42 protein-coding genes, 3 pseudogenes and 1 riboswitch are annotated in these 54713 nt (G+C 41.9%); of the genes and pseudogenes, 27 read left to right on the top strand and 18 right to left on the bottom strand.

Going from position 1 to position 54713, the window contains the following annotated elements:
* Positions 1 to 430: 430 nt before the first annotated feature.
* From ACFOU2_RS24230 to ACFOU2_RS24240, 3 genes are all read left to right on the top strand, one after another.
* A complete protein-coding gene (locus ACFOU2_RS24230; protein WP_377918898.1) occupies positions 431 to 619 on the top strand; it encodes a hypothetical protein in 189 nt (62 codons plus the stop codon).
* Between the two features lie 2 nt (positions 620 to 621).
* Complete coding sequence (gene bioA / locus ACFOU2_RS24235; protein ID WP_377918899.1) at positions 622 to 1983, top strand: adenosylmethionine--8-amino-7-oxononanoate transaminase; 1362 nt, start codon at positions 622 to 624, stop codon at positions 1981 to 1983.
* A gap of 249 nt (positions 1984 to 2232) precedes the next feature.
* Positions 2233 to 2454 carry a hypothetical protein gene (locus tag ACFOU2_RS24240; RefSeq protein ID WP_377918900.1) on the top strand — a complete coding sequence of 74 codons (222 nt, stop codon included), beginning with the start codon at positions 2233 to 2235 and terminating at the stop codon, positions 2452 to 2454.
* A 748-nt stretch (positions 2455 to 3202) separates the two neighbouring features.
* Here the strand turns inward: ACFOU2_RS24240 and ACFOU2_RS24245 are convergent.
* Together ACFOU2_RS24245 and cudC are read right to left on the bottom strand one after the other, a co-directional pair.
* Positions 3203 to 4828, bottom strand: coding sequence for a sodium:solute symporter family protein (locus tag ACFOU2_RS24245; RefSeq protein WP_377919172.1), 1626 nt, complete (start codon positions 4826 to 4828; stop codon positions 3203 to 3205).
* Between the two features lie 120 nt (positions 4829 to 4948).
* Positions 4949 to 5509 carry a choline uptake/conversion transcriptional regulator CudC gene (gene cudC / locus ACFOU2_RS24250; RefSeq protein WP_377918901.1) on the bottom strand — a complete coding sequence of 187 codons (561 nt, stop codon included), beginning with the start codon at positions 5507 to 5509 and terminating at the stop codon, positions 4949 to 4951.
* Between the two features lie 335 nt (positions 5510 to 5844).
* Here cudC and betB point away from each other — a divergent pair, with 335 nt between their 5' ends.
* Both betB and ACFOU2_RS24260 read left to right on the top strand, forming a co-directional pair.
* On the top strand, positions 5845 to 7302 hold the full coding sequence (gene betB / locus ACFOU2_RS24255) for a betaine-aldehyde dehydrogenase (RefSeq protein ID WP_377919173.1): 1458 nt from the start codon (positions 5845 to 5847) through the stop codon (positions 7300 to 7302).
* 40 nt (positions 7303 to 7342) lie between these two features.
* On the top strand, positions 7343 to 8551 hold the full coding sequence (locus ACFOU2_RS24260) for an iron-containing alcohol dehydrogenase (protein ID WP_377918902.1): 1209 nt from the start codon (positions 7343 to 7345) through the stop codon (positions 8549 to 8551).
* Positions 8552 to 9274: 723 nt separating this feature from the next.
* Here ACFOU2_RS24260 and ACFOU2_RS24265 read toward each other — a convergent pair.
* From ACFOU2_RS24265 to ACFOU2_RS24285, 5 genes are all read right to left on the bottom strand, one after another.
* A complete protein-coding gene (locus tag ACFOU2_RS24265) occupies positions 9275 to 10486 on the bottom strand; it encodes an ArnT family glycosyltransferase (protein WP_377918903.1) in 1212 nt (403 codons plus the stop codon).
* A gap of 57 nt (positions 10487 to 10543) precedes the next feature.
* Positions 10544 to 10885: an EamA family transporter gene (locus tag ACFOU2_RS24270; RefSeq protein WP_377918904.1), complete on the bottom strand. Its 342-nt coding sequence runs from the start codon at positions 10883 to 10885 to the stop codon at positions 10544 to 10546.
* Positions 10882 to 11232, bottom strand: a complete 351-nt coding sequence (locus tag ACFOU2_RS24275) for a DUF2304 domain-containing protein (protein ID WP_377918905.1) — start codon at positions 11230 to 11232, stop codon at positions 10882 to 10884. Before ACFOU2_RS24275 ends, ACFOU2_RS24270 begins: the two co-directional genes overlap by 4 nt.
* 4 nt (positions 11233 to 11236) lie before the next feature.
* Positions 11237 to 11944 (bottom strand): glycosyltransferase family 2 protein, encoded by a 708-nt coding sequence (locus ACFOU2_RS24280; protein WP_377918906.1) that lies wholly within the window; start codon positions 11942 to 11944, stop codon positions 11237 to 11239.
* Between the two features lie 292 nt (positions 11945 to 12236).
* Positions 12237 to 14516, bottom strand: a complete 2280-nt coding sequence (locus ACFOU2_RS24285; protein ID WP_377918907.1) for a S8 family peptidase — start codon at positions 14514 to 14516, stop codon at positions 12237 to 12239.
* Positions 14517 to 15077: 561 nt separating this feature from the next.
* Between ACFOU2_RS24285 and ACFOU2_RS24290 the strand changes: the two are divergent.
* The 3 genes and pseudogenes from ACFOU2_RS24290 to ACFOU2_RS24300 form a co-directional block, all read left to right on the top strand.
* Positions 15078 to 15848: pseudogene (locus ACFOU2_RS24290) on the top strand (MCP four helix bundle domain-containing protein); the annotation flags it as partial.
* Positions 15849 to 16148: 300 nt separating this feature from the next.
* A pseudogene (locus tag ACFOU2_RS24295) lies at positions 16149 to 16790 on the top strand (methyl-accepting chemotaxis protein); the annotation flags it as partial.
* 216 nt (positions 16791 to 17006) lie between these two features.
* Positions 17007 to 17234 (top strand): hypothetical protein, encoded by a 228-nt coding sequence (locus tag ACFOU2_RS24300; RefSeq protein ID WP_377918908.1) that lies wholly within the window; start codon positions 17007 to 17009, stop codon positions 17232 to 17234.
* Between the two features lie 94 nt (positions 17235 to 17328).
* Here the strand turns inward: ACFOU2_RS24300 and ACFOU2_RS24305 are convergent, their stop codons facing one another.
* Positions 17329 to 18717 carry a zinc ribbon domain-containing protein gene (locus ACFOU2_RS24305; protein WP_377918909.1) on the bottom strand — a complete coding sequence of 463 codons (1389 nt, stop codon included), beginning with the start codon at positions 18715 to 18717 and terminating at the stop codon, positions 17329 to 17331.
* 480 nt (positions 18718 to 19197) lie between these two features.
* Here ACFOU2_RS24305 and ACFOU2_RS24310 point away from each other — a divergent pair, with 480 nt between their 5' ends.
* From ACFOU2_RS24310 to ACFOU2_RS24325, 4 genes are all read left to right on the top strand, one after another.
* Positions 19198 to 21891 carry a M14 family metallopeptidase gene (locus tag ACFOU2_RS24310; RefSeq protein ID WP_377918910.1) on the top strand — a complete coding sequence of 898 codons (2694 nt, stop codon included), beginning with the start codon at positions 19198 to 19200 and terminating at the stop codon, positions 21889 to 21891.
* Positions 21892 to 22248: 357 nt separating this feature from the next.
* The gene (locus ACFOU2_RS24315; protein WP_377918911.1) at positions 22249 to 23721 is read left to right on the top strand and encodes a CAP domain-containing protein; all 1473 of its coding nucleotides are present in this window, start codon (positions 22249 to 22251) and stop codon (positions 23719 to 23721) included.
* Positions 23722 to 24037: 316 nt separating this feature from the next.
* Complete coding sequence (locus ACFOU2_RS24320) at positions 24038 to 26710, top strand: S-layer homology domain-containing protein (protein ID WP_377918912.1); 2673 nt, start codon at positions 24038 to 24040, stop codon at positions 26708 to 26710.
* A gap of 333 nt (positions 26711 to 27043) precedes the next feature.
* Complete coding sequence (locus ACFOU2_RS24325) at positions 27044 to 27283, top strand: hypothetical protein (protein ID WP_377918913.1); 240 nt, start codon at positions 27044 to 27046, stop codon at positions 27281 to 27283.
* A gap of 201 nt (positions 27284 to 27484) precedes the next feature.
* Here the strand turns inward: ACFOU2_RS24325 and ACFOU2_RS24330 are convergent, their stop codons facing one another.
* The 4 genes and pseudogenes from ACFOU2_RS24330 to ACFOU2_RS24345 all read right to left on the bottom strand — a co-directional run.
* Positions 27485 to 28252 carry a sulfite exporter TauE/SafE family protein gene (locus tag ACFOU2_RS24330; protein WP_377918914.1) on the bottom strand — a complete coding sequence of 256 codons (768 nt, stop codon included), beginning with the start codon at positions 28250 to 28252 and terminating at the stop codon, positions 27485 to 27487.
* Between the two features lie 284 nt (positions 28253 to 28536).
* The gene (locus ACFOU2_RS24335; RefSeq protein ID WP_377918915.1) at positions 28537 to 30363 is read right to left on the bottom strand and encodes an APC family permease; all 1827 of its coding nucleotides are present in this window, start codon (positions 30361 to 30363) and stop codon (positions 28537 to 28539) included.
* Positions 30364 to 30626: 263 nt separating this feature from the next.
* A riboswitch (cyclic di-AMP (ydaO/yuaA leader) is annotated at positions 30627 to 30767 on the bottom strand.
* A 238-nt stretch (positions 30768 to 31005) separates the two neighbouring features.
* On the bottom strand, positions 31006 to 31278 hold the full coding sequence (locus ACFOU2_RS24340) for an HU family DNA-binding protein (RefSeq protein ID WP_377918916.1): 273 nt from the start codon (positions 31276 to 31278) through the stop codon (positions 31006 to 31008).
* Positions 31279 to 31439: 161 nt separating this feature from the next.
* Positions 31440 to 31562: pseudogene (locus ACFOU2_RS24345) on the bottom strand (SDR family oxidoreductase); the annotation flags it as partial.
* Between the two features lie 102 nt (positions 31563 to 31664).
* Here ACFOU2_RS24345 and ACFOU2_RS24350 point away from each other — a divergent pair.
* The 4 genes from ACFOU2_RS24350 to ACFOU2_RS24365 all read left to right on the top strand — a co-directional run bounded on the left by ACFOU2_RS24350 (position 31665) and on the right by ACFOU2_RS24365 (position 33141).
* Positions 31665 to 32084, top strand: coding sequence for a hypothetical protein (locus tag ACFOU2_RS24350; RefSeq protein ID WP_377918917.1), 420 nt, complete (start codon positions 31665 to 31667; stop codon positions 32082 to 32084).
* Positions 32085 to 32259: 175 nt separating this feature from the next.
* Entirely contained in the window at positions 32260 to 32448 is a 189-nt protein-coding gene (locus ACFOU2_RS24355; RefSeq protein ID WP_377919174.1) for an SGNH/GDSL hydrolase family protein, read from the top strand.
* Positions 32449 to 32511: 63 nt separating this feature from the next.
* Positions 32512 to 32901: a hypothetical protein gene (locus ACFOU2_RS24360; RefSeq protein ID WP_377918918.1), complete on the top strand. Its 390-nt coding sequence runs from the start codon at positions 32512 to 32514 to the stop codon at positions 32899 to 32901.
* A gap of 105 nt (positions 32902 to 33006) precedes the next feature.
* Positions 33007 to 33141, top strand: a complete 135-nt coding sequence (locus ACFOU2_RS24365) for a hypothetical protein (RefSeq protein WP_377918919.1) — start codon at positions 33007 to 33009, stop codon at positions 33139 to 33141.
* A gap of 56 nt (positions 33142 to 33197) precedes the next feature.
* On the opposite strand, the gene ACFOU2_RS24370 is transcribed toward ACFOU2_RS24365, so the two are convergent.
* Positions 33198 to 34571 (bottom strand): S41 family peptidase, encoded by a 1374-nt coding sequence (locus ACFOU2_RS24370; protein ID WP_377918920.1) that lies wholly within the window; start codon positions 34569 to 34571, stop codon positions 33198 to 33200.
* 144 nt (positions 34572 to 34715) lie between these two features.
* On the opposite strand from ACFOU2_RS24370, the gene ACFOU2_RS24375 reads away from it, so the two are divergent.
* Positions 34716 to 37481 carry an S-layer homology domain-containing protein gene (locus tag ACFOU2_RS24375; protein WP_377918921.1) on the top strand — a complete coding sequence of 922 codons (2766 nt, stop codon included), beginning with the start codon at positions 34716 to 34718 and terminating at the stop codon, positions 37479 to 37481.
* 264 nt (positions 37482 to 37745) lie between these two features.
* On the opposite strand, the gene ACFOU2_RS24380 is transcribed toward ACFOU2_RS24375, so the two are convergent.
* A complete protein-coding gene (locus ACFOU2_RS24380) occupies positions 37746 to 38975 on the bottom strand; it encodes a polysaccharide deacetylase family protein (RefSeq protein WP_377918922.1) in 1230 nt (409 codons plus the stop codon).
* Positions 38976 to 39226: 251 nt separating this feature from the next.
* Here ACFOU2_RS24380 and ACFOU2_RS24385 point away from each other — a divergent pair, with 251 nt between their 5' ends.
* The 7 genes from ACFOU2_RS24385 to ACFOU2_RS24415 all read left to right on the top strand — a co-directional run bounded on the left by ACFOU2_RS24385 (position 39227) and on the right by ACFOU2_RS24415 (position 46695).
* Positions 39227 to 40693 carry an N-acetylmuramoyl-L-alanine amidase gene (locus ACFOU2_RS24385; RefSeq protein WP_377918923.1) on the top strand — a complete coding sequence of 489 codons (1467 nt, stop codon included), beginning with the start codon at positions 39227 to 39229 and terminating at the stop codon, positions 40691 to 40693.
* A gap of 438 nt (positions 40694 to 41131) precedes the next feature.
* Positions 41132 to 42271, top strand: coding sequence for a polysaccharide pyruvyl transferase family protein (locus tag ACFOU2_RS24390; RefSeq protein WP_377918924.1), 1140 nt, complete (start codon positions 41132 to 41134; stop codon positions 42269 to 42271).
* Between the two features lie 16 nt (positions 42272 to 42287).
* A complete protein-coding gene (locus ACFOU2_RS24395) occupies positions 42288 to 43388 on the top strand; it encodes a glycosyltransferase (RefSeq protein WP_377918925.1) in 1101 nt (366 codons plus the stop codon).
* A gap of 6 nt (positions 43389 to 43394) precedes the next feature.
* Positions 43395 to 43880: a PssD/Cps14F family polysaccharide biosynthesis glycosyltransferase gene (gene pssD, locus ACFOU2_RS24400; protein ID WP_377918926.1), complete on the top strand. Its 486-nt coding sequence runs from the start codon at positions 43395 to 43397 to the stop codon at positions 43878 to 43880.
* Positions 43877 to 44359, top strand: a complete 483-nt coding sequence (pssE, locus tag ACFOU2_RS24405) for a PssE/Cps14G family polysaccharide biosynthesis glycosyltransferase (protein WP_377918927.1) — start codon at positions 43877 to 43879, stop codon at positions 44357 to 44359. Before pssD ends, pssE begins: the two co-directional genes overlap by 4 nt.
* A gap of 29 nt (positions 44360 to 44388) precedes the next feature.
* Complete coding sequence (gene murJ, locus ACFOU2_RS24410; RefSeq protein WP_377918928.1) at positions 44389 to 45906, top strand: murein biosynthesis integral membrane protein MurJ; 1518 nt, start codon at positions 44389 to 44391, stop codon at positions 45904 to 45906.
* A gap of 21 nt (positions 45907 to 45927) precedes the next feature.
* Positions 45928 to 46695 (top strand): S-layer homology domain-containing protein, encoded by a 768-nt coding sequence (locus tag ACFOU2_RS24415; protein ID WP_377918929.1) that lies wholly within the window; start codon positions 45928 to 45930, stop codon positions 46693 to 46695.
* A 283-nt stretch (positions 46696 to 46978) separates the two neighbouring features.
* On the opposite strand, the gene ACFOU2_RS24420 is transcribed toward ACFOU2_RS24415, so the two are convergent.
* Both ACFOU2_RS24420 and ACFOU2_RS24425 read right to left on the bottom strand, forming a co-directional pair.
* Complete coding sequence (locus tag ACFOU2_RS24420; protein ID WP_377918930.1) at positions 46979 to 48352, bottom strand: SpoIID/LytB domain-containing protein; 1374 nt, start codon at positions 48350 to 48352, stop codon at positions 46979 to 46981.
* Between the two features lie 9 nt (positions 48353 to 48361).
* On the bottom strand, positions 48362 to 48592 hold the full coding sequence (locus ACFOU2_RS24425) for a hypothetical protein (RefSeq protein WP_377918931.1): 231 nt from the start codon (positions 48590 to 48592) through the stop codon (positions 48362 to 48364).
* A 458-nt stretch (positions 48593 to 49050) separates the two neighbouring features.
* Between ACFOU2_RS24425 and ACFOU2_RS24430 the strand changes: the two genes are divergently transcribed.
* Positions 49051 to 50112: a glycosyltransferase family 4 protein gene (locus ACFOU2_RS24430; protein WP_377918932.1), complete on the top strand. Its 1062-nt coding sequence runs from the start codon at positions 49051 to 49053 to the stop codon at positions 50110 to 50112.
* Positions 50113 to 50350: 238 nt separating this feature from the next.
* Here ACFOU2_RS24430 and ACFOU2_RS24435 read toward each other — a convergent pair whose 3' ends face one another.
* Both ACFOU2_RS24435 and ACFOU2_RS24440 read right to left on the bottom strand, forming a co-directional pair.
* Positions 50351 to 51433 (bottom strand): LCP family protein, encoded by a 1083-nt coding sequence (locus tag ACFOU2_RS24435; RefSeq protein WP_377918933.1) that lies wholly within the window; start codon positions 51431 to 51433, stop codon positions 50351 to 50353.
* A gap of 432 nt (positions 51434 to 51865) precedes the next feature.
* Positions 51866 to 52516, bottom strand: a complete 651-nt coding sequence (locus ACFOU2_RS24440; RefSeq protein ID WP_377918934.1) for a YigZ family protein — start codon at positions 52514 to 52516, stop codon at positions 51866 to 51868.
* A 280-nt stretch (positions 52517 to 52796) separates the two neighbouring features.
* On the opposite strand from ACFOU2_RS24440, the gene ACFOU2_RS24445 reads away from it, so the two are divergent.
* Both ACFOU2_RS24445 and ACFOU2_RS24450 read left to right on the top strand, forming a co-directional pair.
* Positions 52797 to 53942 carry a sensor histidine kinase gene (locus ACFOU2_RS24445; RefSeq protein ID WP_377918935.1) on the top strand — a complete coding sequence of 382 codons (1146 nt, stop codon included), beginning with the start codon at positions 52797 to 52799 and terminating at the stop codon, positions 53940 to 53942.
* 50 nt (positions 53943 to 53992) lie between these two features.
* Positions 53993 to 54676 carry a response regulator gene (locus ACFOU2_RS24450; protein ID WP_377918936.1) on the top strand — a complete coding sequence of 228 codons (684 nt, stop codon included), beginning with the start codon at positions 53993 to 53995 and terminating at the stop codon, positions 54674 to 54676.
* Positions 54677 to 54713: the final 37 nt, after the last annotated feature.

Below are 54713 nucleotides of genomic sequence, written 5' to 3' on the forward strand. Positions count from 1 at the left end.
CCTTGTAGAAATTATGTCTAATCCTTTACTTGTCCATGTTAACTTGATGGCCATGAAGTTTACCCTATTGGGACTTTTCCTTCTTAAGTTAACGGGGTAGCATAGTTAAAGAAGAAGAATTTCTGAAAAAATCGTGGATAAGAATTTATTTTTGCACCAGAACCGACCAGCATCTTCTTTTATCCGCATCATTCTACCGCCTGCTCTGTAGCACATTCCTGATTCATGGTTATGTTCTATTTCCCCGACTCACACACTTGGAATCAATTTTAATTCTTGAAATTACAAATTCGTTATAGAATATTGAAAACTTCGAATTGTATAATTCGTTATCTTTATGGTATCATTCTTTTAAATGTTAACTATAATTTTATTTAGGTTAACAAAAAAAGAAAGGAAAAGACCAGTAGTGAGAACGCGGGTGGCAGTAATGCTAAGCTACGATGAACTGGGCAAGAAAAATAAGCGATATCTATGGAACTCTTTTACACAGATGAAAGAATGTGATGATGAAAAAAGAGGGAGAACGTATTTTGCTCATCTAACTTCTAAGCAAGAGATTGAACAATACATATATTACCTAGAAAAAGTACCAACTATATTAAAAATGGAGGATTGATTATGAATTTAATCGAAAAAAGCAAGAAATACCTGTGGCTTCCCTTTACCCAAATGAAAGATTATGATGAAAATCCTTTAATCATTGAAAGTGGAGAAGGAATTAAAGTAAAAGATATTGATGGCAACGAGTATTATGATGGATTTTCTTCTGTCTGGTTGAATGTACATGGACACCGTAAAAAGGAATTAGATGATGCAATTCGTGCCCAACTAGATAAGATTGCACATTCAACACTTTTAGGTATGACAAATGTACCGGCAACAGAACTGGCAGAAAAACTTGTTAAAATCGCACCAAAACCATTATCACGAGTGTTTTATTCCGATAGTGGTGCGGAGGCTGTCGAAATTGCGATCAAAATGGCTTTTCAATACTGGAAGAATATCGGATTTCCCCAAAAGCAAAAGTTTATAACGTTAAAGAATGGCTATCATGGAGATACAATTGGGGCAGTTAGTGTAGGTGCTGTTGATATTTTCCATAAGGTGTATGGACCATTAATGTTTGAAAGTTATAAAGTACCTGTACCTTATGTTTATCGTCATCCTTCTGGTGATGCCGAGATATGTCGTGATGAAAGTTTAGAAATCCTTGAAAACCTTCTTAAGGAAAAGCATGAGGAAATTGCAGGTTTGACAGTTGAATCAATGGTTCAGGGAGCAGGCGGTATGATAGTCATGCCTAAAGGGTATTTATCACGGGTACGCGAGCTTTGCGACAAATATAATGTTCTCTTGATTATTGATGAGGTTGCAACTGGCTTTGGGAGAACTGGAAAAATGTTTGCTTGCGAGCATGAAAACGTCTTTCCTGACTTAATGACTGCAGGTAAGAAAATTACAGGAGGGTATCTACCAATCGCCGTTACGTTCACAACTGAAAAGATTTATAAGGCATTTTATGATGATTATACAAAATTGAAGACGTTCTTCCATGGTCACTCCTATACCGGAAATCAACTTGGCTGTGCAGTAGCTTTAGCAAATCTTAAATTATTTGAACAGAATCAAATCGTACAGCAAGTTTCAGAAAAAGCTAACTATATTAAGGAACTCTTTGAAAAGGAATTATCTGTTCTGCCTCATGTTGGTGATATCCGTCAGCTTGGTTTTATGAGTGGTATCGAGCTTGTCAGAGACAAAAAAACAAAAGAGCCGTTCCCTTTTGAGCAAAGAGTTGGTTACAAAACAACACTTAAGATGCGTGAATTAGGGATGTTAACAAGACCTACGGGTGACGTCATTGTTTTCATGCCTCCATTAGTTAGTTCAAGAGAAGATCTTAAGGAAATGATTCACATCATGAAACGCGCAATCGAAATTGTTACAACTGAGGAGGCAAATTTACTTGTTACAACTTAACCTTTCTTGACTGAAGGGAAGGAGGAGCTTACTTCTATAAAAGAAGTGGGGTTATACAGAAATCTAAATGTACATAAAGTTCTGGTGCGAAAATCATTTGATAAGAAAATAGAACCTATATTGAGACTGTCGATTAACTAATAAAATATGTTCTTTCGCCATTTCTAACTCAAATATTTTAAAACTAACCACCTTTCACTCCATATGTACGGTAAAATGAGGCTATATACCACGTATGGAGTGATTATAATGTCTCACATTCAGTTTAAAACCTTTGGCCAATTAGCCCTCGCCGATTATGAAATCTTTTCCTCTATTCCCTCCCATCCGTTTTGGAGTCAAGTAGATCAAGTTATTGACTTTTCTTTTGCAGATGAACTCTGTGCTCCCTTATACTCCACTCAAGGACAGCGTCCCTATGCCCCTTCCTTAAAACTAAAAGTTCACTTCGTTCAGCTTAAAAAGTTATAAATATATTTATTTAATTATTAAACTCCAAGTCAAAAACTGAAATGAAATTAAGTATGCAGAATAAGTGATAAATGAATTCTCATTTTTATATTGTAACAAATTTGCTGTTAACCTTGTTCGACTAACGTATCCCGTTAGCCCCCCATGCTGTACTTTGCAGCACAACAGATGATGAAAATATCGTTTTTGTGTCTATACTGATGCTAAGTCTGGCGAGGAAGGTCGATACACTATGGTAGCCGTTAATCTGACTTCAGCGCCCACGGTGCACTACAGATTGTCACGCCCTATATGGGTAGCACGTACGGGAGATGAACCCTATTTTGGTTATTGCACCAGCCTATTCTATTTTACTCCACGGGACGAAAGGGTGTTACGTCATCTATTTTCAACCGCATATTGATTTTATGATCTTGGAGCTCATCCTTTTTTTTAAAAACATGTTGGCCGGATCTACTTAAGTATGGTCTTTTCAGATTTTGTTCCTGTTAAATTTTCACGGGAGTTAAAGAAAAAAAGTTAAACAACATTATTGTTTTTTCAACGAATTTATTGTGACTTAAACAACTTTATTGTGACTTAACAGACTTTTGAAACGTTTTTTGTTCTTGTAAAATACATTTACATTAAGTTAACTGAACATTATAACAATAAAGAAGGGATCTTTAAGATCTCCTCAACTTGTAGAGAAAAAATAAACCTTTCTCTACAAGTTGAGGCGGGCGTCATATATAACGCCTGCCTTTTCTTATTTCATCTTTTTTTGTTGATCCCCCATTTTCACTAACTTTCGTGGAGGGCATTTCTTTTTCGTTAATTCAGAAACGACAAAGATGGCAATAAAGGATAATACGGCCGCTAGTGTTCGAAACGGAAAGAGAACGACACCGTCTTCAATCATCGGATATGGAAGAAACGGCGGGATCCCAAAGGCCGGTTCTCCTCCTCCAAACCGTAGTATGACAGCGATGATTAATCCTGCTAATGAGCCGTAAAAATTGGCATTTCGATAAAAGAGTGCCATCGTAAGCTGAGGGAAAAGAATGCAGTACACCAGATCAGAGGCAAGATACCACAGTGTATAGACGCTCTTGACACTCAGCCCGATAATCATTGCGGTTACTCCAACAATAACGATCGAACGTTTGATGATTTTTTTTAATTCGTCATCTTTTGCTTTTGGTTTGACGAGAGGGCGATACACATTCCATGCAGCCATGGACGATGCCGATAGAATCGAAGAGTCCATCGAAGACATCACGGCTGCGGCTAACGCTCCTAACCCGATTGCTGCGACCCATTCAGGAGTTAAATAGCGCAATACATGCGGAAGTATGTTAGCCGGGTTTTCAGGAGGTTGTGTTCCGAATGCATTCCAATCGGCATTAAAGCCGATAATCCCAATCATTACTGCTGGAACAGCCGCAATTAGACAAATAACACCGGCGGTAATCGATAACCACATTGCCGTTTTTTCATCCCTGGCAGAGAGGACACGCTGGAAATATACTTGCCAGGCAATCCCGCCGAATATAAGCAGTAATGCATAATCCCACCAGTTCCAATACCAGTTTCCCCAGGCCGGGTCTTTCCATCCGTCAAGGGGAGGGAAGAGGTTCGCATAAGTGCCCAGTTCCTGTTTATAGTGATCCCACAAAACAGGAAGATCCCCAGGAACACTGGATAGGGCAAATGGAAGGACCAAAAAAAGACCAATAAGTAAAATGGACATTTGGAATAAGTCCGTATAGGCTACTGCCCACATACCGCCCATGACGGTGTACGCAATGGCGATTACCGCGGATAGAATAATAGAGGTGGTAAAGTCAATGTTTAGAATGGTCCCAAAGGTCGTACCAAGAGCGGTTAAAATGGCAGCACTCCAAAACAATTCACCAAGCAGAGCCGGAATATACAGAACGGCTGCTAGCTTAGCACCAAACCTTTGGGAGAGGGGATCAATCAAGGTCATAAACTCATAGCGCCTCATTTTCCTCGCATAAAAAATACCGCCTACAATTAAGCTCAATGCATATCCCCATGGCGCCTGTGCCCAAACAATGCCGCTTGCATACGTAGACTCGGCGGTTCCATTAATGTAGCCGCCGCCAACCCAGGTAGCAGCCATTGTAAACGTAGCGACAGTAAGAGGAAGTCCTCTTTGGGCAACCATCATATCTGATAATGTTTCCGATTTTTTAGCGGCCATGAAGGCACCGATATAATAGACAAATCCATAAAAAAGTAGCATCGAGATAAAACCGCCCCATTGAATATCCCGGTTTGTTACCCCGATGGAAATGAGCATGCCCAAGGCAACTGCACAAAAAAACAGAACCTTGGGCCACCTCGATCGGTTGGCCTCAGAAGTTATTTCTTTCACTGGTTTCGCTGTACTTGCTGCTTTTTCAAGCACTCACATCACTCCTTATTTTTTTAATATTCTGTTTTTTATAATGATGCGCGTCCCATTAGAGACGGCATATTACCGAAGTTATACATGCTCTTTTTCATCAATTGGTACGTATTTGAAAATCTCGTCTGTTTGAATCACTTTTACGAGTTTTTTTAGCCAGTGATAGTATGTCTTGGATTCTTCCAGTTGGTCAAAAATAATGAAAGCTTGTTGCTTGATGTCATCCGATACATCCTTTGAGTCCATGACACTTTGTAATTTCGCTTGGGCCCTTTGGACCGCTTCGAGATTGATAACGACTTCCCGTTCCCATTTCTTTGAAAAAAAGTTCTTAAAGAAACGGAAAAAATCTTTTTCAGCAATAAAGGTATGCTTGCGGCTCCCTTTACGAAAGGTATTTTTGACCATATTGAATTCTTGAAGTTTTTTCACACCGGAGCTCATGCTCGGCTTGCTCATACCGAGTTCCTCCCGCATTTCATCAAGCGACATATCTTCTTCAAAATACATGGTGCCGTACAACGTACCAACACTTCTAGTAACACCGTATAAATCCATGGTTTCAGCGATGGAGTCAATCACCAGTTTTTTTGCTTCTTCAATGGTGGATTGGGCTCGATGATCATGAGTTTGATTCAAATTTATTCTCCTTTCGCTTAATTCGTTAAGTTTGTTAAATTTTTTTTTACAAGTTCAATATTAAAGAATTTTTAAGAAATGTCAAAAAATTTTTTAGGAAAAAGTAAAAACGGGGGAGACATTTGTCATTAAAAAAGAGAAATATCGACGGTTCATTCATGCGATTTAAGGATAATTCAACAGAAAAATAAAAAATGAATTGAAAGAAAATATCGAAAATTTTATTTTGACGAATAAATCAGAAGTGTGTTACAGTGAAATCGTTAAAAATGTTAAATTTTTTTTTAACAAACTTAACGAATCAGGGAGGTACTGACTTGGCAGAAACGAAAAGAATGTACATTAACGGCGAATGGTTATTATCCGAATCAGGAGAAACAAGAGAAATCATTAATCCGTTTAATCGGGAAATCATAGCTGTCGTGGCAGAAGGAAATCGGAATGATGCCATAAAAGCCATTGAAGCAGCAAGAAAAACATTTGATCATGGTGAATGGGCATTCTCATCTTCGAGTGAACGAGCAGCCATCGTCCACAAAATAGGGGATTTGATTAGAAGAGATAAAGAAGAACTAGCTGCGTTAGAAACATTGGACACTGGAAAAACGATCATTGAAAGCCGAGCAGATATGGATGATATCACCAATGTATTCCAGTACTATGCAGGTCTTGCCGATAAGAATGGCGGTGACATCATTGCATCTCCAAATCCAAACTCGCAAAGCAGGGTAGTTCGTGAACCTATAGGAGTTTGTGGCCAAATTACCCCGTGGAATTACCCGTTATTGCAAGCATCGTGGAAGATTGCCCCGGCATTGGCTGCGGGAAATACCATTGTTGTCAAACCTAGTGAAATAACCCCATTAACAACCATCAAAATCTTCGAATTAATGGAAGAAGCAGGTGTCCCAAAAGGCGTCGCCAACCTTGTACTTGGAAGAGGAGACACAGTCGGAGCCGAACTATCGGAAAATCATAATGTGGATTTTATCTCCTTTACAGGCGGTATTGAAACAGGAAAGAAAATTATGCAAACAGCAAGCGGCAATGTGAAAAAAATTGCGCTTGAACTGGGAGGGAAAAACCCGAATATCGTGTTTGCGGATGCGGATTTTGAAACGGCTGTCGACCAGGCGCTAAACGCGGTATTTTTCCATGCTGGTCAAGTTTGTTCTGCAGGCGCCCGCCTTTTAGTAGAAGAAAGCATCCATGACCAATTTGTGGCTGAACTTGTTAAACGAGCAAAAAATATTAAGCTTGGAAATGGCTTCGATGAGGGAACTCAAAGCGGTCCGCTCATTTCGGCAGAACATCGTGCGAAGGTGGAAAAGTACGTAGAAATCGGCAAACAAGAAGGAGCAAAACTCGTCTTAGGAGGAGGACGTCCAAGCGGTCCTGAATTGCAAAACGGCTTTTTCTACTTACCTACCATTTTTACAAATTGCCATTCTTCCATGAGAATTATTCAGGAGGAAGTTTTCGGACCGGTTTTAACGGTGGAAACCTTTAAAACCGCAGAAGAAGTGACCACGCTTGCCAACGATACCATTTACGGGCTTGCGGGCGCCGTTTGGTCAAAAGATATCGAAAAGGCCGAATATGTGGCATCACGTCTAAGAATGGGCACGGTATGGATTAACGATTATCATCCGTATTTCGCTCAAGCACCATGGGGTGGCTATAAGCAATCCGGTTTCGGACGGGAGCTTGGACACTTGGGACTAGAAGAATATACAGAACTCAAACATATTTACCGCAATACAAAACCTGAGCCGGTTGGCTGGTTTGGGTAACACATACTTACTGGAAAAACAACAAGGAGGATGATGATAGATGAGCTTAAATATGAAAGTAGAGCATATGCATAAATTTCATACGTTTGAGGTTCCGACCGTTATTAAACACGGCATCGGATCGATCAAGCACCTGGGTGAGGAAGTTAAAAAAATGGGTGTGACAAAGGCATTGCTTGTGACAGACCCTGGGATCTACCATGCAGGTGTGGCCAACCCTGCGATTGAAAGCTTGAAGCAAGCAGATGTAGAGATTTTATTATTCAATAAAGTAGAACCAAACCCGCCGGTGAGACTTGTCAATGAAGGGTCTGCCCTTTATAAGCAGGAAGGCTGTGACGGTTTAGTCGCGATTGGCGGAGGTAGTTCGATGGATACGGCCAAAGCGATTGGAGTAGAAGTTGTGCATGGAGAAAGCGTTCTAGAGTATGAAGCAGTGGAAGGGAAAAAGCCGCTTGAACACCGTATTCCGCCGCTTACGACCATTCCGACAACAGCAGGTACAGGCTCTGAAGTTACGCAATGGGCCGTTATTACCGATGAAGAGCGACAATTCAAATTTAATACAGGCGGCCCACTAATCGCTGCGCACTTAACGATCATCGATCCGGAGCTCCACGTTTCCATGCCGCCGCATGTAACAGCCATGACAGGTATCGATGCATTAGCCCATGCGATCGAGTGCTATACGATGAAATATGCCCAGCCCATTACGGATGCAGTGGCCCTCATGGCAATGGAATATGTAGCCAAATACATTCGTCGTGCTTTTGCTGATGGAGAGGATTTGGAAGCTCGTTACGGGATGGCTCAAGCGGCTATGCTTGCTGGACTTTCATATGGAAGTGAATCGGCAGGAGCCGCTCATGCGATGAGCCAAACATTGGGAGGCATCATTCCGGTTGCACACGGACAATGTGTCGCGGCCATGATGGGACCTGTCATGGAGTTTAACTGGAAAGGAAATCCCGAAAAATTTGCACGTATTGCAAAGGCAGTCGGAATTGATACATTTCACATGACAACGGAAGAAGCTGCCAAAGCAGCCGTTAATTGGGTGTATGAGCTGGTGGAAGATTTAGAGATTCCAAGTCTTGAACAACAAGGCGTTCCGACTGATATGATTGAACGGCTGGCGAAAGAAGCGATGAAAGACCCACAAACAGTAGGCAATCCGCGTGATTTAAAAGAAAAGGACTATATATGGATTTATAAGCGTTGCTTTAATCTTGTGCCGAAAATGGTATAAGGATGAAAAAGCTGTCATCCCTTTCATAACAGGGTGACAGCTTTTTCAGGAGATGAATAGTAGTGTTTTGCATTTGAGATTCGTTAGATTGTCTTTATAAAAAGCAAGAAGCTAAGATTCGAAAAATCTGAGCTTCTTAAAGTAACTTGTTACAATCGAAGTAAAACCTTGTCCTGTTACCTTCACATTGTCACTCCTTTTACATTACCTTTTAAGGTTTGTTCGGTTCTGGTGCAAAAAACTTAAACTGATAGTATCAGTATGTCCAAGATTTAGAGATTCATTGCAATTATCTTGAAGTTTTTGAACCAGAACCAATTTTTGGAACTTGGGGTTAGAACGTTAGAGCCTGAAAACTATAAGTATCTTCCGAAACTGGCTCTCTCTTTTTAAAGAAGGCTTGATTTCTTTACTAATTTTGAACCTATCCTATAATGTTGCCGCGTTTTACAGGCTGATTCAATTTGATCATGCTTCCTTGTGATCGTTCCATCTGTTTTTGTTTCTTAGTTTCATAACGGCTAATTCTTTTCCGTGCTAAAATAGAAAAATCCCGTCGAGATTTATCTCGACGGGATTTTCGAAGTATTTCGGACGATGACAATGATGCCGATAACAGTAGCCATTGTTCCGCATGATTTTGTTAGCCATAAGCGGTTCACCTCTTATTCCTCCTGCGTTTATTAGCCGATAAGATGAAAGGAGGTGTATTGCGCTTTGCAACTAAGCCGCCATTTTTTTCTTGAACCGCATCAATTTCTGTACCGTCACCACAGCCCCATACGATCCAATGATGCACATGACAGGGAAGATGAAAGAGCCATAACGAGTCAACGGCAAGAACATATTTGAAAGTGCAACATAACTAATGAAGATGATAAATAAGCAAAGCAATGGCTTATGCTTACGGAATACAAAGCCCGTGATAAAGCTGCTGAAGACGACAAAGAAATGATCAAGATAAACATACAGTCTTGCAGGAGCTGCCAGAAATTCTTGATAGTTTCCGATTGGCTCAGGCTGCTGGAACATCCAAATCGTTTTGCCGAGCGTAAACCATGAGAACCAGAGCGCAAACTGATAGCGCAGGCCATCGATGATCCGAACGATGGCATACTCTCTTTGCTCCATTCCCGTTTCTCTCCACTTAGCGAGTAACGTTTCTTCCGGCATCATGTAATATGGGTTTGTACCGAGCAGCATCGGGTTCCCGGAATGGGATGAGAAAATGTATGGCGCACCAAGAACGATCAAGTTGCGGATGGACCATGGCAGGATAATGAAAAGAGGTCCAATCCACCAGAGTAATCCTATTTTTATGGCATTTTTAAAGCCTGTTTGATAGATGACGATGGCCCAGGCAAACAGCAGCATCGGCGCTGGAGTAGGGCGGAACATGATGGTAATGGACGCCGCAAACCCAAATAATATGTGCAGCTTCGTTGATTTTGTTTGAATCGCCACTATAAAAATGTAAATCGAAAGCATGAACATAAAAATGGATGGTGTTTCCGTCAGCATGGAACGGAAATAGTGAAGCGGCGCTAAATAGGTTCCATATAAAAGAGCACTTAAAATACCGATCCTTTCATTTTGGAATAATCGTTTTGGAATGGCATATATTAGCCAAACGGTTGCCATACTCAGTACCATATTAAAGAGACGAACCAACGTCATGTAATCAACGGAAACAGCGTCCGCCAGTAAGATGATGCCTGTTAAGTAAAATGGGTGCGAAGGAGTGACGTAGGCGTTCGACTCTTCAGCGTTATAGGCATATATGCCTTTTTCGATTAAACGGTGTGCCATTTCATCATATTTCTGGGCATCACGGCTTCCATGAAGGCTGAAGTATCCTGGATGCTCGATCAAGAAAAACAGATGGAGTGAGAAAGATAAAAGCAGCACAAGTATAATGGGTAACCCTTTTTTCATGGATGAGTGTCCCCCTTTCATCGATGTGACGGGAGGCAACGCCCTTTCCCTCCTTTTTTACTTTGCGATTAAATAGACTCCGAAAATAATGACGGCGATGCCAATCCATTGCTGAATGGAAATCGTTTCTTTAAAAATGAAATAAGCCGCCACAGCCCCGAATACATAGCTGATGCTTTGAAACGGATATGCCACGCTTAACGGCAGCTTGGATAAAATCACAAGCCAAAGACCGGTTGCCAATACATACAGAAAGGCTCCCCCGATAAAGAATGGGGAGATGACCAATGATAAGGCCGATTGCATATTCCATTCCTGGATAGATGAAACGGCTATCTTCCATAAAATTTGGCCTGTGACCAGCACGCAGATATTCAGTAAAACAAGTCCGTAAATCAAGATTTTTTACTTCCTTCGTTCTCATATTTTTGTTTCAGCAATGCATATTCCTGTGCCAATGAAACGAGCTGATGGTTCAGCTTGGACACTCTTCTTGTTAAATCAAACACCATGAAAAGCAAAAACAACAGGCCGAATAAGAAAAGAAGAGACGGTGCATAATAGACGCCGAGCCAATGTGCCAGCTTATTGATGATCGCTTCATTTGAGCTTAAAATACCGAGGCATACACATGTGATAATCCATAGAATAGAATACTTCGTTTCCAGAATGCCCCTTCTTACCGATTCAATAACGAAAATAAAAATGCCGACTACTATGAAAAGGGAAAGCCATATAATGCTCATATCTTCACTCCCTTACAATACGTTGAATGACAATGGATAACGTAACCTTTGTCATATAATAGATGGATTTCAAAGGAGTAATGGAAGAGCTTCCGCCTTGACGGGCTTTCATATGAACCGTAATCTCCTTGATGTTAAATCCTTTTCTCGTCAAGTGGATCAATACTTCCGGCTCGGGATAATCTTTCGGATAGTCAAAAGCAAAAAGGGAAATGATTTTTTTATTGATAGCCCGATAGCCCGATGTAGGATCCGTGAAGGTAAGTCCCGTGAGAAGGCGAAGCAACAAGGTAAAGTAATAAATGCCGAGACGCCGGGAAACAGCCCCTTTGTAATCTGTTTTCTCCAAAAAGCGGGAGCCGACGACCATATCCGCTTCTCCTGATAAAATAGGTTGAATCAAAGCATCAATTGAATCGGCATTATGCTGTCCGTCTGCATCGAATTGGATCGCGATATCATATCCGTGCTGATGTGCATAACGATAGCCTGTTTGAACGGCTCCGCCGATGCCGAGGTTGTATGGAAGATTAACGAGTGTCACATCTTCAAAAGATTCGACGATGGAAGCTGTCCGATCTTTTGATCCGTCATTTATGACACATATGTCGATAAACGGCCGCTCTTGTTTAATGATGAGCAAATCCCGCAATGTAGCGGCGATGGATTCTTCTTCATTGTAAGCAGGTACAATAATCAATGTCTTATTCATGTCCGAACTCCCCACCTTTCACAATGATTCTTTCTACTTGTCCTATTATATAATAGAATTCCTGTCATTTATAAGAAAATATGCAAGAAAATGTCGAGAAGGCACGAACTTGCCATCTGTCATCCATGTTTTTAAATAGGATAGGTGTCTGCTTTGATGGGTATTGACCACTGTCATGTATATGAATCTACGAAGACCTTTGTAAGCTCGTTCAAGATGAAAAAAACAGAAAGGCGCAAGTAGAAGAAGGACCTGTGACAGAGGTTGTTATCCTATTTATGTTCCTTTTATTTTACGATTGAATCGCTCTCACCCTCATGATCATCGCACAAAGCTGCGCACGGGTGACGGTTCCATTCGGGCGAAAGCGGGAGGCTTTTGTCACCACTCCCAGCTCCGTAAGCTGCTGAATCTCCTTATAAGCATAGTGTGAGGAAGGAATGTCCTCAAACGGATGAGCTTGTTTGATAGGTGCATCCAGCTTTAAAGATTTGGCCAAAATAAGAGCCATTTGCGCTCTTGTTAACGGGTTGTTCGGCTTGAAGATGGTATCGTATCCTTTCATGATCCCTTGTTCGTAAGCGGATGAAACGGACAGGAATCCTGGTGTTGTGACTGGAACGTCTTCAAACGGAGGCTCCAGTTGGGAAGGGATGGGCCATTGAAAGAACCGGTTCAGCATCATCATCGCATGGCGGCGGCTGACGGATTCGTTCGGATGGAAGGTCCCATCTCCATATCCGTTGATGATGCTGAGTTCAGCGGCTTGCTGAATCTCGTTATGGGCCCAAAAGGAAGAGGGGACATCCTTAAAGGATTTCTCCTCTTGCTTCTCACCCTGAATTTGAATCTGTCGCTCGGCTAGTAATCTTTGATTAGAGTCTGTCACTACGGTTTGTACCGATGCTTGTCCCTTAATAGAAGGAAGAGAGACGGTCATCACGTTGGCGGTGATGGGCCAGCTTTTTTGAAGAGTATCATTTACAAACAGCCATGCTTGTTTGTGCAAAAGGCTCGTTGAAAACCCGATCAAGTGAGAGGCCGGTTGAACGAGCGGCTGTCCGTTTTTCAATGTCAGCCACTCCATAACGTTCGGCTGTTTCCGGGCAAGCATACGCGCCTCTTCGATTTGAAGTAAGCCATAGCCTGTGTAAATGTCTGCCCCTGGTTCTTTGATATCCCGGGCGGAGCGGACGAGCATATGATAGACCGAGACGGCATCCAAATCAGGATGTTCAGCTTTCAAGAGTGCCGCGGCCCCGCTCACATAAGGGACTGCGAGTGATGTGCCGCGCATCGTTTCATATGAATTTTCTTTAAAGGTGCTGACGATATTCACCCCTGGTGCGCTGATGTCCACGTCCCATCCATAGTTGGCGATCGGAATGGGGACAGACTGATCTGTTATCCCGGTGACCGTAAGAACACCTGGATAAGAGGCCGGGTAAATGGTGCTTGTATCGGTTTGCTGATTGCCCGCAGCGGCCACAACGGTCATGCCGTGTTGGAGAGCTTTCATGACCGCTTCACGCAGCATGAGCGTTTCTCCTTTTCCTGCAAGGCTCATATTGACGACATCCACATCCATCTTCATGGCGTCGAGAATGGCCTGGCTAATGTCAAAGTCATCCCCGTTTCCGGATCGGTCCAATACTTTTAAAGGGATAATATCGACAGGAGCATTTCCGATGACTCCCGTGATGCCTTTTTCGTTATTGCCGCAGGCGGCCAAAACACCTGTCACAAATGTTCCGTGACCAAACGTGTCTTCTGCATATGGAAGGGATTCGGCATAATCATGTCCGAGACTCATTAACACGTTTTCGCAAAAGTCTTCATGAGAAGAGATTCCGGAATCAATGACAGCGACTCTTGATGCATATGTACCGTATATTTTCCGGAAAGATGGTTGTGATTTCCAGTCCTCCGTTCCCAGAATTTGTACACGTAAAGTACGAAATGCTTGCTTTTTAGGAAGCAAAACATCTATAGTTAAAAAGGCTCCCTCGTTTTCTCCGAGCAGTTTTCCATGCTCATCGAAAATTTTTATGGTCCAGGGGCCTTCAAAATGATTCAATGTGACCGATATTCTAGATAGCGGCATATTTTGGACGTCGATGTTCCATTCGTCGGCAGGAAGTGCCTGCCCTTCATAAAGGATTGTTTGACCGGTTTGTTCATCTGTCATCTTTAATCCTTTTAGAAGATTACGAGGCTTTTCTTTATAGGATGAAAGAGCAGACATGGCATGAATCTTTTCCAATCCCCATTGCTTGAATAGCAGAGGGTCGTCATAAGAGAAAACAGAGCTGGCTTGTTTCTGTTTGTTTGGCTCGATAAACCGGATAGCGGGAAATGCCTTGAGGCGATTTATGTCTTCTGCTGTTGCCGTCACCTTCCATTCATGTTTCTCTTGCTCCAGAATCTTGAGAGAAGATGATGGAATCATCTTTACCTCTTTATCATTTTTTAAGTGAATGATCCATTCCTGTTCACCGGCGGCTTTCGCTGTCAGAGGCATGGCGGAAATGAAGAATAAGATAAGGAATAAAAAAAAGTATGTTTTTGACATCATAAGTCTCCTTCAATAAAGAGTTCCTTACGATTACTATATAAGAAGATGACTAGAAGGAAAAGAAGAGAAAGAGGGCAAAAAAGAGCCTGTTTACTAAAACAGGCCGACAAATTGGTTTACCAACCAAAATCTTATCACTTTTATTATATGCAAAAAAAGATAGGAATATCATCAAGAATTTCATTCCAATTCAGTCATTATATGTATGATTTCATAATATATGTAAGAAAATTGTGATGATTTTATCACAAAAATACCATAATAGATAAAAGTTGGAATAAAAATAAATCTTTCGAACTCTTTTTGTCCAAAAAATTATTCAGAAAAAATTTCCTATTGAAATAGAGTGTCTTTTCATATTACAGTAAAGCTACCAACCGAGGTTTTACGATAAGTATAATCTCGTCGGCAAGTATACTTTTGTATAGCTTGTCTCTTGAAGTCGCGGGCATTTGCCAGCGGCTTTTTTTATTGTTCTGTTATAAACAAGTTCCATTTCTAACCGATGTAAAACATATACATAGATTATCATTGGTTCATGAGGAAGAGGGGACTAGGATGAAGCTTTTAAAAAATGTCACCATTCGAACAAAGATGCGGATCTTGTTGATTTCGGCTATCTTATTTTTGGTGTTCAATGGGTTGCTCGGGTTTTTTTCCTTACAAAATGTAAAGGAAAACTCGGATGAAATGTATACGCAGCGATTGCAGGCGATTAAATGGGTGGAGGAAGTTCGCTTTTCCATCCGTTCGATTGAAGCGTACACATTGGAGTTAATGGTGACGAAGGACGATAAGTATAGTTTGGATTTGAGCACGAATATTCAAGAGACGGCAAAGCGCTCTGAAGAGAGGCTCCAAAGCTTACAGAAACTACCCTTAAGCAGTGAAGAGAAAAAGATGATAACAGAACTGCAGGAGACGCTCCATACCTATCAAAATGAGCGCTTTACCTCGATTCAAATGGCGTTGAATCAGCAAAATGCAGAAGCATATGACTATTATTTAGAACATGTATCCGGCTTGCGCGATCAAGTTCTTTTCCAGCTGGATGAGTTAAAAAAGCGCAACGAGCAGGATGCGGAGCAGTTGAACCTTGCCAATAAGAAAGAGGCAGCTTCTACCATTATGCTTTCTACGATCGTGACGGCCGTAGCCGTTATCTTTCTTTTAGGAGTGGGTATTGTCATTGTTCGCCTTGTCGTAAAGCCGCTTCGAGATATGCAATCACTTATGGCGAAAGCGGGACAAGGGGATTTGACCGTAAAGGGTACATATGAATCCAAAGATGAGATTGGAAGGTTAACGGCAGATTTCAACCAGATGATCGCCGGCTTAAGGGCCATCATTATAACGGTGAACGAGAGCGCTGTTGATTTATCATCCACATCTGAACAATTGACGGCTACGAGTGAGTCAACAAAGACTGCCGCCTTACATTTAGTTTCTGCCATGGAACATGTTCAGGAAGGAGCAGAATCCCAATTAAGGGGGACCAATGAGAGTGCAAGGGCCATGGAAGAAATGGCGGTGGGAATCGGACGCATTGCAGAGTCTGCCTCCACTGTTTCGGAATCTTCTACAAAAGCGGCAACTGAAGCACAGAACGGTCAACAGGTCATCCAAAATGTCGTCAACCAGATTGATTCCCTTCGTGATTCCGTTCAACAATCTGCAGGCGTGGTCAAGCAATTAGGAGAGCACTCCCAGCGAATCGGCAATATTTTATCGGTCATTACCGCCATTGCGGACCAAACGAATCTCCTGGCGCTCAATGCGGCCATTGAAGCGGCACGGGCCGGGGAGCATGGAAAAGGATTTGCGGTCGTCGCAGATGAAGTGCGTAAACTCGCTGAGGAATCCAGAAAATCGGCTGAACAAATCAGTGATCTCATTCGGCAAATACAACATGATACCGGCCAAGCTGTTCTCGCGATGGAAAAAGGGACAGAAAATGCCGAGCTTGGCATGAAGGTTGTTCATCAAGCGGGTGAAGCATTCGGTGAAATTGTAAATAAAGTTGAACGGGTCGCCGAGCAAATCCAGGAGGTATCGGCCATATCAGAGCAGATGGCTGCAAGTTCCGAGGAAGTGACGGCTTCTGTGATGGACATGGATAAAATCGCCGATGCATCCCTTCAAAAAAGTAAAGAAGCAGCAAGTCTTACAAATGAACAGCTTGAAACGATCGAAGAAATCAACGTATCGACGAACTCCTTGAGGAAAATGTCGCAGGATCTTCAATTTTTGACGCAAGCCTTTAAGTTATAACAAAGTGAGGAAGGCCCATAGCATGGAAGAACGTGCTATGGGCCTTCCTCATGTGATGAACCTCCCAATCAGTTCTGTCATATAGTGAAAAAACAAGAGTTCTTTTTAAGCATCACGATGATTACACATATAATAATCGCTCTTACATATGGAAGAGGCTGGTATGTGTGGGAAAGAACACTCTTCGTTTATGGAGACATACAGGGGGAGGATATCATGATGGTTTGTTCTAAGTGCGGCGCCCCTGCCGAAGAGAAGTCTTACTGCCGTGTATGCGGCTATGGCATTCAAAAAAGCGGGAATGAAGACGAAGCAAGGGCTTCCCTTAAACTGCAAGCGGAAGGAAAACAAACATTGACGAAAGAAGTTATTTGGACGTCTCTGTTCGTCTTTTTAGGGACGGTGATGGCGGCGTTGGGGTGTGCAGTGTTTTTGACGAAATAAGGAGGAAAGCAGGGAAAAGAACGTGGGAGAGGATGTTGAGGGTGGAAAAAAGACCATCTTGCCGCTTTCTCATAAGCGTAAGATGGTCTTTTGCTTAGTCGAGATCCTCGCTCTGCACTTGCTTGCTTTCAAGCAAATCCTGCATTTTCGGCCCGTCCTCGGTTATTTGGACGGCGTAGCGGCTGTTGAAGCTTTTGAGCTTCGTTGAGCCGTCTTTGTAGTGAATCTCGAATTGTTCAGACGTTTCAATGACATACTTGTCGTTGGATACTTGTTCGATGTTTCGGATATCAAATTCCTTTAAATCCTCGGTAATCCCTTTTTTCTTTAAGTATTTCAGATACTCTTTTGCTTGTTTTTCGTATGGGCTTCCCTTGATGAGCATATCTTCAACGATGGAGAAATCATGCTCGTTTACGGCATCCATGGATTTGGAAACATAAGTTTTTAAAAAATCTCCCACATCAGCGTCCTTGTCTTCTGCCTGTTCCGCTGACTCGGCTGTTTCATCTTCTCCAATCGGCAGGTAAATGTCCGTTTCATCTTCGACCTTTACCTTTTTGCTTCGTTTAACCCCGTCTTTGAATTTTTTTTCGGCGTATATGATAACTGAACCGTCCGTATTGACAGGACCGAACGAATCAATCTTTCCAATTTCCTTACCTGTATCTTTCCCGTTTACAAACAAATGGGCACTTTCGTAGTTGGAAGATGGATAAATTTTTTCGCCTTTTAGTTCCAAATACACCTGGGCTTTGTTATGAATGGATTTCGTTACATCTACTTTCTGTTTTGTCTCAAGAGTGCCGTATGCTTTATTCGGCTGGGCTTTAAACGTATAAATCCCCGGAAACAGGGGCTGCGTTGTAACGGTATCGTCTGCCGATTTTGTGGTGCCGACTTTCTTGCTTCCGATATATAGGTTCACATCTTCGTAGTTGCTTGAAAGGTTGGCTTTATACGTTTCGACTTTCAATATGTAGCGGTCAAAGAATAACCATGTTTTCCCATCCTGTTTTAACGAAATGAACGGTTTAATCGGCTGGTCGGCAAAGAGCGGGTCATCCATATAGGAATCCCTTACCTTTTTCATCGTCTTTTGGAATTGCTTTTTGTCTTTTGTTAAGTAAGAGACGAAGGCTTTTGCATCTTCTTCTGTTGCCGTTATTTCGTCCTGCCCGTCGTTCATGACATCCGTAATATATCCATAATCCTTGTTGTGAACGGCCTCTTCAAATTGCTGTACGACCCGCTCAGGCTTGGACATTTGTGAACCGACAATATAAATGATAAGGAGAATGATGCCGATTAATGCTGCAACAGAGTATAAAGGCGGCTTTGGAACCGGCTTTTTTTGCTGTGTTCGCTTTTTGTCCAGGCGTGAAGCCGGTTTTTCTTCGGTATGCAAAGAGCGTGACGGGCTAGCAAAAAAATGGGAATCTTGCTTTTTCGCTGTTTCTTTATAACGTAAACTGTATTGCATATGATCTTTCCTTTCTGTTTCCATCTTAAGGATACATCAAACCTAATCTAGCAAATTGATTCAAGGTTGTAAATCGCCAAGCAAAGACTCTCATAAATTACCTATTTCTATTCTCTCTGTAAAAAAACTCCTCCATTTATATTATAAGATATATAACTCCAATTTAAGTTTTTAACATTCACTACTGATTTTTAGGTTATTTATGCCTTTCAGTTCTTCCATCTCGAATAAGCTCACAAAGGTCTTTATGTGGATTCATATCAAAGAGGTCATAAAACCTTGTGAATATGGGTTTTTATTATAATGAGCCCGCCCTCTTATACCTTCGATTTTATTGTACCTTTTATGACGGGAGGACAAGCTTTTATTCATTGCGGTCCTATCATTATATATTTCGTTTTCCGAAAAGATATGATATGCTTTTCTCGAAAAATAAATGACTTAATTTTCAAAAAATAATAAAAAGAGAGGAATGAGAAGATGATTAAAAAGCTGCAATTGCTTTTCATTGTCGCAGTCCTGCTGTTGTCTATCTTTGTGCCGCACAGCACGGTGTTGGTCAAAGCAGAAGAGAAGGCGAAACAGCTCCAAGTCAACAAGTCTTTGCTTTCCATGACGGAAGCAAGAGATGTAACGGTTGAACTCGATTTAGGGTATCAGGCGGACTTGTCTAAATTGCAATGGACATTTGGAGGAAAGCCGTTAAAGGAATGGAAAAAGTGGAATAACGAAAAAGGGGACTTCACGGGTGATCCTTATATTACCTTTAAAGAACCGCCTCAATACATAGAAGGAACCAACAAAATCAAAGCGACTCTTCATTTTGACCTGCTATTCGGTACGAATGATTTATCACCTCGCAATATTCGTGTCAAATACCCGCCGTTCATAAACAACTATGAATTAGCTGTCACAGATGCCGGGAAGGGAACGAAGGCAAATGCTTCTTTAAAACTAAATGTATATGACAGCTATCGTAAATATGAGGAGATTAAACCGGCGATCGATCAAATTTTTAAAGACAAGAAGCCGAATCGTTACGCTGAATATCAATCCATCGGGAAAACGGTGGAAGGAAGAGATATGCATTTGGTGGTGCTCGCAAAAGATAAGGCGGCAGTAGACGCCTATTTAACTAAAACTCTTCCGCTGGCATTGGAAAATCCGGAACAATTGCAGCAAGACATTCAATCTGGAAAACTTAAAAACTATCAAGTGCCGATTTGGTTCAATAACATTCACCCGGATGAAGCACCTGGTGTGGATGCGTTAGTGGATCTTTTACAGCAGTTCGCGACAAAAGATACCCTTTCCTATAAAACGACGGATGTAAATGGCACAGAACAAACCGTGACATTGGATGTCAATCATGCCTTAGACAACTTTATTTTTGTGTTCAACCTTGCCCATAACGGAGACGGACGCGTTCATAACACGAGACAAAACGCAAACGGCTTTGACTTAAACCGTGACAATGGCAATCAAACACAGATAGAGTCAATCAATGTCACAAAAGAAATCGCAAAATGGACGCCGTTATCCTTCTTGGATTTTCACGGGTTCGTAAAAGGATTTTTAATTGAGCCTTGTACACCGCCCCATAATCCTAACTTTGAATACGATTTGTTGATAGACGGCATGATTGACAATGCCTATGCGATGGGACAGGCCGGTGTAGCAAACACGGCATATGAGAAATACGAAATCCCGGCACTGGACTATAAAAATGGATGGGATGATGCAACGACTGCTTATACCGCGATGTTTGCGATGTTCCATGGTGCGCTGGGACATACGATTGAAATTCCTGATTTAAACGAAGAATCAAACAAAGCGTTATTATATGCAGGCCTGGGTGCGGTCAAATATGCACTCGACCATAAAGAACAGCTATACATGAATCAATTGGAAATCTTTAAGCGCGGTGTAAACGGCGAGGATAACAAAGCGGTCGATCAATGGCTGGTGAACCAAGAAGGAAAAGTCATCGGCCGTGATCGCGGCGAGAACGAAAAGTTCTTCCCTGACTATTATGTCTTGCCGGTGGCAAAGTCTTTACAAAAAAATGCCTTAGAAGTTTATAACATGGTAGAATACTTGATTCGTAACGGCATTCAAGTAGAGCAAACAACAAAAGAAGCAGTGATTGACGGTGTCAAATATCCGAAAGGTTCGTTTATCGTGCCGATGCACCAGGCAAAACGCGGTTTGGCGAATGCGGTCTTATCAGACGGAGAGGATGTATCGGATTGGGAAGCGATGTATGATTCCGTCATCACGAACTTCCCGGATTTACGCGGCTTTAACCGTTATGAAATCTATCAGCAAAATGCTTTTGTAAATGCCGCGCAGCCAGTAGAGAAAGTGAACAAGCCCGCTGTTGATATGAAACGCAAAGTGAAAACATATGTTGTGCACAATACGAACAATGATGCAGTTAAGCTTGTCAATGAACTGCTCGCACAAGGAAAAGAAGTGCGCTATGTGAATCAAAACAAGCTTGGTTATCGCAAAGGTGACTTTGTGGTGAAGTATGCAGATTTACTTCCGCTTTCCCACAAATATGTAGTAGATGCAAAGCCTTACCCTGGTAAACTCTTGACGAAGAAATTAGAGAAGAAAACGATAGCCGCCACAGGCAGTATGGCTTCCCGGTTCGTACTGAAAGAGCTTGGCTTTACGGTTGCACCGGCAACGGAAAGTTCCATTGTCTTTGATGACCAAGGAAAAGCGAAGATTGAAAAAGGAAAGACATATATCTTCTCCGGCGGCGGAGCATTGAAGTCTATAAAAGATCAAAACATCATTCCTGGATTTGAGTTCGGGAATACAGACTTCTATCATGAGGGAATTTTAAAAATGAATGTCACGCCAAATCAAACGTATACATCCGGGTATAGCAACCAGGAGTGGATTTATACGGCTTCCGGTACATGGGTGAAATCCCTTCCGCAAGAAGCGCAAGTGTTATTACAGGTAAGCAATGAAGGTGAATTTTACAAAGCGGGATGGTGGCCAGGGAAAGAACAAGTGAAAGGACAAGTCATGGCCTTCTCATGGCAGAAAGACGGCTATAATGTAGTGGCTTATGCGAACGACCTGACGTTCCGTGCCCATACTCAACAAAGCTATCGACTGCTATCCAATGCGATTTTCGCCAATTCATTAAAATAACAAAGAAGTGTTCATATACGTCATTTTGCGAGGCTGGCCCGAAAGGAGTTTTTTCCTTTTGGGCCAGCCTCTCCTACTTTTTATCTATATAAATGCTTATTATTGTTGGCTCAACATTCAGGGATGGAGGTGAAAATATATAAATCTATATAAGTTTTGCTTAATTTTTTAACCTTCGATTTTGCTTTTTATACGATTCGCGGCCGCATCTTGAATAAGCTGAAAAGGTCTACGTGGATTTATATAATACGTTTAGAGTCGAATGGATTTGGAAAATAGTATGATAGAGACCTGTTTTCTTATAAATAGATTCCTTATAATAGAATTAAAGATAACTAGAGCAAGGGGTGAGATAAAATGAAACGAATCATAACCCTCGTTGTGATGATGGCAGTTCTCTTGAATTTTACAAGTAATCATTCATATGGTGTTAGCCCTAGTATTACTGCTTATCATGACTTCAACGAGAAGGCGTATTGGGCTCAGCCTGCCACATGGGCTGTTGAACAAGGGGTGATGAGAGGGTATGTAAATGAGCATTTGTTGAAACCTTATCAGGTATTAACAGAAGGTCAATATTTAACCATGCTGCTCCGTTATCTTGCACCGAAAGAATTGGGGGACACTCCTTTAAGCGCTAATCACTGGTCTACCGCGTATCAAGTTGCGGAACGTTACCATCTTCCTGTAAAAGGAATAGCGAAAGCCAATGTCCCGATTCGACGCGGGGATACAGCTTTGATACTGGCTCAGGCTGTAACAGGTAAGGTCATGACCGAAGAACAGGCCGTAAAATGGATGTACGACCATCAAATCTCCACTGGATATCAAACCAAGCAGGGAACATATCCAAAAACGTACGAGTCTTTTCATCCGAATGCTTCCCTCACACGAGCTCAAGGTGTGACGATGCTGTATCGCTTCCATGCAAGCGGTCTTCCTGAAAGCTTAAAAATCGTTCAACGACCTGTTGCTCCACAATCGAAAGACTTTGCAGTAAACGGTATTACGATTGGAGAAGCTCAATCACAAGTTGAAGCTTCATTCGGAGCACCGAAGCGAAAAGGAATCAACGAATACGGAATCGTATGGAACACCTATCATCAAAACTACCAGCAGTTTTTTATGACAGGTTATTTAAATGGCAAGGTAGCAGCTTTGTATACAGACCAAAACGTGTTCAGCACAGTCAAAGGAATCAAAATCGGTTCCCCTAAATCGGCTGTTCGCCAGGCTTACGGGATTCCGCTCAAAACCATTCAAAAAAATGGAACAAGCTATGTGGTTGAAGATGATGAATATGATATGTATCTGATCCAAAACTTTTATGTCACGTTCTTCTACGATTTACATAATTCACAGAACGTGACGGCAGTTCAGCTTACTGAGAAAAGTGTAGAAGATAGAAAGAACGGCTTCTACGGTATGGCAAGCGACTCCCTTCGCCAAAGCTTTGAATGGCAATTATTCGATTTAGTGAATGCGACAAGAGCCAAAAACGGTTTGTCTATCTTGAAGTGGCATGATCCAATTTCCAATACGGCCCGAAAGCATAGTGCAGATATGGCGAAAAATGATTATTTCAGCCATCAAAATTTACAGGGATTATCTCCATTCCAGCGCATGGACCGGGATGGGATTCAGTATTCGATGGCAGGGGAAAACATTGCCATGGGGCAATTCAGCAGTATTTTTGCTCATGAGGCATTAATGAATTCACTAGGTCATCGGAAGAATATCTTACAGCCCAAATGGACATATCTTGGTGTAGGAGTAGCGTTCAATGGGAGTAACGTCCCTTATTATGATCAAAACTATTTTACTCCGTAAAAAGAATGAAAAATGCGTGATTGATTTCCAATCACGCATTTTTTTTACAATTTAATGGGTTTAATTATCCAAAAATGAAGCAATATACCACTATTTTAGAACTATCAATTACCATAATTTATTAATATATCATAAACATGGTAATCCATACAATAATAACCTCTTTTTTTCCCTATAATTCCATGATAGTATTTTAATAGAAAGTGAGTCAACGAGTTCCTCGATTGGGACAAATGATATCTTTCGACATTAATCGACAAATACAGCTAATATCTAGCAAGATATGAGATATTTTATTTAGGGGGATTTTTTAATTATGTCTACGAACTACCGTAAATTTATCGCTGGTACAGTATCCGCTGCTGTTGTAGCAAGCGCGATCGCTCCAGTTGCAAGCGCAGCTTCATTCTCTGATGTGGATGCTAACTCTGTCCATGCCAAAGCTATCGATGCTTTATCTGAAACTGGTATCATCAACGGTTATCCAGATGGAACGTTCAAACCAGGCAAATCGATCACTCGCGGCCAAGCTGCAAAAATGATCGCTCGTACAATCGAAGGCGAAGGTAAAGTGGAACAAGTATTCACTGACGTACCTGCAACTGCTGACGAAGAGTTAGTAAAAGCGGCTTACGAAGTATTCACAGCTGGTGCAATGACTGGCGCTAACGGTCAATTATTGCCTAACAAAGAAATCACTCGCCAACAAATGGCGAAAGTATTAGTTGAAGCGTTCAACTTAGAGCATAGCGATGCTTTCGAAAATAACTTAAAAGACTTAAACACAGCTTATGCAGATTTCCAGGACTACATTGAAATCTTAGTAGAAAACGGTGTGACTCAAGTAGCTGACGGCAACTTCCGTCCATTAGAGCCAGTTTCCCGCGCTCAATTCGCTACATTCGTATACCGTATTTTAGAAGCACAAAAACTTGAAATCACTGACGTTGAAAAATTAGCTGACGTGAAAGTAATGGAAGGTGAAAAAGCAGAACTTCCTGAAACTGTAGAAGTTACATACTCTAACGGTTCTAAGAAAGACGTAGCTGTTAAGTGGGATGCAGTTGACACTTCTAAAGTTGGAACTCAAACAGTAGAAGGTACAATCGAAGGTACTGACAAAAAAGCTACTGTGAAAGTGGTTGTTGAAGCTGCAACTCCAGAAGTTAAAGAAGTAAAAGCAATCAATGCTAACGAAATCCAAGTTGTATTCAGTTCAAAAGTAGATGAAGATTCTGCTGAGACAATTGCTAACTATGCAGTGAAAAAAGGTTCAGCTTTAGAAGAAGTAGCAGATGTTGAATTACAAGAAGACGGAAAAACTGCTATCGTCAAATTAAGCGGCTTATTAACTAACAAAACAGCTTACACTGTAGAAGTTCAAGATGTTGAATTTGCAAACGGTAAGTCTTTAGAAGAAAAAGCTGTAATGCCTTTATTCTTCGTTGATGAAGCAAAACCAACAGTTTTATCTGCTAAAGCTGAAGAAAACGGCGATGTAACAGTAACATTCAGCGAGCGTTTAGATACAGAAGCTGTACCTACTATCGTTATTAACGGTCAAAGCATCTCAGCTGACTATATTACTGTTAACGATGATGCAACAGTTACTATTGAAAAAGCTGGCTTACCAACATTAGAAAACGGTAAAGCTTACTCTTTAGTTGTTTCTGAAGCTGCAGATTTAGTTAATAACAAAATGAGCTTATACTCTGGTTCATTCGCTTACTCTGTAGAAGTGGTAGCTCCACAAGTGAAATCTATCACAGCTAAAGATGAAGATACTGTTGTAGTAGAATTCAATAAAGAATTGGCTGCTGCATTAGTGAACGGATCCACTCTTAAAGTTGTAAAAGGTACTACTGCAGTTACTCCAGCTATTGTTGCTGTAGATGGTGAAACCAACAAATTTGAATTAAACTTTGCTCCTTCTATTTACAGCGAAGGTCAAGATACAGCTACATTAAAAGTGACTGTAGAAGGCTACAAAGATACTTTAAACAACGTAGGTACAAAAGTTGAGCAAGAAGTAACAATCTCTAAAGACTTAGTAAAACCTGCTGTTGAAAAATCTGAATATAAAGCAGCAACTAACACTTTAGAGCTTACATTCAACAAAGAAGTAACTGAGAAAGACGCTGCTAAACTTTACATCATGGATAAAAACGGCGTTCGTTATGCTGTGGAAGATGCAGATGTAACAGTTGTTGACAAGAAAGCTACAGTAGCTTTAAATTCTGTAGATGTTACTGAAGATGGAGATTATACACTTCACATTGCTGCAGGCGCATTTGCGGACACAACAATCAGTGAAAATGAAAATGCAGCGAAAGCAATCGACTTCAAAGTAGCAGATGCAGCAGAAACTGCTAAACCAACAGCTCAAGTAGCTGCAGGCGCAGAAAACGGAACTGTCCAAGTAACATTCAGCGAAGCTGTTAAAGGTGGTTCAGTAGCAGGTTCTGCAACTGATGCAGCTAACTACAAGCTAGATGGAGCGAACCTTCCAGAAGGTACACAAATTTCCTTAAATTCTGCTCGTACAGTTGCTACAATTGTACTTCCAAAAGGTTCTGTAGAAACAACTAAAACAAGTGTATTCACAGTTGCTGATGTTCAAGACTTAGCTGGAAATGTTATGGATACAGTTAACTCAACTGTTACAGTAACAGAAAACAAAGCTCCAGCATTAACTTCAGCTAAGATTGATGGAAGCCACATCGTGCTTACATTCAGCGAAAATGTTGACACGGCTGAAGACTTAGACTTCTCTGACTTTGAAGTTAAAGTTAATGGTGTTGATGCAACAGAAGCAGCAAAAGCTGACACTTACACTAAATCAGTAGAAAAGAACCAACTTGTTATCAATGTAACAGATGTTAACCTTGCTACTGGTACAGTTGATGTGAAAGTACTTGACGCAGCTGATGCAACAGATGCGGCCGGCAATGCAATTGTTAAAGGTACAAAAGTAACTGCCACTCGCTAATTAATAGATTTTGAAAGAGTCTATCCAGCTTATGAGCTGATAGGCTCTTTTTATTAATCCAAGTGCTTGGAATATATTGAGAGAGTTATCGCTTAATACGATAACTCTCTTTTCTTTTTAGGAAGATTCATATAGTAATCTAGCTTTTTCTTAAAAAACTGAAAAATTTTTACTTTAATAGGTTTTATTTACCTTTCAATAGGTTAAATATCCCCTGATGGTAAAAATTCTACCAATATCTAACACATTGAGGGGGATTTCGTGAATGGTGAATAGTTATCGTAAATTGAAGCCCAATTCCGTGATCACATCGAAATCCTTTACGAGAGCGGGGTGACAAACGTAGAGCTGTACCGTCCAAACGAAAATTTTTCCCGTGCGCAGTTTGCTTCTTTCGTCTATCGCGCATTGGCGGCACAACGCGGTGAAATTAAAGAAGTGGCTCCAGCTGTAAAAGGATTGAGCTACGTAAAGGCAGCAGATAAAGTGACGATTCTCTTTACGGAGCCGCTTTCTACTGTCGGTACACTCACCTTAAGGGAAGTCGTGCCTGTCACTACCCGAAGTAAATAATATAGTGAATGATCGCATCACCGCTCGAAATATGCTGAAAAGGCCGGATTGAAATGAGTCCGGCCTTTTCGTTTCTCATAAGAATCGTTGTGTTAACTAAGTCTGTAGAGGATATACATAAAGCTATTTTGCCTTTTAGCCATCATGTCATGTTAAAAGCGAGGCGTTATACGAATGAGTATCTATCAAACACTAGCTTATTTAATAAATAAGCTTTAATCCACTAATTAAAATGATCGCAGCCATTACAGTTTGGAGAGGCTTAGCGGAAACTTTCGTAGATAGCTTGCTGCCTACCAGCACTCCAGGGATGGATCCTATTAGCAAATTAGCTGTCAGCATATAGTCCACACTTCCAAAGCTGGCATTTAATATACCTGCAACCGTTACTAACAAAAAGGCATGTGCAATATCTGTTCCTACTAATTCAGAAGTGTTCATTCTGTATAAATATAACATGGCAATGGCAAATAAAGATCCAGAGCCAATGGAAGTGAGTCCGACTATAAAACCAAAGATAATGCCGATGGCAATGGTTAGTGCCCGTTTTTCTTCAAGAGGCTGCATCTGCCAACGATTAGGGCGTATCTTCTTATCGAAAAAGACTCGAATAATAATGGAAGCGGCTACTAAGGTCATGACATATCCAAGGGCATGTTTAATAATTTCCTCCTGATGCTGGTGGAATGTTGGAAAAAAATGAAGAGTTCCAATCGCGATCGCTGCACTAGGAGCACTGCCCAATGCTAAATATTTCACCATTTTAACATTAACGGTATTTTGCTTCCAGTGTTGAGCTGCTCCGAATAGCTTTGTAATGGAATTATAGGCAAGATCGGTTCCTACTGCGATAGAAGGATTGATACCTAGTGCTATTAAAAGGGGAGTTAAAAGGGCTGCTCCTCCTACCCCTGTTAATCCTACTAAAACCCCTACCACTAACCCCATAACCGTCATACTGATACTCATCTTGTTGTCCCCCTAATTTAAATCCGAGTATTTTTATATGATTATAAAACAATACTATTTCATAGTAAACAAAATTCCGAATGTTTTTAATGAATTCTTAAGAAGTATTTTCTATTTTATGATGAAGTGCGTTTTTAGGTGAAAATCGTACAATCAAAATGTTAAGTTTAAGCGAATGACGGAGGCGTGAATGGAACAAAGGATGCGAGATAAAAGGGTAGACCATATTTAAGCAAGCAAAAAAGCCGTTTTAAAACGGCTTTTTTGCTGCCCTTGGGCTAGTTTTATTTTTTAAATCGATAAGGTACTGTCGTGACAATTACATTTTTTTGATAGAGGAGATAGACTCTTAACAGCAAGCTTGACTGATTATGCAATATATCCTGCCACCTCTTTTTCGTGATGAATTGAGGAATTAACACGGTCAGGGTATGGTTGGTTTCAGCGGCCTTTTCCTCAGCTAAATCGATAAATCGGGAAAGAGGCCTCATTAAACTTCTATATTGGGAATGTAGTGTCACCAGACGAATGTCGGGCTTCCATTCCTTCCACTTTTCCTCCATCCGTTTCTCGCTTTCCCGGTCAAAAGCGACATAAACAGCAATGACTGTATCCCCGATTAACTGGGCATAGTTCAAGGAATTTTCGACCACTTTCGTAATCCCTGCAACAGGGACAATCACGACATTTCCTTCCATTTGTAAACGTTCTTCACCTGGTTTAATTCTGAGCTGCTCCCCCACGGCTTCATAATGGTTTTTAATACGATGGAACATATAAACAATCACCGGCAAGAAAATCAGGACAGACCAAACTTGAGAAAACTTTGTAGTGAAGAAAATAATCAGGACGGTTAAAGTAATCAACGCTCCAATCAAATTAATGGTCAACCTGTACATCCAACCGGCAGGCTTCTCTCTTAACCATTTGACAATCATGCCTGTTTGCGAAAGGGTGAAAGGAATAAATACGCCGACTGCGTACAAGGGAATTAATTGCTCTGTTTCTCCTTTAAAGGCAACAATAAGTAAAATCGACGCGATTCCAAGTGTGACGATCCCGTTTGAATAGCCGAGTCTGTCTCCGCGTATCAAAAACATTCGCGGGATATATTTGTCTGATGCCAAATTAACGGCTAGTAACGGAAAAGCTGAAAAGCCCGTATTGGCGGCGAGGACTAAAATAAGAGCCGTCGTCCCTTGAATAAAATAATATAGGATGTTTCTTCCGAATACTTCGGCAGCGATTTGTGATACCACTGTTTCCTCGGCTTTAGGTGAGATTCCCAGCCAATAAGCTAAAAACGTAATGCCGGAAAAAAGAATCGCCAGGATGATCCCCATCATGACTAACGTATTGGCGGCATTTTTGGCAGCCGGTTCTTTAAAGTTAGGGACTGCATTCGAAATGGCTTCTACTCCAGTAAGAGCCGAACAACCAGATGAGAAAGCCTTGAGTAATAAAAATAAACTGATGCCGGGAACGACTGTTCCGATAGGTGTATGTAAATCAGCCGGTACTTGTCCGCTTAAAATCTGCCATATTCCTGCGCCAATGAGAAGCACCAATGCCAGTACAAACAAATATACAGGATAGGCAAGGAAGGATGCGGATTCTGTTACACCCCTGAGATTCAAAAGGGTAATAAAAACAACTAATAAAGAAGCAATCATCACGTTATGCTCATGTAATTGTGGAAAGGCGGATGTAATGGCATCCGTTCCGGCTGAAACGCTCACGGCTACGGTTAAAATATAGTCAACTAATAGCGAGCCCCCTGCAATGAGTCCAGGATTTTCCCCCAGATTGCTCCTCGAAACGATGTAGGCGCCACCGCCGTGGGGATAGGCATGGATGATTTGCCGGTATGAAAGAATCAAGGCGGTTAAAAGCACCAACACACCAATCGCGATTGGAATGGAATACCAAAATGCAACCAGACTAATCGTCGCTAACACAATTAAAATTTGTTCCGTTCCATAAGCTACAGAAGAAAGTGCATCTGACGACAAAATGGCAAGGGCTTTTAATTTATTTAATTTTTGTTCTCCTAATTGACTGGTTTTGAGAGGTTTTCCAATTAATATTCTTTTTAAAATTGAATAACTCACGCCGTTTACCTCCGTATACATAAATCCATTCATTTTAAGACCGAAAAAAGAAGATTAAATGAGACTCTTAATGGCCATAGTATGTCTATTAAGGACTTAATTAATGAATGCAGACAGTCACTATTTTATTGATTTTACTAATTCCCTCTATTGGTATGTCTAACACTATAAATCCTCCTAAAAAGTGAAAACTGATCGTAAAGGAACACAAAAAAGAACACTGAGATGCTACTCAGTGTTCTTTTTAAGAAAACACAAAGCAAACCTTCTCTCCAAACGCTTACGAGGTTAGCTGTCGGATTCGGGCCTTGAGAGTAGCCCTGCCTTCTTAAGAAGGATTCACCCCAAGTGACTATGCACAAGATTGGGTCCCCCACTCCTTATGGATTAAGCGATACAAGATATGATTGAGTTTAAAGTTTAAAGTTCCCTCAGCTAATATACTCTTGAAAAAGCTGTTTGTAAAGAGGGAATAAGATACCGATGGTGGCATTTCCAACAATAAAAAGAAGAATGGCCTGCGCAATCAGTATGGCGTACAACGGTGCGAACGAAGTGATTAAACATCAGGCTATCGCTTACTCATAAAAAAGCGCTAAGGGAGAACACAAAAGCTTCCTTAGCGCTTTCTTTATTAATTGCTTATTTTACAGCTTCTTTTAGTTCCTTACCTGGTTTAAAAGCAGGAACTTTGGAAGCGGGAATCTGCATTTCTTCACCTGTTTGCGGGTTACGCCCCGTTCGAGCTGCACGCTCACGCACTTCAAACGTTCCAAATCCGATTAATTGGATTTTTTCTTCGTTAGCAAGTGTAGTAGAGATCGTTTCAAATAATGCATCCACAGCTTTTGCCGCATCTTTCTTTGTTAATTCTGTTTGTGTTGCCACAGCATTGATCAATTCCGTTTTATTCATATTCAAACACCTCACCCTTTTATTTTTAGATAGTATGTAGAGATGCTAGCATAACATATCTACTAGAAGGTTTTCCAGTTTGACAAATTTATATACCTGTATTTTCAAAGATTTATAACACTGAATTTTGCAACGAATAAACGATTTCTCCTGAGATTCATTCATCCATTTACAATGGTTCCGCCATTTACGTGCAGAATTTGTCCTGATACATATGAGGAATCGTCTGAAGCCAAATATACATAAGCAGGTGCTAGTTCAAAAGGTTGTGCAGCCCGCTTCATTGAGGATATAAAGTTCCTAGTCTCATTGGTCTTTATTGGTCCGCCCCATATCTTCATGATGGAGGAGTCGCAGTTGGAGCAAATTCTAAAACCCAATTAGGAATGGCGGAAACATTAAATAAAGGAATTTTACCTGATCCGTTTAACAGTTTGCGTGCATTATATATATTCCACTTAATAACTCGACACATCTTCATTCAATCAAGAGGCATCACAATCGGTGATCCAGACAACTTGAATTCGCCCTCAAGGGTTCACCTATGCGGTTGGCGCCAACCCCGCAAGGGGGGTGCCAGCCGCTTAGGTCTAGAAAATTTGGCATGGCCGTTCTTTGGTCAGGTCGAATTTTCTAAATCGATCTATATAGTCGATAAAAACTTGAGGAATCAAGTAGTAAAAGCGAATCACTTTTCAGAAGACGTAAGGAAAGCAAATGTGACAGGCGAAGGGCATGATTATTGGGTAGATGCTTCAACAGGCTTTTCTGCACAAGAACAAGATGCTTTGATTAATATTTATTAACATTGGAATAAATATGTTTAAAGCCAGGCAGTCATGATGACCGCCTGGCTTTTATTTATAACGTATATATTGAAGATAATCGAAATAAATATAATTGTTTAATTCAAATAAATTGGAGGAGAGGTCTTTGACTTTTTACTTGCCATGTTCCCAACCGTCATTCCAATATGCTGCATTGGGAGATTCGATAGCAGCAGGGTGGGGTGGAACACATAATTTTGGATATGTTCAGTATCTTTGTCATTTTCTTGAAGAATTATTTGGAAGGGTTTTTCTTAGTAATCGGGCAGTGCCTGGAATGACGAGCAAAACATTACTATGGCAGCTTAGGTTTGATTCGGAAACGCGAGCAGCAGTTTTTTAGTCAAAGTTAGTGACAATAAGTATAGGCGGCGGTAATCTTATTTTTTGTGCTAGTAACAATTATATGGATATTAATGAGGGGTGTGCTGGAAAAGGGGCACAAGAGTTTAGAAAACAGTGGCCGCAAATTTTGTATGAGATTCGTTATCGAATTTGTTCAAATGCTGAAATTTACGTGATGACTGTTTATAACCCTTATAAGGGAAATGACCCTAACTATTCAAAAACAAACCATTTTATTCAACAAATCAATGGGGCTATTCAAAACCCTTATTATAAGTCAATTTATAACTATAAAGTTGTCGATGTTTCTTCTTCTTTTAGAGGACAATGGTATGATGGGACCTGGAAGGTATGTGCATGGACAAACTTCTGCTCGGATATCCGCGATCCTCATCCTAACGACTGTGGTCATCAAGAAATCTATCGGTTGCACCGATTCATTACTGATTAGGGGCAATCAAAAAAGCATCTGCTTCCCGGCAAATGCTCCTTTTTTTGACGTGCTTCTTTTCTTTCCATACTCAGTGCGGTTGTAGCTTCCGATGGTTCCCGAATTGTGTTGACATTCAGTGAGGCTCTTAATGACACAACAATTGGTACGAATGAAGGGACACCGGCTTCAAACTTTCAGGTGCTGATAGATAACGTTGTTAAAGCATCAGAAAATGAAGTGGCAGCCGCTTATGCGTAAAATAGGGAACATGGGCGGTTTTTGCTCATGTTCCCTATTTTATGTGGATTTATATATTATTGAACGGCCACTTCCACCATATTCCCGCTCTTCATTTCTTTCCCTTTAAACGTCTTCCATCCAGGATGTACGACTACCATATATTCTCCATGCGGTTTTAACGGTTCTGTCGGTTGAATGGTGACTTGGCGAAGATTTGTTTGCTTCAAGCTGATGGGAACGGCTTGTCCGCCCAATTCGATTAATTCAATTTTATTGCCGATCAATGAGCGGCCGTTTACGGTTGTAGGGAACGTGACGGTGAAGCTTTTCGTCGGCTCTACATCTTGTAAATTTGGCCATTCTTTGTACGTTTTATATTTCGCTTCCAGCCATGCTTCATGGGCGTCCTCGAGTGGAGTGTCTGTTTTCACGTGAGGAGAAATCCCTGTTTGCTGGATCACTTCACCCTTTGGAGTATAGAAGCGATAAGTCGTAAGCTTTAAGACATCTCCATTTTGCAGTTCAAATAAGCTTTGCATTAAGCCTTTTCCAAATGTGGTTTGGCCGTATAATGTCGCATTGTTCGTTGCCTTTAAGGCTCCTGCCACAATTTCGGATGAGCTGGCACTGTTTTCATTCGTGAGAAGAGCGACAGGACCTGCAAATTTTCTTTGCTGCGGGATGGCCCGATAATATTCCCGCTTCCCTCTGTTTTCTACGATTAAAGCTGTTCGAATGGTCGGGAACATTCCAAGCATTTCAAGCGCTGAATCGACATAGCCGCCAGGATTATCACGTAAATCCACAATCCAATGTTCAACACCCGGCATCTCCGCTAACGCTTGCTGCAGCTCGGGTACCGTGTCTTCGTTAAAACTGGCGATATAAATATAGCCCGCATTTCCCGCCAGAGGCTCGGCAATGACGGTCGGGAAGATAATTTCCTCTCGTGTCACTTCAAATGATTTCGTTTCTTCACCGCGTTGAATGGCAAGGGAAACCTTTGTGTTCGCTTCTCCTTGAAGGAGTTGGGCGATTTCTTCAATCGTCAATCCAAGGGTCGTTTTCCCGTCGATGAAAACGATGATGTCTCCTTCCTCCAGCCCCGCACGGTCTGCCGGAGAGTCAGGATAAACGGTCGGGATGACCGTTTGCTGTTCTTGTTGATCAAGTCCGATCCCGATTCCTACGTAACTTTGGTTGATGGCATTCATAAACTGTTGATACTCTTCTGCGGTGAAATGAGTGGAGTATGGATCTAATTTCGATAACATTTCATCGATGGTTGGGAGATGGAGAACAGAGTCATCGACTTTATCGACATAAAAGTTTTCGACATAATCCCGCACTTCGTCAATCGGTTCAGCTCCATAAGCGCTGGAAGCAAAGCCGGAAAGAAGCATGATGGCGGCAGCTAAGTTGATTGTGAGCTTTTGAGTAAGCTTCATCCTTTTTTCCCTATCCTTTCCTATGAATCTTATTGTATTATACAATAGTACGAGAAAAATAGTCATCAATTTCCAAAATATGATAGGTATTGACAAAAGCCATTCATATTTTCGTAGAAAAATAGTAAGGAGTGTTGGGGGAAAATGAATTGGAAAAAACCGTTGCTTGCCCTGGTGCTGGGTTTCCAGGTTGTTGCGAGCGGCATGCATGCCACAACCGCTGAGGCGATTGAAGTATCGAGCGGCACGGTCAATGAACGTATTCAAGTCACACCGGGAGTTACATACAAGGACATTCGTCATGGAGGTTCCACGCCGCAGGCAGTCCGTGTATTGGAAATGAATTTGGCAGATCCTTATACAAAAGTGGAAGTAGGGGTCCCGGATCCGCTCACAAAACGAGCGACTGTCACTTCACAGGCAAAAGCGGATACATCTCCGGGTCACTCAGTTGTAGGAGCGGTCAATGCGGGCTTCTTTCATTTTGATAACAATCTTCCCGCTTATTTGCTGGCCGTCAATAATACCATCATGAATTTAGGGGTTATTTCAAGCGGTTTCGATGAATACATGAGTGTGCCGACCGCGTTTGGAATGGCGAGTGACGGAAAGCCGTTGATTGATCAGTTTGCTTACCAGTCCTCTGTTACATATCCAGGCGGGCAGCTTCCGATTTCTTCTATTAATAAGGCGCGCGGAACGAATGAGGCGATTCTTTACACACCTCAGTTCAGCTATGAAAGTACAAGAACGAACACATATGGAATGGAAATTGTCGTGACGAATGCTTCAAAGCCGGTTGATCAAGGCTTGAAGTTCGGAGAGGTCGTTACAGGAACCGTTCAAACCGTGACGCCGTATGGAGTAGGGAATTCGACTATTCCCAAAAATGGTTTTGTTCTATCCCTGCAGGGAGGAGCGCTTGCAGCCATTGGTTCTCAAATCAAACCGGGAACACAGCTTCAATTGACGATTGATATGGAGCAAAAATGGAGAAATGCCCAGTACATTTTGGCAAGCGGTCCGATGCTTGTAAAAGACGGTAAAGTATCCATGACGATCGATCCGAACAGTTCGCGTGCGAAAGAACGCAATCCGCGTACGGCTGTAGCGGTCAACAAAGATCGCAGCAAAGTCTTTTTTGTGACCGCTGATGGTCGTCAGCGGGGGTATGCGAGCGGGATGACGCTATCAGAATTCGCCGAGTATTTAGTAAGCCTCGGAGCGGACCGAGCCCTAAACCTGGATGGAGGCGGTTCTACGACGATGGCCGTTCGCGAGCCCGGGGATATTTACGCAACATTGGCCAACACGCCATCACAGCCTGATGAACGGTTGGTTTCAACGACCCTTGAGGCCGTAAGTACGGCACCGGCGGGAGAAGCGGTCACGTTAAAAGCGGCGCTTACAGCTCCGGCTATCGCTTCGGGGGGCACGACTACCGTTAGCGTCAAATCTGCTTTAGACCGTTATAACAATGTGTTGGCGGTCAATCCGGCCCAAGTATCCCTGTCTGTAGAAGGGGATCTTGCGGGTACATTTAATGGCATGACCTTTACGGCAACAAAAGCAGGGAGCGGCGCGATTGTCGTGAAATATGGACAAGCTGTGGCGAAGCTTCCATTAACAGTGAATGATACGATTAAACAAATCATCATCCAGCCAAGCTCTCTTCCGATTGGAGAAGGAAGCACGGCACAGCTTAGCGTAAAAGGAGTAGATGGAAACGGCAAAACCGTTGCATTGAATCCTTCTGTTCTAAAATGGTCCGTTTCGGGTAATGCAGGAACAATCTCACCAAGCGGTTTATTTACAGCGGGCAATGCAAAAGAGAAAGGAACCATTGCAGCTTCCTTTAATTCGATATCGGCTTCCATTCCGGTTACAGTAGGGGGGGATCCAATTACGGTGAGCAATTTGGATGATGTCTCCCAATGGAGCAGTTCAGCTGCCCGAGCGAATGCTTCAATTGCAGCGAGTGATGTTATGAATGAAGGAAGTGGTGCCTTAAAGCTTCAATATGACTTTACACCAGCAAAAGGAGAAATCGCAGCCGCTTATGCCAATGCAAATCAGCCGATGGCCATTGCAGGTAAACCATTGAGCCTGGGTGTTTGGGTGCATGGAGACGGCAAGGGCCACTGGCTTCGCGGAAAAATCGTGGATGGCAACGGTACGGAACATACGATTAACTTTACAGAAGAAGGCGGCTTGAACTGGACAGGATGGAAGCACGTCCAAGCGCCTATTCCGGCTAATGCCGTATTGCCGCTGACATTTAAACAGATTTACGTCGCGGAGGCTTCTCCTGAAAAGCAAGGTACAGGAGCGATTGCGTTTGATCAGCTGCAAGCCGTTTACAGCAACGAAACATCTTTTGCGAAACCTTTGTTTACAGATGTGCCAAATAGTCATTGGGCCTACAACGAGATTCAATATTGGACAGAGCTTGGGGTTATTACAGGATACGGGGACGGCTCTTTCAAACCGGAACAATCATTAAAACGCGCTCATGCTGCGCTCTTATTGGCAAAAGCCATGAAGCTGGATACATCCCATCCGACGAACCCGAACTTCTCGGATGTCCCGACAGATCATCTTTACTACGATGCTATCGCTACGATTGCCAATATGGGAATTGTAACAGGGAAGCAAGATGGAAGATTCGATCCAAACGGCACGTTAACAAGAGCCCAGATGGCGGCCATTTTAACCCGTGCTTACAATCTAACGGGAACCATTCCGCAAAATTTTGCAGATGTGCCAAATGATTTTTGGGCATTTAAAGAAATTTCCGCCCTGGCTGCCAATGGCATTACAACAGGGTATAAGGAAGACAACACATTCCGCCCGCAAAACGCGGTAACGCGTGCACAATTCAGTGCGTTCCTCTATCGGATTTTACAATAAGTATATAAATCCACATAAAGAATTGGACATGAGCCAAAAGCGCCCATGTCCAATTCTTTATGCATAAGCCTTCGGCCATTTCCCTGGTCGAAGGCTTATACGAGAACCTTTTGAGTCTATTCAGGATGTTAGAATAGAGGAATATAAACAGGATAACAAGCAATAGATGATGTTAAGAACTTAAGTTGGATTCATAGATTAAAAAGGCTGCCGCCAGACGTGAAAAGACGTTTGGCGGCAGCCTTTTTTGGTTTAAACAAACGTTTATTTAAAGCCTCCTACGATTCTTTTAAACTCTTCCATTGTCGTATAAGGGTAAACCCCGAAGCGTTCAATGTCGTACAGCGATTCATGTGGTTCTGCATAGCCTGTTTTAGTGGTAAAGGCCGCTTGATAGCCGGATTGTTTCACTAGGGAGACCGTTTGTTCATTGTACTGTCCAAATGGATAGCAAAAATAGGAAGTTTGGAGAATCGCACGGCTTGTCCCGAAATCGTCAAGCAATTCTTCTGGAGACTTCAATAACACTTGTGAAGTCATTCCTTCTAAATTATGCAGGCCATTTGTATGGCTGCCAAATTCAAATACGTCTCTCATGGCTTGCATTTCTTGTACACTCAAAAACTGCAGGCGGGATGGATCGAAAACAGCGGGCTGAGGCTGGATCCGATTGGTAATGATGAAGGCGGCCGCATGCATGTTGTATTTTTTTAAAATCGGATAGGCGTATAAGTAATTCGTTTTGTGGCCGTCATCAAATGTGATCAGGATCGATTTATTCGGTAAGCGGATTTCTCCGTTCATATAGCGGATCAACTCATCGATCGTAATCGTTTTATAGCCTTGACTAGCGAGGTATTTCATCTGTTCTTCAAAATTTTCTACATTTAATATGACATTATTGTTCGGGAATTGATTCTCGGCTTTCTTTAATAAATGATGATACATCAGAACCGGAACGGCTTTTGTGTATGCCAGTTCTTCCTTCGTTATATCCACCGCCGACTTTAAAGCAAAGCCTTTGACACCGGCTATATCAATGACATAAAAATCATCTTTTTCAAACAACACCGGGTATGTGACTTCTTTTAATAAATGAGCAAATACTTTGTCATTTGTTGAATCATTCACAAAGACCGGTATCTCTTGATGCGGTGTAATGGTCCTGTTTGTAGGTTGATAGTCCATATCCAGATCTTGGACATGTTCTTTCAACGCTTTTTTGGTTCGAATCTTCGCTACATAGATGTCGGCTCCTTCTACCTTCAGCTTATACCAGTTCCGGCTTGCTGAGCCTTCGAGTTTATAGGCATGATGTGGATTTAAAATCATATAAGGCCTTAGTTTTTCACCGACTTTTTGATAGGCAAGGACATGGTTGTATTTCATCTCGATGTAGGTGGATTGGGCTTTTGCCCGGGTGTTGTCAGGTGAGAGCCCCAGGAAGAGAGCGACTAATAATAAACAAATTCCCAGCTTTTTCAACATAATCATCCATTTCTCTTAAACTTTTCTTCCGGTCAACCGATAAAAAGAACATACAACCAAACGATTTCAAGTACCCCAATATTTTACTTTAAAACTATTGAATTTACAATATTTTCATATTGATAGATAATATGTAACATAGGGAACTTTCTTCCTAACCGTCTGTTCTGGAAAAACAGTACTAATATTTTATAGAAACATAGGAAGATATTTGTTAACCTAGAAATATGATGCAAATTGAAAGGAGCCGTCAAATTATGTTAAAAAAAATCCTATCCTGCACAGCTGTAGGATTTTTTGTCACGATGTCGCCGTTAGCGGCTGTTAATCCTCAGCCCGTAACGGAGGTAAGTGCCGCCATGAATAGTTTTTATGATGTCCCATCTACCTATTGGGCAAGTAAGGAGATTAACTACTTAAGTTCGAAATCCATTATTAAAGGTTACGAAAGTTCGAAGGGGAGCTATTTTGCACCTGAGAATTCTGTGACACGTGCCCAAGCGGCCAAAATGATTCTACTTGCATTGGGAGAAAAAGAGGCAGCCGTTTCTACCGCCAAGTTCTCCGATGTTCCGAAAAGCCATTGGGCTTCCGGCTGGATTGAAAGGGCGGTTCAGCTTGGTATTTTCTCCGGAAAAAGCACAGATATCTTTGGACCGGAAGATTTACTCACACGCCAACAATTGAGTAAAATACTTGTCAATGCCTTTGACATTCCGATACCTGCCGATTCGGCAGAACCGTTTGTGGATGTGTACATTAATCACGAAATGCGCCCTTATATTAGCGCACTTTATAATGAAGGGATTGCAACAGGAAGCAACGGACGATTCAGACCGATGGAATCCATTACACGCGCCCAATTCTCCGTCTTCATGGCCCGCACCCTCAATCCGGAGTTTCGGGTAAAAGTAGCAGAGGATGAAGTGGGTGGAGTGGAAACACAGAAACCTCCAGTTAACGTCGAAACGGAGACTGAAGCGGTAGCATTAACGTCTGGACTGAATGTTCGCTCAGGCCCTTCTGCAAACAATGGAATCATCGGACAGCTTTCAAAAGGTCAAAAAGTACCGGTTATATCCGTAAGTGGATATTGGGCGAAAGTCCAGTTTGGCAGCAAAACCGGTTATGTCAATAAGCTTTACTTAAAGCTTCGCAATACAGAAGGCAACCCTGTGGCAGAACGAGTGATTGTTCTTGATGCCGGCCACGGCGGGAAAGATCCGGGTGCCATCGGTGCCGGTATCACGGAAAAACAGATTGTAATAGAAGTAGCAAAGCGCGTAGAGGCGAAATTAAAAGCAGCGGGCGCTACTATCATCATGACCCGTTCAGGTGATACATACCCGACGCTTGGCGATCGCGTCGAACTGGCAAAAGATAAGTACGCGGACATGTTCGTCAGCATTCATGTGAACTCCGCAAGCCCGAGCGCAAGCGGTACGGAAACATTTTATGATACATCGGAAAACTTAAACGGTGAAGAAAGCAAAAAGCTGGCGGCTGAAATCCAAAAGCAAATTATTGCACTTGTCGGCACAGAAGATCGCGGCATTAAAGACAATGACTTCTATGTACTGCGCAACAATGATATGCCGAGTATTCTTGTCGAGTTAGGGTTCATTACGAATTCAGGAGACCTGGCAAAGCTGAAATCAAGCAAATACTATGATTTGTATGCTGAAGCGATTTATCGCGGCATTGTGGAATACTATAAAAAATAAGAAAAGGATGAACCGTCATGAGAAATCCAGCATAACCAAGGGTTTCTTTAACGGTTCATTTTAGTTTAAAAACATGATGGGTCCTTTCAGGAGGATGACTCGATCGGTATGTCTTTTTATACCTTTTGAGTCATCCTCTTTTCCTATTCACTCTTCCGTGTTACAGGCTGCTGCATACGTGATGAATCATGGCTAAAGCTGTCGTCTCCTGCAAAAAATTGATATAATGACGTAAAACAAAGGTTTAATCCTTGTCATAAGAGTAGTATAATAAAAAAGTTAAAGAACAGCTTTGCGGAAATGACGCATTCATGTCGTTTCCACAAAGAGGATCGTATATGAATATAAAGAGTATGCTGTCATGAGGTTGATCTTCAAGGCGTTTTTTCCTGAAGGTCAACCTCACTAAAAAATTAAAATGAATTAGGTGTATGTCTGATGCGCGTAGGCATAATCGGAAATTACGGTCATGACAACAATGGCGACGAAGCTATTTTGTCGGGCATTTTGACACAATTAACAGACCATCTTGCCATTAAAAAAGAGAATATTATTGTATTTAGCAATAATCCGGAAAACACAACAAGACGATACGGCTTACAATCAGTTCGTTTGTTACATAAAAAAGGGAACTTGCTTTTGTCGATTTTACATACAGTCAAAGAAAGCTATGCCATTATGAAAAAGCTGGACTTATTAATCATTGGCGGCGGCGGGTTGTTAATGGATATGTACAAGCGTGATGCGCCGCTTTACAGCACCCTTGGGCAATTGGGGCATTATGCAGGGTGTAAAGTGGCGGTTTATGGAGTAGGAGCCGGCCCCATTACGACAAAGCCGGGTACCTTTTTCATCAAACGGCTTATCGATAAGGCGGACTCTGTTTCGGTCCGTGATGAGCAATCGAAGGAGCTTTTACATTCTATCGGGATTCAAAAAGAGATCAAGGTCATTGGAGACCCTGCTTTTTTTGTCCCCTCAGAAAAAAAAGAGCAAGCAGGAAAAAGGGTACAAAAGGCAGCTGTCACGGCCGTGCCTTATTTCAGCCGTCAATATTGGCCGTCAGCGGATGATCAAAAGTACCATGCTTATATAAAGGGAATGGCCCAAAACCTGGATCGTCTTGTGGAAGAAAAAGATATGAAGGTCACGTTTTTCTCGACAAAATATCCCCAAGATATCGAAGTGACCAAAGATATTTTCGGGCAGATGAAATATCAGCAGGCAGCTGTTATTATGGAGGATAACTTATATCCTCATCATATCGTGGATATTTGCCGGGGGCATGACCTTGTCATTGGAACGAGGCTGCACTCTTTAATTTTATCAGTGGCGGCCGGGACCCCGATTATAGGGATTGGCTATCACCAGAAAGTGCAAGATTTTATGCGCACCATTGGAAAAACAGAAAACTTTGTTGCCATTCATTCTCTTGATGAACAAGAGAATCGGTTTTTGTCCCTTGTCGAGCGGATGGAAATGGATTGGAGCGGAACTCTTCAAGAGTTTGATGCGATCTCCAGCGCTTTTAAAGCGGAAGCGGCAAAGGGAATCGAGCAATTAAAGAATTTAATGTAAGCATGGTGAATTGGACATGAAGAAAAAGAAAGTACTTGTGCTCAGCAACATGTATCCGGGAAAGCAAGCCAGAACGTTTGGGATTTTTGTGAAAAACCAGGTAGAGGCATTGCGGAAAGAAGGACTTGACGTTGATGTAATGGCTGTCACGAATCCAAATATGGGGAAAGTAAATGTATTGAAAAAGTACGGTACGTGGCTGCTCAGTACATTTTCCAATGTGCTGGCAAAAGGAAAATCGTATGATGTCGTTCATGCACATTATGTATTTCCGACCGGAATGTTAGCATTGTTATATAAAAAATTGTGGAAGAAGCGGATGATTGTTACAGCCCATGGGGGTGATATCGATCGGATGGCGAAGAAGTCACCGAAAATCCGAAAGTGGACACAGCAAATTCTGCAGGAGGCCGATCACGTCATTGCGGTTGGACATGAACTTCATCGCAGCATTCATGAAGAATTCCATGTCCCGGAAGAAAAGCTATCCATCATTAACATGGGTGTAAACCGTGAAATATTTAGGCCTATAGGGCGTGAAAAAGCCCGCAAGCAGTTAAATCTTCCGGAAGATGAAAAAATGATTTTATTTGTCGGCAACTTAATTCGTCAAAAAGGCTTAGTGGAATTAGTCTCCGCTTATGCTAAAGTGAAGAAGGAAGAAGAAAAAGCGTCCCTTTATTTAATCGGAGCCGTAAAAGACGTGAAATTTCGTCAGGAACTGGATGGGTTGATCGAAGAGTACGGGTTGAGGGACGTTCATATTTTAGATCCGATGGGGCAGCAAGACATCGCCGTGTGGATGAATGCGGCCAGCGTGTTTGTACTGCCTTCCCATATTGAAGGGTTCGGACTTGTGGCGCTTGAAGCGATGAGCTGCCATACTCCTGTTATCGGAACAAGAGTAGGAGGACTTCGCTATTTATTGGCGGACGGTGCCGGAGTGTTAGTAGAACCCCGAGATGAACAATCTTTATATAAAGGGATTGTCGATGTGTTACAAAATGAACAAATTGTGGAAGAATTGATAGAAAAGGGCGAAAACCGAGCGCGAGAGAATGATCAACGTTATGTAATTCAAAAAGTGTTAGAGGTTTATTCTCCTCCTGGAGGGTAGAGAGAAATGCTAAAGAAAAAAGAAAAACGGAAAAAAGTGATGTTCATTGCCTCCCTTGGAGGACATTTGACACAGCTGCTGCAGTTAAAGCCGCTTTTTTCCACATATGACTATCATATTGTCACAGAGCGTTCTGTCATTACAGAAGAGCTGAAAAAAGAATACGACATGTCGTTTTTAATGTATGGAGCGAGAAATTATTTATTCCGTTATTTATTTAAATTTACGTACAATTGCTTCAAGTCATTGTATCTGTTTTTGAGAGAAAGACCAGATGTCATCGTCACAACAGGCGCACATACAGCTGTACCGATGTGTTACATTGCCAAGCTTTTCGGGAAAAAAGTCATTTTTATTGAAAGTTTTGCCAAGACGACCACTCCGACTCTTTCCGGACGACTCGTTTACCCGATTGCCGACCTTTTCATTGTGCAATGGGAAACAATGAAAGTGCATTATCCAAAAGCTGTATATGGAGGTTCAATCTATTGATTTTAGTTGTAGTAGGAACGCATGAGCTACCGTTTACAAGGTTACTGAAGGCTGTTGAACAGCAAATTGCAAAAGGCAACATTCGGGAAGAAGTGATTGTGCAATCCGGTCATACTCCATACAAGTCATCGAACATGAAGCTTGTGAAATTTACGAGCTACGAAGAGATGGACCAACTGTATAATCAAGCCTCTTACATTATCACACATGGAGGAACGGGGTCCATCACATCCGGATTAAAAAAGGGAAAGCGAATGATTGCTGCCCCCAGACTTGTCAAATATGGCGAACACAATGATGATCATCAGCTGGAGATCGTCAACCAATTTGAAGTGACCGGTCATTTGATCGCCTGGCATGACGGACAAGACCTGGGTGCTGTCATCGAGAAAATCCACTCTTTTCAACCTGCACCGTTTCAAAGCGGGCGGAATGATATTATTTCCATTATTGAAAATTTCATTGAGGAAAATGTGTAAGTTGTAAAGGGAGAAAGAAGGAATAAACGATGTCCAAGAAATCACTTCTGAAAATCATTGGTGTTGTGACTATTTTAAACATCGTTTCTCGTTTATTCGGCTTTTTGCGTGAAGCTGTCATTGGTTACCACTTCGGGACGTCATCCCTGGCCGATTCCGTCATTTTGGCGTATACCATTCCCACCTTTATTTATTTGGTGGTGGGAGGGGCCATCACAACAGCTTTCATCAGTATTTATAAAAAAGTTGAGTCCAGTACCGAGCAACAACAGTTTAAAGAGCTCGTTTTTACTTATACAACGATTGCCATGGCTGTTTTATCTCTTTTATTTGTCCTGCTTTCGCGCGAAATAACCGACTTGTTATTCAGCGGATTAACTGCACAGGAAAGCGAGAAAACAGCCCGCCTGTTTGCGATTATGGCGCCCTCGACCTTGTTTTTGGTCATATCGATGTGGTTTTCCGGCTTGTTAAATATACACGACCGCTTTTTTGGCCCAGCATTTTCAACGTTAGTTAATAATGCTGGTTTTGTTTTGCTTGCGGTACTCTTTTATCCGTTCATGGGTGCACAGGCTTATGGATGGGGAGCATTGCTCGGGTCCGTATTAATGGTCCTGTTATTGGTACGAGAACTGCGCCGGAATCATTTTCTTTCCTTCCGTTTTCGATTTGCGATGGAAAACAGCGAGTACGCAAAGCGGATGCTCAAGGTAGGGGTGCCCATTTTATTCGGCGGGGCGACCTTGCAGTTTTATTTTCTCCTTCATCGCATGTTTGCCTCCCAGTTGGCAGAAGGAGCTGTAGCGGCCCTGAACTATGCTTCCAAGCTCGTCCAGCTTCCTCAAGTTATTTTAATGACGGCCGTGACGACCGTCATTTATCCCACGCTTGCAGCGAAGGTGGCGAACGGCCGGTTTGAAGAAGTGGCCGCCATGTATGATAAAGGCTTGCGTCTTTTATTGGTAACCATCATTCCTATTTCGATTTTTATTTTCATATACGCTTACGACTTGGTCAAACTTGTGTTTGAATATGGGTCGTTCACGGCTGAATCAACAGCCATTACGGCGGAGCTGCTGCAGTGGTTTGTGATCGGGATGTTTGCCCATGCTGCCAATGTATATGTGACGCGTTTCTTTTATGCCATGGAAAAATCCCTTTATCCCGTTATCAGCGGTGTCATCGCCGTGTTTGGAATCAATGTGGGTCTCATTCTCCTTTGGATTGAAAAAGGGGGAGCCGATGCCATTGCTCTGGCAACCACGATCAGCGCGTATGCACAACTTTTTTTCCTATTGATTGCCAGTCGTTTCGTGTTAAAATTAACGAGGAAGAATTTCACTTATTTAACGAAATATGGAATATTCTTTGTTTTACTGGCATTGGCTTTGTACGGCACAAGCCTCATCATTCACTTGCCGATGTCGCTGTTTAATGCGGCTATCGGGTTTATCGTTTTCATCATCTTTGTGTTGGTGTTCAGTAAGGTTTGTCGTATAGCTGAAATAGAGCAGATATTCAAAAAGATGAAAAAATCACCATAGCAGCGTGGGAGAGGAAATGTAATGAAGAGAAAGAAATGGATTGTATGGAGTGCTTGTTGTTCCTTGTTTGCCTTATCGGCCTGCAGTGCAGAAACAGCCAAACAAGAAACAAAGGCAGCTGAAAGTGTGGAAGTGGCTAGTGTAGATTGGGCAGAAGCGGAAGTGGGGAAAGTGGATGCCAAAGCCAATGAAGTGTCAGCAAAAGCGGATGAGCTAAAGCACGAAGTGGACATGCTATTGGCACAGCAGCAAAATTCCCTGGTCTTTACGGACGTTCCGAAAAGCTATTGGGCTTATTCCAATATTATGAGCCTTTACGAAAAAGGAATCATTCAAGGATATCCGGAAGAGAAGAAATTTTATCCGGAACGAACGATTACAAGATATCAAGCAGCCAGCATGCTAATCAAGGCATTCAATCTTCCGTTATCGAATTCGCCTTCTGTTTTTAAGGATGTACCGGACACTCATCCGAATGTACGAGAGGTCATGACGGTGTATGAAGCAGGCTTTTTCAAAGGGAGCAATGGGTATTTTGGATTGAATGACTCCATGAAGCGAAAACATATGGCACTTGTCCTTCAGCGGGCTTTCGAGTTAAAGGATAACGGGACGACGGTTAAGGATTATGCAGATGTGTCCCGTGATATGGAAGCGTATGAAGCGATTAAAGTCATTTCTCAATATGGAATTGCAACCGGAAGCAATGGTTATTTCAAGCCGGAGGATCCTACAAAACGGTCCCAATTTTCGGCGTTTGTCGATCGGGCATTGAAAATGCAACCATAAAAAAGAAAAGCGGAGAAAGCCTGTTTAGCCCCCTAGGAAATTGGAGCTTCTGAGAAGGAACCGCTTTTTGGTTCCGCAGGAAGAAGCGAAATGACCGTAGGGGCTGGCTTTCGCAGCTGGACAAGAAAGGCGGAGGCGACTGCCCAATCTTGAGAGGCGTTGGAGCGTCTGACCGGGAAACCGGTCTTTGGTTTCATGGGCAGACGTGAAACGACCGAAAGATTAGGAGCCGCAGCTAGACAATCAAGAAAAGCGTGATGGCTTTAAAACCATCACGCTTTTTTTAATATAACTTTTTCACTTCGACGCCAGTATAATAATGCTTTAAGATGGCATCATATTTATAACCGGCTTCAGCCATACCGCGTGCGCCCCACTGGCTTAAACCCGCACCATGGCCGTATCCATCGCCTTTAAATGTAAAGTTGGTTGGATAGGTAGAGACCAAACTGCTGCCGTCTTTCGTTCGGACTTTGATGTTCAGGTCTTCGATATGCTCGGTTGTGCCATCCGCTTTTTGAATTTTGTATCCCACTAAATAGTTTGTTTTTTCAATTGTGCCGCTTCCATTCATGACAGAAGAGGAAGCGTCGGCTGAAACGGAAAACTTACTGCTTTTGAGTCCGCCGAAAAAGCCGCGGTAAGCATCCGGGTATTTGACGGATGTTCCGAATATCTGCTTTGTTGACAACGTATTGGACGTTTTATCATAAATGGTGGCAATGACTTGTTTGGCATTACCGCCTTCTGTCCGGCAGGCCACCTCTAAAGATAAAAGCATTTGTGTGCTCGGTAAGCTGAGCTTTTGGGCAATCGTGCTCGTTGGAACGACTTTTTCCCATCCATAATGTGTGTTGCCTTGATAGCGGTCAAAGCCATCCTCGACGGAACGAATATATGGTGCAGGATTGCCCCAGACGTCTTCTGCATTTTCCGTTTTCCCGCCGGAGCTGGAGTAGAAATAAGTCTTAACCGGCTTTCCTCCATACGTTACATAGATTCCAGCCGTATCAAGCACCGCTTTTGTCGAGTTCGGGTGTTCGTCCGTTTTTCCTTTATACACCTGGCTTGCAATCGTCATTTCCAAGAAGTCGCTTCTTTCCACATCGGTATAGGCGTAGCCCCTTGCGACAACCGCTTGGGCTTTTACCGCTTCTGCATGCCATAAAGCAGGCATTTCACTAGGAACGACACCTTTTAAGTAATTCTCCATGTCCAGCACATTGAGAACAAGAGGGCGGTCTTTATCGGGTTTGACCGTGAACGAACCGCGGAATGTCATCGTCCCGTCCGTTGAACCGGATGCTGTTTCCATTCCTGTAATTTTAAATTGATTTCCATCGCTAATCGTTGTTTCATAAACGGCAAATCCTAAAGAAGAATTGACCGTTTGAGTACCAAACGTTGCCGTAATTTGACCGTTTTGCTGTTGAAAGGAAATCGTGTTTTGCCCATTTAAAGGAATCAGCTTATTGCCATTAAGGTCCATCAAGGAGTATGTACCTGTAAGAGAAGCAGAAAATGTAGGTTTTTGTAACAAACGAACTTTCACTTCCGTCTTATATGCAAACGGCAATCCGCTGCTTGCTGCAAAAGAAGAAGAAGGGAATATTGTCATCATGATCAGCATTAATAGAAGAGGTAACCATTTTTTCATGACAGGCACCTATTGCTGATTCAGCTCTTGTTTGAGCTGTTCTACTTGAGATTCCAAGTCTTTCACTTTTGTTTCTAAATTGTCTACTTTCTTTTGCAGCGGATTAATTTTGCTCATTACCCACTCAACGCTGGCTAAAACAGATTCGGCGTTCGCTGAGGTTTGGGACGCGGCAAAACCGGTTATACATAACGAGGAAACACAAACAGCAATCGCCAATTTTCGTTTAAAACGTAACATAAAAACCTCCCAAAATCGATCTAATTCTTGTAAAAAAGCTATCTATCTAGCATTATAGCAAAATATAAGGGGAAATTGGTTGATATTTCAAGAAAAGAAGGAAATTTGTAGACGATAGAGAAAAATATAGTAGTCGAAAGGAGAGATAGGCTGAGAATAAATTTCTATTTAAGTCATAGATTCATTGTGTTATAATCCAAGTTGTGAGTTTATTAAAAATGGGAGAGGCGAAAATTCTTTCGAATATTCAAATAGAGTGAAACTTCCATCAAGAGAGATTGTTCGACGCGAAGGGTGTCGAATAGTGAGTTTCTCACCAATTGCCTTTATATAGGTGAAGCCCTTATCGTCTGTTAAAGGTGGGAGAAATAAGCAACGATTTGTAATAGTATCCATTGCAAAAGACAACGTATGCGTAAGCAATCGTTTTGGTTAAGATAAACTTAAGGAGGGTCTATATGTTATATTTGACCTTGTTTATTTGTTTTATTACATCTATTTTAGCCACTCCTTTGGTCAAAAAATTGGCCTTTAAAATAGGTGCTACAGATAAACCAAATCAACGTAAAGTTCACCAGCGTATTATGCCTCGTCTTGGGGGCTTAGCGATATTCATCGGTTTCCTCGTTGGGTACTTGGTTATGCAGCCGACAAGCATTTATGCACTTCCTCTTTTAATCGGAAGCTTCATTATCATCATTACAGGCGTATTAGATGATATGATGGAATTATCACCGAAAATTAAATTGGCAGGCCAGCTTCTTGCTGCCGGTGTTGTCGTCATCTACGGCGGCGTCCAAATCCAATTCATCAATTTACCATTCGGTGGTACACTCGAGTTTGGCTTTTTAAGTATTCCACTAACGATTATTTGGATCGTGGGGATTACGAATGCGATTAACTTAATTGACGGATTAGACGGATTGGCAGCAGGCGTATCGTCCATCGTATTAATCACGATTTCAGGTATGGCCATCATGATGGGTAACGGATTCGTTACAACGATGGGCTTTATCATGTTAGGAAGCACGCTTGGTTTTCTTGTATATAATTTTCACCCTGCCAAGATCTTCATGGGAGATACAGGCGCTTTGTTTTTAGGGTTCATTATTTCTGTATTGTCCCTATTGGGATTCAAGAACGTAACCGTTATTTCGTTTATCGTTCCCGTTATTATTTTGGGTGTTCCCATTTCAGATACCTTTTTTGCTATTATTCGCCGAATCGTTCAAAACAAACCTCTATCGGCGCCGGATAAATCGCACTTGCATCATTGCTTGCTGCGTTTAGGCTACAGCCATCGTCAAACGGTATTAATTATTTATGCGATGAGCGCCATCTTTGGATTGGCAGCTGTTATCTTCTCGAAAGTCCAAGGAATGTGGGCATCCCTTCTTGTACTGGGAATATTGCTCGTGGCAATTGAGATCATCGTAGAAAAAATCGGATTGGTGGATAAAAATTATCGCCCGATCTTAAACTTTGTACGCGGTGTACGTTACAGTCGCGTGAAGAACTGAATGGGGGAAAGAGCGGTGCAAGAGCGCCGCTCTTTTTTTATAAGAAAGTGTAGATTGCACATTGAAATTATCCAGCTGTGCCTTCTTGCCCCTTGAGCCATAAGCCGAACCACTCCAGAAATCAGGACTTCCTTTGTTATTCGTTTTATACTTGTCGGGGCTGGACAAGGCTCTTGCACTGTTCTAAAGCCCATAAGAAAAGCCATTGATGCGGAAAACATCAATGGCTTTTTACTTATTATTCTTCAGTAGAACTGTCTGTATTAGAGCCTCCGGATTGTTCTGCCTTCATTTCCGCTTCCAGCTCTTTCAGTGGTTTGCTGCCTGGCAGTTCAAGTTGAGCTTTCATCAACTCGCTGGCTTCTTCTACCGATTCTTCATCTAGCTTGTAATAATATACACTGCCTGGCTGATAATCTTCACCTTTTAATGGAATGGATTCCACCTTAACATTTGAACCGTGTGTGGCATAATCGTAGAACGACAGCATCTCGCCGAATTTCATATTCGTTTTCATGTTATCGCCAATGGCTTCAATGATACTGCCGTACTTGGTGATGGAACCGATGGAAGCCGCTTCTTTTACAATGGCTTGGATTAATTGCTGCTGGCGTTTTCCACGCTCAATATCGTTATCATATTTTCGTGTTCTCGCCACAGCCAATGCTTCTTCACCATTTAAGGTTTGCCGGCCTTTTTTCAGTACAATCGCATTATGGCGATCTTTTGAATCTTTTTCTTTTAAGTCATAAGGAACATCAAATTCAATACCGCCGAGTGAATCAACCACCTCAATAAAGGCATTGAAGTTTACTTTCACATAATAATCAACAGGTACATCGAACAACTTTTCGACCGTTTCGATCGTACACAAGGTGCCGCCCTTTACATGGGCGGAGTTGATTTTCGATTTTTCCCCTGTACATGCAATCTCTACACGAGAATCACGCGGAATACTTACCAGCTTCACCGATTTATTTTTCTCGTTCAGTGTTGCTAAAATAAGGGAATCTGTACGGGTATTTGAGCCGTTATATCCGTACTTTTCCTTACGCATATCGCTCTCATCGATTCCGATGAATAACACGGAAATGTTATCCTTTTTCGGATCGATTTCCTCCTCCCGCATAGGGGAAGTATCTCTATTTCCAACCTCTTCAAACGAGCTGTTCACAACCGATTTCGCTTTTGCAAATAAATATGAGCCGTAGGCTGTAGCGCTAAGCCCAAGAATTAAAATGGGCAAGAAAAATATGAAGAATAATCTTCTTCTCCGTTTGCGTTTATTCACCTTTTTTTGGAAACGTCTATAATCAGACATACGGTCTCTCCTTTTAATAAGAATTAAATGGTCTCTTTTATTATGTGTGCATCGCTTGCACATCAACAAGACTCTATCTATGGGTAAATATTCAATTTTTTTGTCCAACAAGAAAGGATAGACGAATCATTTCTTGACAGCAGAAGAAATGCTAAGGTATTCATCTAAAAAACGCGGCGAATGATAAGTTTGACTAACTATATAAACCCGATCTAATTTTTCAGCACAGTAAACGGCTTACTGGTTTAAATGTTTTGTTCGTGCGAATCCCTCTTCAAGTCATCCTGAATAAGCTAAAAGGGCTCTCGTATGTGGATTTATATAGTCAAATAAAAAGATTCAACAAGATACGCCAAATTTCATTGTACATGTTTTTTGATTATTCGTAAACCGTCACTTTATCCCGAGCCGATTGTCGGTGGGTTTTCCTATTCATGGACGTTCCCTTTCCTGTACATCTTCCTCTAAATACGTGACGTCTCCTTTTCGAATCTCGCATTGCCCGTTTGTCAGCTCGATCATCCAGTTTGTGAATGCGTCCGTTTGGCTTTCTTCGACAAATGTTTCAATCTCGACCTTATCCAAATAGTGAATTTCTTTTAACATATACACAGAAGAACGCAATTCATTCTCCAGCTTTCCTAACCATGTGTAATCAACGGTGGTGTGCATGACTTGCATCAGCGTGCGTTTAACCACTCCAACGGCATTAATTCCTTCCGATGTAGATTTTCCGTATGCCCGTACAAGACCGCCTGCCCCGAGTTTAATCCCTCCGAAATAGCGGGTCACGACTACGACCGTATCTTTTAAGCCGCGCTTTTTCAGTACCTCAAGCATCGGTACGCCAGCTGTTCCGCTCGGTTCTCCATCATCATTCGCTTTTTGGAATTGATCATGTTCACCGACTAGATATGCTGAACAATTGTGGGTGGCATTCCAATGTTTCTTTTTTATCTCTTGAATAAATTCCTGGGCTTCTTCCTCTGTCGTCACCCGATTCACATAACAAATAAAACGGGATTTTTGAATGACGATTTCATGTTCTCCATATCCTTTTACGGTATAATATTGAGGTAACAAAAATATCAAACCTCCTGAATGAAAATTTTAATAATGTTTAGCACCCGCATAAAAAGGGTATAATATGTCGTTATTTCAATAAATTTGTAACCTTTGTTCATTATAAAACGTCAAATTTTAGGCGGCAAATAAATAATATGTTTAAGCATTTTAAAAAATATTACTAAAATTATACTAGTATCCCTCATAAAAAAAGAAGGGGAACGAATTGTATAGAGAGAAGGTATAGTTTGAAATAACTTTTTTGCAACAGGAAGTTTGCCTTTTTTGAGGTGAAGCGATGTCGAAAAACAAATTAACGAGTAAAGTATTGGATGAAATTTTAGATAAGATTATTTTTACCGTGGACAATAGTAAAGATGAAATTTACCAAATCGCTGAAGATGCGAGAAAGGAATATGATCAACTAAAACAAGAGCTTGAACAGCTGAAAATGCAAGTCATCGAAATGATCACAGAAGGAGAGCGGCTTGAAATGCATGCTCGTCTCGCCCGCCAGCGCTTGTCTGAAGTAAGCCGCCATTTTAAGCTTTACACGGAGCCGGAAGTGAAAGATGCGTATGAAAAGGCGCACCATTTACAAACAAAGCTCATGATAAATCGACAGACCGAGGCTCAGCTCCGCAAACGCCGGGATGAAGTAGAAAGACGGCTCCTTGCTTTAAGTGAGACGATGAATCGTGCCGATCATTTAGTCGGTCAAATTTCCGTTGTGCTAAATTACTTAACCAGTGATTTAAGGCAGGTTGGGGAAATCGTGGAGGATGCCATTCAAAAAGAATATTTCGGTTTTCGGATTATCGAGGCGCAAGAGGAAGAGCGCAAACGATTATCACGGGAAATCCACGATGGCCCTGCTCAAATGCTTGCCAATGTCATGATGAGATCAGAGCTTATTGAGCGTGTTTATCGGGAACGTAGTCCAGAAGAAGCATTACAGGAAATACGAGATTTGCGAAAAATGGTTCGTTCAGCTCTGTATGAAGTTCGTCGTATCATATATGATTTAAGACCTATGGCACTTGATGACTTGGGGTTAGTGCCGACACTTCGGAAATATTTAGGCACAATTGAGGAATACAACAATGGGCATCCGAAAATTACGTTTATTTCCATTGGACAAGAAAAAAGAATTCTTTCAAAATTAGAAGTAGCTCTATTTCGTTTAGTGCAAGAATCAGTAGCCAATGCATTAAAGCATGCGGAAGCTTCAGAAATTCAAGTGAAAATGGAAACGACTGAGCAACATGTCATATTGGTTGTTCGGGATAATGGAAAAGGTTTCAATCAGGCAGATAAGAAAGAACATTCTTTTGGCCTAATGGGGATGAGAGAGCGAGTCGACCTATTGGATGGAGAGCTAAACATCACTTCTAAAGCAGGTCAAGGTACGCTCATCATGATAAAAATCCCGTTGCCAAATTAGAAGATTAAAGAGGAACCAGCAGGATCGAAACGTTTGGGGAGGCGTTAAGGATGAAGACGAAAATCATAATTATTGATGACCACCAATTATTTCGTGAAGGTGTAAAACGTATTTTAGATTTCGAACCGGATTTCGAAGTTGTAGCAGAGGGCGATGACGGTAATGAAGCTCTTCAACTTGTGGAGCAACACGAGCCGGATGTTGTCATCATGGATATTAACATGCCGTCTGTCAACGGTGTTGAAGCAACAAAACAACTTGTGGAAGCAAATCCTGATACAAAAGTCATCATCTTATCCATTCATGATGATGAGACATATGTGACGCATGCCCTGCAAACAGGTGCCCGCGGCTACTTACTGAAAGAAATGGATGCGGATGCGCTGATTCAAGCAGTTAAAGTCGTGGCGGAAGGCGGCTCTTACTTACATCCGAAAGTGACTCACAGCCTTGTGAAAGAGTATCGCCGTTTGGCTTCTCAAGGACAAGCCTCCACTTACTTAATGCAGGAAGTAGAGCTTCGCCGTCCGTTGCATTTATTAACGCGCCGCGAGTGTGAAGTACTGCAGCTTTTGGCTGACGGTAAAAGCAACCGCGGTATCGGTGAAGCCTTATACATCAGTGAAAAAACAGTTAAAAACCATGTCAGTAACATTCTGCAAAAAATGAACGTAAACGACCGTACACAAGCGGTTGTCGTAGCCATTAAAAACGGCTGGGTAGAAGTTCGATAAGAGGTGTCGCGGAACGACAAGGATCCTTGTCGTTCCG

The sequence above is a fragment of the Bacillus songklensis genome (assembly GCF_042649685.1).
Taxonomy (GTDB): domain Bacteria; phylum Bacillota; class Bacilli; order Bacillales; family Bacillaceae_H; genus Bacillus_BA; species Bacillus_BA songklensis.

What these genes read in the sequence shown, in the direction of transcription:
- ACFOU2_RS24385 (WP_377918923.1), top strand. Translation starts at nt 39,227, where the DNA reads ATGTTAAAAAAAATCCTATCCTGCACAGCTGTAGGATTTTTTGTCACG.
- ACFOU2_RS24320 (WP_377918912.1), top strand. Translation starts at nt 24,038, where the DNA reads ATGTCTACGAACTACCGTAAATTTATCGCTGGTACAGTATCCGCTGCT.
- ACFOU2_RS24285 (WP_377918907.1), bottom strand. Translation starts at nt 14,516, where the DNA reads ATGTCAAAAACATACTTTTTTTTATTCCTTATCTTATTCTTCATTTCC.
- ACFOU2_RS24280 (WP_377918906.1), bottom strand. Translation starts at nt 11,944, where the DNA reads ATGAATAAGACATTGATTATTGTACCTGCTTACAATGAAGAAGAATCC.
- ACFOU2_RS24445 (WP_377918935.1), top strand. Translation starts at nt 52,797, where the DNA reads ATGTCGAAAAACAAATTAACGAGTAAAGTATTGGATGAAATTTTAGAT.
- ACFOU2_RS24275 (WP_377918905.1), bottom strand. Translation starts at nt 11,232, where the DNA reads ATGAGCATTATATGGCTTTCCCTTTTCATAGTAGTCGGCATTTTTATT.
- ACFOU2_RS24265 (WP_377918903.1), bottom strand. Translation starts at nt 10,486, where the DNA reads ATGAAAAAAGGGTTACCCATTATACTTGTGCTGCTTTTATCTTTCTCA.
- ACFOU2_RS24330 (WP_377918914.1), bottom strand. Translation starts at nt 28,252, where the DNA reads ATGAGTATCAGTATGACGGTTATGGGGTTAGTGGTAGGGGTTTTAGTA.
- ACFOU2_RS24300 (WP_377918908.1), top strand. Translation starts at nt 17,007, where the DNA reads ATGATGGTTTGTTCTAAGTGCGGCGCCCCTGCCGAAGAGAAGTCTTAC.
- ACFOU2_RS24370 (WP_377918920.1), bottom strand. Translation starts at nt 34,571, where the DNA reads ATGAAGCTTACTCAAAAGCTCACAATCAACTTAGCTGCCGCCATCATG.
- ACFOU2_RS24340 (WP_377918916.1), bottom strand. Translation starts at nt 31,278, where the DNA reads ATGAATAAAACGGAATTGATCAATGCTGTGGCAACACAAACAGAATTA.
- ACFOU2_RS24425 (WP_377918931.1), bottom strand. Translation starts at nt 48,592, where the DNA reads ATGTTACGTTTTAAACGAAAATTGGCGATTGCTGTTTGTGTTTCCTCG.
- murJ (WP_377918928.1), top strand. Translation starts at nt 44,389, where the DNA reads ATGTCCAAGAAATCACTTCTGAAAATCATTGGTGTTGTGACTATTTTA.
- ACFOU2_RS24395 (WP_377918925.1), top strand. Translation starts at nt 42,288, where the DNA reads ATGAAGAAAAAGAAAGTACTTGTGCTCAGCAACATGTATCCGGGAAAG.
- ACFOU2_RS24380 (WP_377918922.1), bottom strand. Translation starts at nt 38,975, where the DNA reads ATGATTATGTTGAAAAAGCTGGGAATTTGTTTATTATTAGTCGCTCTC.
- pssD (WP_377918926.1), top strand. Translation starts at nt 43,395, where the DNA reads ATGCTAAAGAAAAAAGAAAAACGGAAAAAAGTGATGTTCATTGCCTCC.
- ACFOU2_RS24350 (WP_377918917.1), top strand. Translation starts at nt 31,665, where the DNA reads ATGGCGGAAACATTAAATAAAGGAATTTTACCTGATCCGTTTAACAGT.
- ACFOU2_RS24450 (WP_377918936.1), top strand. Translation starts at nt 53,993, where the DNA reads ATGAAGACGAAAATCATAATTATTGATGACCACCAATTATTTCGTGAA.
- ACFOU2_RS24310 (WP_377918910.1), top strand. Translation starts at nt 19,198, where the DNA reads ATGATTAAAAAGCTGCAATTGCTTTTCATTGTCGCAGTCCTGCTGTTG.
- ACFOU2_RS24230 (WP_377918898.1), top strand. Translation starts at nt 431, where the DNA reads ATGCTAAGCTACGATGAACTGGGCAAGAAAAATAAGCGATATCTATGG.
- ACFOU2_RS24360 (WP_377918918.1), top strand. Translation starts at nt 32,512, where the DNA reads ATGGATATTAATGAGGGGTGTGCTGGAAAAGGGGCACAAGAGTTTAGA.
- ACFOU2_RS24240 (WP_377918900.1), top strand. Translation starts at nt 2,233, where the DNA reads ATGTCTCACATTCAGTTTAAAACCTTTGGCCAATTAGCCCTCGCCGAT.
- ACFOU2_RS24305 (WP_377918909.1), bottom strand. Translation starts at nt 18,717, where the DNA reads ATGCAATACAGTTTACGTTATAAAGAAACAGCGAAAAAGCAAGATTCC.
- ACFOU2_RS24415 (WP_377918929.1), top strand. Translation starts at nt 45,928, where the DNA reads ATGAAGAGAAAGAAATGGATTGTATGGAGTGCTTGTTGTTCCTTGTTT.
- ACFOU2_RS24260 (WP_377918902.1), top strand. Translation starts at nt 7,343, where the DNA reads ATGAGCTTAAATATGAAAGTAGAGCATATGCATAAATTTCATACGTTT.
- ACFOU2_RS24390 (WP_377918924.1), top strand. Translation starts at nt 41,132, where the DNA reads ATGCGCGTAGGCATAATCGGAAATTACGGTCATGACAACAATGGCGAC.
- bioA (WP_377918899.1), top strand. Translation starts at nt 622, where the DNA reads ATGAATTTAATCGAAAAAAGCAAGAAATACCTGTGGCTTCCCTTTACC.
- ACFOU2_RS24315 (WP_377918911.1), top strand. Translation starts at nt 22,249, where the DNA reads ATGAAACGAATCATAACCCTCGTTGTGATGATGGCAGTTCTCTTGAAT.
- ACFOU2_RS24420 (WP_377918930.1), bottom strand. Translation starts at nt 48,352, where the DNA reads ATGAAAAAATGGTTACCTCTTCTATTAATGCTGATCATGATGACAATA.
- ACFOU2_RS24375 (WP_377918921.1), top strand. Translation starts at nt 34,716, where the DNA reads ATGAATTGGAAAAAACCGTTGCTTGCCCTGGTGCTGGGTTTCCAGGTT.
- ACFOU2_RS24430 (WP_377918932.1), top strand. Translation starts at nt 49,051, where the DNA reads ATGTTATATTTGACCTTGTTTATTTGTTTTATTACATCTATTTTAGCC.
- betB (WP_377919173.1), top strand. Translation starts at nt 5,845, where the DNA reads ATGTACATTAACGGCGAATGGTTATTATCCGAATCAGGAGAAACAAGA.
- ACFOU2_RS24435 (WP_377918933.1), bottom strand. Translation starts at nt 51,433, where the DNA reads ATGTCTGATTATAGACGTTTCCAAAAAAAGGTGAATAAACGCAAACGG.